General features: G+C 72.5%; 60 protein-coding genes and 1 tRNA gene (1 of these 61 only partly in view). 39 read left to right on the top strand and 22 right to left on the bottom strand.

Annotated elements, in window-relative coordinates:
- Positions 1–1,624, top strand: the 3' portion of a protein-coding gene (locus ACTHM3_RS01955; RefSeq protein WP_440404404.1) for an Rne/Rng family ribonuclease. Its footprint begins 716 nt before the window's first position; the window shows 1,624 of its 2,340 coding nt (coding positions 717–2,340); its start codon lies beyond the left edge, outside the window; it ends in the stop codon at positions 1,622–1,624.
- An 87-nt stretch (positions 1,625–1,711) separates the two neighbouring features.
- Here the strand turns inward: ACTHM3_RS01955 and ACTHM3_RS01950 are convergent, their stop codons facing one another.
- On the bottom strand, positions 1,712–1,978 hold the full coding sequence (locus ACTHM3_RS01950) for a DUF4031 domain-containing protein (protein WP_440404403.1): 267 nt from the start codon (positions 1,976–1,978) through the stop codon (positions 1,712–1,714).
- Between the two features lie 182 nt (positions 1,979–2,160).
- On the opposite strand from ACTHM3_RS01950, the gene rplU reads away from it, so the two are divergent.
- The 4 genes from rplU to proB all read left to right on the top strand — a co-directional run bounded on the left by rplU (position 2,161) and on the right by proB (position 5,142).
- Entirely contained in the window at positions 2,161–2,469 is a 309-nt protein-coding gene (gene rplU, locus ACTHM3_RS01945; RefSeq protein ID WP_440404402.1) for a 50S ribosomal protein L21, read from the top strand.
- A 12-nt stretch (positions 2,470–2,481) separates the two neighbouring features.
- Positions 2,482–2,739 carry a 50S ribosomal protein L27 gene (gene rpmA, locus ACTHM3_RS01940; RefSeq protein WP_440404401.1) on the top strand — a complete coding sequence of 86 codons (258 nt, stop codon included), beginning with the start codon at positions 2,482–2,484 and terminating at the stop codon, positions 2,737–2,739.
- 73 nt (positions 2,740–2,812) lie between these two features.
- Complete coding sequence (gene obgE, locus ACTHM3_RS01935) at positions 2,813–4,354, top strand: GTPase ObgE (RefSeq protein ID WP_440404400.1); 1,542 nt, start codon at positions 2,813–2,815, stop codon at positions 4,352–4,354.
- Entirely contained in the window at positions 4,351–5,142 is a 792-nt protein-coding gene (proB, locus tag ACTHM3_RS01930; RefSeq protein WP_440404399.1) for a glutamate 5-kinase, read from the top strand. The genes obgE and proB overlap by 4 nt, the downstream gene beginning before the upstream one ends.
- Before the next feature lie 59 nt (positions 5,143–5,201).
- Here the strand turns inward: proB and ACTHM3_RS01925 are convergent, their stop codons facing one another.
- Positions 5,202–6,404, bottom strand: coding sequence for an MFS transporter (locus ACTHM3_RS01925; RefSeq protein WP_440404398.1), 1,203 nt, complete (start codon positions 6,402–6,404; stop codon positions 5,202–5,204).
- A gap of 49 nt (positions 6,405–6,453) precedes the next feature.
- On the opposite strand from ACTHM3_RS01925, the gene ACTHM3_RS01920 reads away from it, so the two are divergent.
- From ACTHM3_RS01920 to ACTHM3_RS01880, 9 genes are all read left to right on the top strand, one after another.
- Complete coding sequence (locus ACTHM3_RS01920; RefSeq protein WP_440404397.1) at positions 6,454–7,104, top strand: GntR family transcriptional regulator; 651 nt, start codon at positions 6,454–6,456, stop codon at positions 7,102–7,104.
- A 26-nt stretch (positions 7,105–7,130) separates the two neighbouring features.
- Positions 7,131–8,399, top strand: coding sequence for a glutamate-5-semialdehyde dehydrogenase (locus ACTHM3_RS01915; RefSeq protein WP_440404396.1), 1,269 nt, complete (start codon positions 7,131–7,133; stop codon positions 8,397–8,399).
- Positions 8,400–8,427: 28 nt separating this feature from the next.
- On the top strand, positions 8,428–8,628 hold the full coding sequence (locus tag ACTHM3_RS01910; protein ID WP_440404395.1) for a hypothetical protein: 201 nt from the start codon (positions 8,428–8,430) through the stop codon (positions 8,626–8,628).
- A gap of 9 nt (positions 8,629–8,637) precedes the next feature.
- The gene (nadD, locus tag ACTHM3_RS01905) at positions 8,638–9,243 is read left to right on the top strand and encodes a nicotinate-nucleotide adenylyltransferase (protein ID WP_440404394.1); all 606 of its coding nucleotides are present in this window, start codon (positions 8,638–8,640) and stop codon (positions 9,241–9,243) included.
- Entirely contained in the window at positions 9,240–10,562 is a 1,323-nt protein-coding gene (locus ACTHM3_RS01900; RefSeq protein WP_440404393.1) for a hypothetical protein, read from the top strand. The genes nadD and ACTHM3_RS01900 overlap by 4 nt, the downstream gene beginning before the upstream one ends.
- Positions 10,559–10,933, top strand: a complete 375-nt coding sequence (gene rsfS, locus ACTHM3_RS01895; RefSeq protein WP_440404392.1) for a ribosome silencing factor — start codon at positions 10,559–10,561, stop codon at positions 10,931–10,933. The genes ACTHM3_RS01900 and rsfS overlap by 4 nt, the downstream gene beginning before the upstream one ends.
- A 129-nt stretch (positions 10,934–11,062) precedes the next feature.
- On the top strand, positions 11,063–12,532 hold the full coding sequence (locus tag ACTHM3_RS01890) for a protein kinase domain-containing protein (RefSeq protein ID WP_440404391.1): 1,470 nt from the start codon (positions 11,063–11,065) through the stop codon (positions 12,530–12,532).
- Between the two features lie 32 nt (positions 12,533–12,564).
- Positions 12,565–12,637, top strand: a tRNA-Ala gene (locus tag ACTHM3_RS01885).
- A gap of 73 nt (positions 12,638–12,710) precedes the next feature.
- The gene (locus tag ACTHM3_RS01880; protein WP_440404390.1) at positions 12,711–13,340 is read left to right on the top strand and encodes a UdgX family uracil-DNA binding protein; all 630 of its coding nucleotides are present in this window, start codon (positions 12,711–12,713) and stop codon (positions 13,338–13,340) included.
- Between the two features lie 18 nt (positions 13,341–13,358).
- Here the strand turns inward: ACTHM3_RS01880 and ACTHM3_RS01875 are convergent, their stop codons facing one another.
- The 3 genes from ACTHM3_RS01875 to ACTHM3_RS01865 are packed head-to-tail and all read right to left on the bottom strand — an operon-like array spanning position 13,359 to position 14,557.
- Complete coding sequence (locus ACTHM3_RS01875) at positions 13,359–13,889, bottom strand: hypothetical protein (protein WP_440404389.1); 531 nt, start codon at positions 13,887–13,889, stop codon at positions 13,359–13,361.
- A 9-nt stretch (positions 13,890–13,898) separates the two neighbouring features.
- Positions 13,899–14,393, bottom strand: a complete 495-nt coding sequence (locus tag ACTHM3_RS01870; protein ID WP_440404388.1) for an NUDIX domain-containing protein — start codon at positions 14,391–14,393, stop codon at positions 13,899–13,901.
- Positions 14,390–14,557, bottom strand: a complete 168-nt coding sequence (locus ACTHM3_RS01865; protein WP_440404387.1) for a hypothetical protein — start codon at positions 14,555–14,557, stop codon at positions 14,390–14,392. Before ACTHM3_RS01865 ends, ACTHM3_RS01870 begins: the two co-directional genes overlap by 4 nt.
- A gap of 62 nt (positions 14,558–14,619) precedes the next feature.
- Here ACTHM3_RS01865 and ACTHM3_RS01860 point away from each other — a divergent pair, with 62 nt between their 5' ends.
- The 4 genes from ACTHM3_RS01860 to ACTHM3_RS01845 are packed head-to-tail and all read left to right on the top strand — an operon-like array spanning position 14,620 to position 18,770.
- Entirely contained in the window at positions 14,620–15,726 is a 1,107-nt protein-coding gene (locus tag ACTHM3_RS01860; protein ID WP_440404386.1) for an LLM class flavin-dependent oxidoreductase, read from the top strand.
- Between the two features lie 9 nt (positions 15,727–15,735).
- The gene (locus tag ACTHM3_RS01855; RefSeq protein WP_440404385.1) at positions 15,736–16,629 is read left to right on the top strand and encodes an alpha/beta fold hydrolase; all 894 of its coding nucleotides are present in this window, start codon (positions 15,736–15,738) and stop codon (positions 16,627–16,629) included.
- Complete coding sequence (locus ACTHM3_RS01850) at positions 16,626–17,297, top strand: esterase/lipase family protein (protein ID WP_440404384.1); 672 nt, start codon at positions 16,626–16,628, stop codon at positions 17,295–17,297. The genes ACTHM3_RS01855 and ACTHM3_RS01850 overlap by 4 nt, the downstream gene beginning before the upstream one ends.
- 9 nt (positions 17,298–17,306) lie before the next feature.
- On the top strand, positions 17,307–18,770 hold the full coding sequence (locus tag ACTHM3_RS01845) for an MFS transporter (RefSeq protein ID WP_440404383.1): 1,464 nt from the start codon (positions 17,307–17,309) through the stop codon (positions 18,768–18,770).
- A 33-nt stretch (positions 18,771–18,803) separates the two neighbouring features.
- Here the strand turns inward: ACTHM3_RS01845 and ACTHM3_RS01840 are convergent, their stop codons facing one another.
- From ACTHM3_RS01840 to ACTHM3_RS01810, 7 genes are all read right to left on the bottom strand, one after another.
- Positions 18,804–19,499, bottom strand: a complete 696-nt coding sequence (locus ACTHM3_RS01840) for a zf-HC2 domain-containing protein (protein WP_440404382.1) — start codon at positions 19,497–19,499, stop codon at positions 18,804–18,806.
- Positions 19,496–20,035 carry a sigma-70 family RNA polymerase sigma factor gene (locus tag ACTHM3_RS01835; RefSeq protein ID WP_440404381.1) on the bottom strand — a complete coding sequence of 180 codons (540 nt, stop codon included), beginning with the start codon at positions 20,033–20,035 and terminating at the stop codon, positions 19,496–19,498. The genes ACTHM3_RS01840 and ACTHM3_RS01835 overlap by 4 nt, the downstream gene beginning before the upstream one ends.
- A gap of 48 nt (positions 20,036–20,083) precedes the next feature.
- A complete protein-coding gene (locus tag ACTHM3_RS01830) occupies positions 20,084–20,914 on the bottom strand; it encodes a UbiA family prenyltransferase (protein ID WP_440404380.1) in 831 nt (276 codons plus the stop codon).
- A 10-nt stretch (positions 20,915–20,924) separates the two neighbouring features.
- A complete protein-coding gene (locus ACTHM3_RS01825) occupies positions 20,925–21,983 on the bottom strand; it encodes a winged helix DNA-binding domain-containing protein (protein ID WP_440404379.1) in 1,059 nt (352 codons plus the stop codon).
- A 27-nt stretch (positions 21,984–22,010) separates the two neighbouring features.
- Complete coding sequence (locus ACTHM3_RS01820; protein ID WP_440404378.1) at positions 22,011–22,250, bottom strand: hypothetical protein; 240 nt, start codon at positions 22,248–22,250, stop codon at positions 22,011–22,013.
- Between the two features lie 139 nt (positions 22,251–22,389).
- Positions 22,390–23,163 (bottom strand): class I SAM-dependent methyltransferase, encoded by a 774-nt coding sequence (locus ACTHM3_RS01815; RefSeq protein WP_440404377.1) that lies wholly within the window; start codon positions 23,161–23,163, stop codon positions 22,390–22,392.
- A 33-nt stretch (positions 23,164–23,196) separates the two neighbouring features.
- Positions 23,197–24,216, bottom strand: a complete 1,020-nt coding sequence (locus tag ACTHM3_RS01810; RefSeq protein ID WP_440404376.1) for an App1 family protein — start codon at positions 24,214–24,216, stop codon at positions 23,197–23,199.
- 148 nt (positions 24,217–24,364) lie between these two features.
- On the opposite strand from ACTHM3_RS01810, the gene ACTHM3_RS01805 reads away from it, so the two are divergent.
- The 5 genes from ACTHM3_RS01805 (at position 24,365) to ACTHM3_RS01785 (ending at position 28,399) form a co-directional block, all read left to right on the top strand.
- Positions 24,365–25,012, top strand: coding sequence for a TetR/AcrR family transcriptional regulator (locus ACTHM3_RS01805; RefSeq protein ID WP_440404375.1), 648 nt, complete (start codon positions 24,365–24,367; stop codon positions 25,010–25,012).
- Positions 25,013–25,102: 90 nt separating this feature from the next.
- On the top strand, positions 25,103–26,008 hold the full coding sequence (locus ACTHM3_RS01800; protein ID WP_440404374.1) for an ABC transporter ATP-binding protein: 906 nt from the start codon (positions 25,103–25,105) through the stop codon (positions 26,006–26,008).
- Positions 26,008–26,706: an ABC transporter permease gene (locus ACTHM3_RS01795; protein ID WP_440404373.1), complete on the top strand. Its 699-nt coding sequence runs from the start codon at positions 26,008–26,010 to the stop codon at positions 26,704–26,706. The genes ACTHM3_RS01800 and ACTHM3_RS01795 overlap by 1 nt, the downstream gene beginning before the upstream one ends.
- Complete coding sequence (locus ACTHM3_RS01790; protein WP_440404372.1) at positions 26,703–27,473, top strand: ABC transporter permease; 771 nt, start codon at positions 26,703–26,705, stop codon at positions 27,471–27,473. Before ACTHM3_RS01795 ends, ACTHM3_RS01790 begins: the two co-directional genes overlap by 4 nt.
- Positions 27,474–27,490: 17 nt before the next feature.
- A complete protein-coding gene (locus tag ACTHM3_RS01785; protein WP_440404371.1) occupies positions 27,491–28,399 on the top strand; it encodes an ABC transporter substrate-binding protein in 909 nt (302 codons plus the stop codon).
- An 82-nt stretch (positions 28,400–28,481) separates the two neighbouring features.
- Here the strand turns inward: ACTHM3_RS01785 and ACTHM3_RS01780 are convergent, their stop codons facing one another.
- On the bottom strand, positions 28,482–29,150 hold the full coding sequence (locus tag ACTHM3_RS01780; protein ID WP_440404418.1) for a DedA family protein: 669 nt from the start codon (positions 29,148–29,150) through the stop codon (positions 28,482–28,484).
- A 59-nt stretch (positions 29,151–29,209) separates the two neighbouring features.
- A complete protein-coding gene (locus ACTHM3_RS01775; RefSeq protein ID WP_440404370.1) occupies positions 29,210–30,010 on the bottom strand; it encodes an aminotransferase class IV in 801 nt (266 codons plus the stop codon).
- 12 nt (positions 30,011–30,022) lie between these two features.
- Between ACTHM3_RS01775 and ACTHM3_RS01770 the strand changes: the two genes are divergently transcribed.
- The 5 genes from ACTHM3_RS01770 (at position 30,023) to holA (ending at position 38,067) form a co-directional block, all read left to right on the top strand.
- The gene (locus tag ACTHM3_RS01770) at positions 30,023–31,240 is read left to right on the top strand and encodes an anthranilate synthase component I family protein (protein WP_440404369.1); all 1,218 of its coding nucleotides are present in this window, start codon (positions 30,023–30,025) and stop codon (positions 31,238–31,240) included.
- A gap of 53 nt (positions 31,241–31,293) precedes the next feature.
- The gene (gene leuS, locus ACTHM3_RS01765) at positions 31,294–33,867 is read left to right on the top strand and encodes a leucine--tRNA ligase (protein ID WP_440404368.1); all 2,574 of its coding nucleotides are present in this window, start codon (positions 31,294–31,296) and stop codon (positions 33,865–33,867) included.
- A 61-nt stretch (positions 33,868–33,928) separates the two neighbouring features.
- Positions 33,929–34,576, top strand: coding sequence for a helix-hairpin-helix domain-containing protein (locus ACTHM3_RS01760; protein WP_440404367.1), 648 nt, complete (start codon positions 33,929–33,931; stop codon positions 34,574–34,576).
- Between the two features lie 3 nt (positions 34,577–34,579).
- On the top strand, positions 34,580–37,114 hold the full coding sequence (locus ACTHM3_RS01755) for a ComEC/Rec2 family competence protein (RefSeq protein WP_440404366.1): 2,535 nt from the start codon (positions 34,580–34,582) through the stop codon (positions 37,112–37,114).
- The gene (holA, locus tag ACTHM3_RS01750) at positions 37,087–38,067 is read left to right on the top strand and encodes a DNA polymerase III subunit delta (protein WP_440404365.1); all 981 of its coding nucleotides are present in this window, start codon (positions 37,087–37,089) and stop codon (positions 38,065–38,067) included. Before ACTHM3_RS01755 ends, holA begins: the two co-directional genes overlap by 28 nt.
- A gap of 114 nt (positions 38,068–38,181) precedes the next feature.
- Here the strand turns inward: holA and rpsT are convergent, their stop codons facing one another.
- From rpsT to ACTHM3_RS01725, 5 genes are all read right to left on the bottom strand, one after another.
- Positions 38,182–38,451 (bottom strand): 30S ribosomal protein S20, encoded by a 270-nt coding sequence (gene rpsT, locus ACTHM3_RS01745; RefSeq protein WP_440404364.1) that lies wholly within the window; start codon positions 38,449–38,451, stop codon positions 38,182–38,184.
- Between the two features lie 132 nt (positions 38,452–38,583).
- Entirely contained in the window at positions 38,584–39,057 is a 474-nt protein-coding gene (locus tag ACTHM3_RS01740) for an NUDIX hydrolase (RefSeq protein ID WP_440404363.1), read from the bottom strand.
- A 9-nt stretch (positions 39,058–39,066) separates the two neighbouring features.
- Complete coding sequence (locus ACTHM3_RS01735) at positions 39,067–39,486, bottom strand: MarR family winged helix-turn-helix transcriptional regulator (protein ID WP_440404362.1); 420 nt, start codon at positions 39,484–39,486, stop codon at positions 39,067–39,069.
- Positions 39,479–40,963, bottom strand: coding sequence for an MFS transporter (locus ACTHM3_RS01730; protein WP_440404361.1), 1,485 nt, complete (start codon positions 40,961–40,963; stop codon positions 39,479–39,481). The genes ACTHM3_RS01735 and ACTHM3_RS01730 overlap by 8 nt, the downstream gene beginning before the upstream one ends.
- 51 nt (positions 40,964–41,014) lie before the next feature.
- The gene (locus ACTHM3_RS01725) at positions 41,015–41,338 is read right to left on the bottom strand and encodes an OsmC family protein (protein WP_440404360.1); all 324 of its coding nucleotides are present in this window, start codon (positions 41,336–41,338) and stop codon (positions 41,015–41,017) included.
- A 33-nt stretch (positions 41,339–41,371) separates the two neighbouring features.
- Here ACTHM3_RS01725 and lepA point away from each other — a divergent pair, with 33 nt between their 5' ends.
- Complete coding sequence (lepA, locus tag ACTHM3_RS01720) at positions 41,372–43,243, top strand: translation elongation factor 4 (protein ID WP_440404359.1); 1,872 nt, start codon at positions 41,372–41,374, stop codon at positions 43,241–43,243.
- Positions 43,244–43,295: 52 nt separating this feature from the next.
- Positions 43,296–43,589, top strand: a complete 294-nt coding sequence (locus tag ACTHM3_RS01715) for a TM2 domain-containing protein (RefSeq protein WP_440404358.1) — start codon at positions 43,296–43,298, stop codon at positions 43,587–43,589.
- On the opposite strand, the gene ACTHM3_RS01710 is transcribed toward ACTHM3_RS01715, so the two are convergent.
- Both ACTHM3_RS01710 and ACTHM3_RS01705 read right to left on the bottom strand, forming a co-directional pair.
- Complete coding sequence (locus ACTHM3_RS01710; protein WP_440404357.1) at positions 43,525–44,991, bottom strand: MFS transporter; 1,467 nt, start codon at positions 44,989–44,991, stop codon at positions 43,525–43,527. The two genes, ACTHM3_RS01715 and ACTHM3_RS01710, sit on opposite strands and share 65 nt — an antisense overlap.
- Entirely contained in the window at positions 44,988–45,569 is a 582-nt protein-coding gene (locus ACTHM3_RS01705) for an isochorismatase family protein (protein WP_440404356.1), read from the bottom strand. Before ACTHM3_RS01705 ends, ACTHM3_RS01710 begins: the two co-directional genes overlap by 4 nt.
- Before the next feature lie 57 nt (positions 45,570–45,626).
- On the opposite strand from ACTHM3_RS01705, the gene ACTHM3_RS01700 reads away from it, so the two are divergent.
- The 5 genes from ACTHM3_RS01700 (at position 45,627) to hemW (ending at position 50,242) form a co-directional block, all read left to right on the top strand.
- On the top strand, positions 45,627–46,082 hold the full coding sequence (locus ACTHM3_RS01700) for a MarR family winged helix-turn-helix transcriptional regulator (protein ID WP_440404355.1): 456 nt from the start codon (positions 45,627–45,629) through the stop codon (positions 46,080–46,082).
- A 10-nt stretch (positions 46,083–46,092) separates the two neighbouring features.
- Complete coding sequence (locus ACTHM3_RS01695; protein WP_440404354.1) at positions 46,093–46,485, top strand: MmcQ/YjbR family DNA-binding protein; 393 nt, start codon at positions 46,093–46,095, stop codon at positions 46,483–46,485.
- The gene (locus tag ACTHM3_RS01690; RefSeq protein ID WP_440404353.1) at positions 46,485–47,153 is read left to right on the top strand and encodes a DUF1990 family protein; all 669 of its coding nucleotides are present in this window, start codon (positions 46,485–46,487) and stop codon (positions 47,151–47,153) included. The genes ACTHM3_RS01695 and ACTHM3_RS01690 overlap by 1 nt, the downstream gene beginning before the upstream one ends.
- Positions 47,154–47,163: 10 nt before the next feature.
- The gene (locus tag ACTHM3_RS01685) at positions 47,164–48,927 is read left to right on the top strand and encodes an acyl-CoA dehydrogenase (RefSeq protein WP_440404352.1); all 1,764 of its coding nucleotides are present in this window, start codon (positions 47,164–47,166) and stop codon (positions 48,925–48,927) included.
- A 97-nt stretch (positions 48,928–49,024) separates the two neighbouring features.
- Positions 49,025–50,242, top strand: a complete 1,218-nt coding sequence (hemW, locus tag ACTHM3_RS01680; RefSeq protein ID WP_440404351.1) for a radical SAM family heme chaperone HemW — start codon at positions 49,025–49,027, stop codon at positions 50,240–50,242.
- A gap of 69 nt (positions 50,243–50,311) precedes the next feature.
- Here the strand turns inward: hemW and ACTHM3_RS01675 are convergent, their stop codons facing one another.
- A complete protein-coding gene (locus ACTHM3_RS01675; RefSeq protein WP_440404350.1) occupies positions 50,312–50,776 on the bottom strand; it encodes a DUF4870 domain-containing protein in 465 nt (154 codons plus the stop codon).
- 187 nt (positions 50,777–50,963) lie between these two features.
- On the opposite strand from ACTHM3_RS01675, the gene hrcA reads away from it, so the two are divergent.
- From hrcA to ACTHM3_RS01655, 4 genes are all read left to right on the top strand, one after another.
- Positions 50,964–51,986 carry a heat-inducible transcriptional repressor HrcA gene (gene hrcA, locus ACTHM3_RS01670; protein ID WP_440404349.1) on the top strand — a complete coding sequence of 341 codons (1,023 nt, stop codon included), beginning with the start codon at positions 50,964–50,966 and terminating at the stop codon, positions 51,984–51,986.
- A gap of 8 nt (positions 51,987–51,994) precedes the next feature.
- The gene (dnaJ, locus tag ACTHM3_RS01665; protein ID WP_440404417.1) at positions 51,995–53,107 is read left to right on the top strand and encodes a molecular chaperone DnaJ; all 1,113 of its coding nucleotides are present in this window, start codon (positions 51,995–51,997) and stop codon (positions 53,105–53,107) included.
- Between the two features lie 146 nt (positions 53,108–53,253).
- A complete protein-coding gene (locus tag ACTHM3_RS01660) occupies positions 53,254–53,955 on the top strand; it encodes a 16S rRNA (uracil(1498)-N(3))-methyltransferase (protein WP_440404348.1) in 702 nt (233 codons plus the stop codon).
- Positions 53,956–54,235: 280 nt separating this feature from the next.
- Positions 54,236–55,213 (top strand): ABC transporter substrate-binding protein, encoded by a 978-nt coding sequence (locus ACTHM3_RS01655; RefSeq protein ID WP_440404347.1) that lies wholly within the window; start codon positions 54,236–54,238, stop codon positions 55,211–55,213.
- Positions 55,214–55,332 lie beyond the last annotated feature (119 nt).

Raw genomic sequence — 55,332 nt, 5'->3', positions numbered from 1 at the left:
CCTCATCGGCAACGTCTACCTCGGTCGGGTGCAGAACGTGCTCCCGTCGATGGAGGCGGCGTTCGTCGACATCGGCCGGGGCCGCAACGCGGTGCTCTACTCGGGCGAGGTCGACTGGGAGGCCGCCGCCGCGGCGGCCGAGTCCGACGGCGTCAAGAACCAGGCGCGCCGCATCGAGCTGGCGTTGAAGCCCGGCGACCGCGTGCTCGTGCAGGTCACGAAGGACCCTGTCGGCCACAAGGGCGCCCGCCTCACGTCGCAGGTGTCGCTGCCCGGCCGCTACCTCGTCTACGTGCCGAACGGCTCCATGAACGGCATCAGCCGCAAGCTCCCCGACACCGAGCGCGCGCGCCTGAAGAAGATCCTCAAGGAGGTCCTGCCCGACGACGCCGGCGTCATCGTGCGCACGGCCGCCGAGGGCGCGACCGAGGAGCAGCTGACGCTCGACGTCAACCGCCTCACGGCGCAGTGGGCCGAGATCCAGCGCGCGGTCGAGATCGGCCAGGCGCCGACGCTCCTCCACTCGGAGCCCGACCTGCTGGTCAAGATCGTCCGCGACGTCTTCAACGAGGACTTCCAGAAGCTGGTCATCGAAGGCGACGACGCGCGCGAGACGATCGAGCGCTACATCGGGGCGGTCGCCCCGGACCTCATGGACCGGGTGGAGACCTACGCCGGCGAGAAGGACTCGTTCGACGAGTACCGCATCTCGGAGCAGATCGAGAAGGCCCTCGAGCGCAAGGTGTGGCTGCCCTCCGGCGGGTCGCTCATCATCGACCGCACCGAGGCCATGACGGTCATCGACGTCAACACGGGCAAGTTCGTCGGATCCGGCGGCAACCTCGAAGAGACCGTCACCAAGAACAACCTCGAGGCGGCCGAGGAGATCGTGCGGCAGCTGCGGCTCCGCGACATCGGCGGCATCATCGTCACGGACTTCATCGACATGGTGCTGGAGTCCAACCGCGACCTCGTGCTCCGTCGGCTCGTCGAGTGCCTGAGCCGCGACCGCACGAAGCACCAGGTCGCCGAGGTGACCTCGCTCTGCCTCGTGCAGATGACCCGCAAGAAGCTCGGCCTCGGGCTCGTGGAGTCGTTCAGCGAGACCTGCGAGCACTGCGCCGGGCGCGGGATCATCGTCCACCACGACCCCGTGTTCAAGCACCGCCCGCAGGAGCAGGGAGCCGGCGGCGCGCAGGGACCGGCCGGTCAGCCGGGCCAGGGCCGCAGTCGTCGCGGGCGCGGGGGAGCGAAGAACGGGCACGGCCCGGGCGGCACCCACCAGCTCACCGACGACGTGCGCAACGCGCTCGCGCAGATCGCCAAGTCGACCGTGCACCCGCACGACGAGGAGGGCGGCGAGCACGTCGAGGAGGTCGCGGAGCAGCCGGTCGTGGAGCAGGCGGCCGTCGGCGCCGCCGAGACCGCGGTCGAGATCCTCGACATCCCGGTGCAGCCGGCGCAGCGCGGCGGACGGCGGATGAGCACGGAGGCGGCGGAGGAGATCCTCGGTTCGGTGCTCGAGGCGCTCCCCGAGCCGAACGCGCCCGGTCAGGGCCGCGCGCGTCGCTCGCGCCGGGTCTCGACCGGGGCCGTCGTCACGCCCGACGAGGCCGCCGACTGACGAAGCCACCCGCGGCCGTGCGATTAATTGCACGCGCGCCGGAACTTGCGGCCGCCGGTGCAACTCATCGCACCGGCGGAAGGCGCGTCAGTGCTTGTCGCGCTGTCGGACGCGCAGCCCGGCGCCCTGCAGCCGGCGCAGCAGCTCGCGCCCGGTGACGGGCACGGCGCCCATCGCGATGAGGTCGTCACGACGGTGCTCCGGCACGTCGTAGTGGTCGTTGTCGAACGCCCGTCGCGGGATGCCGGCCTGCGCCGCGAAGTCGTGCAGCTCCGCATAGTCGGCGTCGCTCACGAGGTGGGCCCAGACCGTGCCGTGCGCCGGCCAGACGGCCTCGTCGATCAGCACGGTCACCCCGCGATCCTAGGATGGTCGGGGGAGCGCACCGACGCGCCGCGGGCCGATCCGGCGCGAGGTTTGATGCGAAGCCGATTCGTCGGCTATTCTTGATCCTTGGCGCACATCGGCTCCGTGCCGTTCTCTCGCGCCCAGACTTCATTCGCAGGGTCCCGCCTGCACCAACAGAAGGAATCACCGTGGTCTACGCAGTTGTGCGCGCCGGCGGCCGTCAGGAGAAGGTCGAGGTCGGCACCATCGTCGTGCTCGACCGCCTCAAGGCCGACGTCAACGGCACCGTCGAGCTCTCGCCCGTCCTCTACGTGGACGGCGACACGATCACCCACGACCCGAAGGCGCTCGCCAAGATCACGGTGACCGCCGAGGTCATCGGCCACGAGCGCGGCCCGAAGATCGTGATCCAGCACTTCAAGAACAAGACCGGGTACAAGCGTCGTCAGGGCTTCCGCCACGACCAGACCCGCGTCAAGATCACCGGCATCAAGTAAGGCGGCAGGGACATGGCACACAAGAAGGGCGCGTCCTCGACGCGCAACGGTCGCGACTCGAACGCCCAGCGTCTCGGCGTGAAGCGCTTCGGCGGCCAGGTCGTCAAGGCCGGCGAGATCATCGTGCGTCAGCACGGCACTCACTTCCACCCGGGCGAGAACGTCGGCCGCGGTGGCGACGACACCCTGTTCGCGCTCGCCGCGGGCGCGGTCGAGTTCGGCGCCAAGGGTCGCCGCAAGGTCGTCAACATCGTCGTTCCGCAGGCGTAGCCCGGAACACGTTCACGTGTGAGAGGGCGGGCTTCGGCCCGCCCTCTTCTGTTGCATCAGGAGAGGAGTCGTCATGGCGACGTTCGTCGACCAGGTGACCCTCCACCTGCGCTCCGGTCACGGGGGCAACGGCTGCGTCTCCGTCCGCCGCGAGAAGTTCAAGCCTCTCGCCGGGCCCGACGGCGGCAACGGCGGCAACGGCGGCGACATCGTGCTCCTGGCCGACCCGCAGGTCACCACGCTCCTCAACTACCAGCGCGCCCCGCACCGCCACAGCGGCAACGGCGGCCCGGGCATGGGCGACTTCCGCGCCGGGTACGCGGGCGAGAAGCTCGTGCTGCCGGTGCCGGTCGGCACCGTCGTGCGCGACGCCGACGGCGAGCAGCTGGCCGACCTCGACAGCCCCGGCCTGGAGTTCACCGTCGCCCACGGCGGGCAGGGCGGCCTCGGCAACGCGGCCCTCGCGACCAGCAAGCGGAAGGCCCCCGGTTTCGCGCTGCTCGGCACCGACGGCTGGGAGGGCGACGTCCGCCTCGAGCTCAAGACGGTCGCCGACGTGGCGCTCGTCGGGTTCCCGAGCGCCGGCAAGTCGAGCCTCATCGCCGCGATGAGCGCCGCGCGCCCCAAGATCGCCGACTACCCGTTCACGACCCTCACCCCCAACCTCGGCGTCGTCGAGTCGGGGGAGATCCGCTACACGATCGCCGACGTCCCGGGCCTCATCGAGGGCGCGAGCGAGGGCAAGGGGCTCGGGCTCGAGTTCCTGCGGCACGTCGAGCGGTGCTCCGCGCTGCTGCACGTGCTCGACTGCGGCACGCTCGACCCCGGCCGCGATCCGCTCAGCGACCTCGACGTCATCCTCGGCGAGCTGGCCGCCTATCCGGTGCCGGAGGGGCAGACGCCGCTCCTCGACCGCCCGCAGCTCGTCGCCCTCAACAAGGTCGACCTGCCCGACGCGAGGGATCTCGCGGATCTCGTGCGCGCCTCCCTCGAGGAGCGCGGCTACCGCGTCTTCGAGGTCTCGGCCGTGAGCCGGGCGGGGCTGCGCGAGCTGTCGTTCGCGCTCGCGGAGATCGTGGAGGCCGACCGCGCCGCGAAGCTCGCCGCACCCGAGCCGCAGCGCATCGTCATCCGTCCGAGGGCCGTCGATGAGAAGGACTTCGAGGTCGTCGTCGAGGGCGGCACCGAGCCGACCTACCGGGTGCTCGGCGCGAAGCCGCAGCGCTGGATCCAGCAGACCGACTTCCAGAACGAGGAGGCCGTCGGCTTCCTCGCCGACCGTCTCGCGAAGCTGGGCGTCGAGGACGAGCTCTTCCGCAAGGGCGCGGTGCCGGGATCGACCGTGGTCATCGGCGACGCGGTCTTCGACTGGGAGCCGACCCTCACCTCGGCCGCCGAGCTCGCGACCATGCCGCTCGGCTCGCGCGGCACCGACTCCCGTCTCGATCAGAACCACCGCCCCACCCGCGGCGAGCGGCGCGAGCGCTACTTCGAGCGCATGGACGCGAAGGCCGAGGCCCGCGCCGAGCTCGAGGCGGAGCGCGAGGCCGAGCGCGAGGCGGCCGTCTGGCGCGACGACGCCGAGACGGGCGACGTCGTGGAGGACGACGAGTGACACGGAGCGCCGTGACCTCCGCGAAGCGCATCGTCGTCAAGGTCGGCTCGTCGTCCGTGAGCGGCGCGAACGCGGGCCAGATCGCGTCGCTCGTCGACGCGCTCGCCGCCGCCCATGGGCGCGGCGCCGAGATCGTGCTCGTGTCCTCCGGCGCGATCGCGACGGGGATGCCCTTCCTCCACCTCGACGCGCGCCCGACCGACCTGGCCACGCAGCAGGCGGCGGCGGCCGTCGGGCAGAACGTACTGGTGTACCGCTATCAGCAGGAGCTCCGGCGCTACGAGATCGTGGCGGGTCAGGTGCTGCTGACGGCCGGCGACATGGAGAGCGCGACCACACGATCCAACGCGCAGCGGGCCATGGAGCGCCTGCTCGGCCTGCGGATCCTACCCATCGTCAACGAGAACGACACCGTCGCGACGCACGAGATCCGCTTCGGCGACAACGACCGGCTGGCGGCGCTCGTGAGCGAGCTCGTCAACGCCGACCTGCTCGTGCTGCTCTCCGACGTCGACGCGCTCTACACGCGACCGCCCGCCGAGCCCGGGGCCGAGCGCATCGCGCACGTGCCGTTCGACGACGACCTCACGGGCGTGGAGCTCGGCGACATCGGCGCGGCCGGCGTCGGCACCGGGGGAGCGGGCACGAAGATCGCGGCGGCGAAGCTCGCGGCCGCCGCCGGCACCCCGGTCGTTCTGACCTCCACCGCGAACGTCGCGGCGGCGCTCGCCGGCGAGGAGCTCGGCACCTGGTTCGACGCCCGTCCCGCTCCGCAGCGGGTCGAGTAGCGCCGAAGGCGCGCATCGAGACCTCGGGATGCGCCGGATCTCGATACGCCGCTGCGCAGCTACTCGATCCGCTCGCGGCGCGCGGACGGCACGAGCGGCACCGCGATGAGCGGTGCGATCGCGACGAGCGCGAAGGCGCCCGCGTATCCCGCGAGCCCGATGAGCGCCCCGACCACCGGTCCGACGATCGCGGCGCCGAGGAACTGCCCCGTGTTCTGCGCGCCGAGCGCCCGTCCCGACCAGAACGGCCCCGCGATCTCGGCGACCGAGGTGAACGCGAGCCCGTTGTCGGCGACGCTCACGCAGCTCGCGATCACGTAGCAGCCCGCCGCGGCGATCGCCCACCCGATCGCGCCCTCGCCGAGCGCACCGGTGACGGCGGTGGCGAGGAGGGCGAGGATCCCGGCGATCGCGACCCAGCGGAGCGGCCGGAGCCGGCTGCCGACACGGTCGCTGAGCACGCCGACGCCGACCCGGCCCGCTGCGCCGAGGAACTGCGCCGCCGAGACGACGACGCCGGCGGCGAGGGCCGAGAACCCGAGCCCCGCGACCATCCACACGAGCCCGAACGTCGACAGCGCGAACTGCGGCACGACGAGCAGTACCGAGACGGCGTGGATGCGCCAGAGGAGGCCGCGCCGGTACGGGTTGTCGCTCGCGCCCTCGACGCGTACGCGCTCCGGGCGCGGCGGGTCGACGATGACCACCGCGCACGCGACGCACGCGACGGCCACCATGGCCGCCCCGAGGACGAGCGCGGGCAGCACCGATCCGGACGCCACGAGCGGCGGCACGGCGAGGGCGGCGATCGCCGTGCCGAGCGGCTGGCATGCCTGGCGGATGCCCATGGCGAGCCCCCGGCGCTCGCGCGGGAACCAGCCGATCACGACGCGCCCGCTCGCCGCGTTGGTCGACGCGGCGCCCATCCCCGCGAGGAGCAGCGCGATCCCGAGGGCGACGTCGCCCTGCACGACCATCGCCGCGACGACGGCGAGAGCCGTGAGGAGCAGCCCGAGCACGAGCACCCGGCGTTCGCCCCAGCGGTCGGCCGCCGCGCCCCAGGCGACGAGCGTCAGCACCATCCCGAGGTTCGGGGCGGCGGCGAGGAGTCCGGCCTGGACCAGCGGCACGCCCTGAACCGTGTGCAGGAGGGGGATGAGGAAGGCCGGGGTCGCGAGCACGACCGTCGTCGACGTCTGCGCGTACACCGCGACCGCGAGCATCGCCCACGGTCGGGCGCCGATGGGGGTGGGGGACGGCATGCCGCGAGCCTACTGGTATACCGAGTCGGTATCCCGCTACGCTGAGCGCATGACGACGCAGTCCGAGGGCGCCTACGAGGGCCTGCGAGCGCGCATCCTCGCGCTCGACCTCGCGCCGGGGGAGCGGATCAGCGAACGCGGCCTCGAATCCGAGCTCGGCGCCTCGCGCACACCCGTGCGGGCGGCGTTGTCGCGGTTGCAGTCGGAGGGCCTCGTCCGCCGCGACGAGCGCGGCTGGAGCGTCGCCCCGCTCGACCTCGCCGAGCTCCGGCACGTCGGGGAGCTCCGGGAAGCGGTGGAGTCGGCCGCCCTGCGTCTCGCCGCCGCGCGCGCCGATCCCGCGGCGCTCGCCCGTCTCGATCAGCTGCTCGACCGGCAGCCCGACGATCCCGAGGGCGGGGTGCGCTGGGGGGAGGAGTTCCACGTCGAGCTCGCCGCGCTGTCCGGCAATCCGCTGCTCGCCGAGGCCATCCGCGGCGTGATGACGACCCTCTCGCGCACGCGCTGGCTCGAGGTGACCACGCCGGCGTCGCGAGCCGAGCAGCTCGCCGAGCACCGCGCGATCCTCGACGCCGTTCGCGCCGGCGACGCCGAGACGGCCGTCGCGCGGGCCGTCGCCCACGCCCGCGCCGGTGCCGAGCACGCCGAGCGGCTGCTCCGCGGCGACCGCGCCCGCGGACTCCGGGTCGTGGGCGCCTGATCGCGCCGGACCGTAGAATCCCGGTCATGTCGGACACCCTCACCGCTCCGCTCGCGATCGACGGGGAGCTCGAGGCCGCCGGCCGCGCGGCCCGCGTGCTCGCCACCACGCCGACCGGCCGCAAGGACGCCGCCCTCGAGGCCATCGCCGTCGCGATCGAGACCGGCGCCGCGCGCATCCTCCCGGCCAACGAGCTCGACCTCGCCAACGGCCGCGAGAACGGGTTGAGCGCGGGCCTGCAGGACCGTCTGCGACTCGACGAGACGCGTCTGGCGGCGCTCGCCGCGGCCGTGCGGGAGATCATCGCGCTCCCCGACCCCGTGGGCGTCGTCGTCCGCGGCTCGACCCTCCCCAACGGCGTCCTGCTCAGTCAGGTGCGTGTGCCGTTCGGCGTCATCGGCGCCATCTACGAGGCGCGGCCGAACGTCACCATCGACATCGCGGCGCTCGCCCTCAAGAGCGGCAACGCGGTCGTGCTGCGCGGCGGCCGCGCGGCCCAGAACACGAATGCGGTGCTCGTCGAGCTGCTGCAGGGCGCGCTCGAGAGCGTCGGCCTGCCGGGCGAGGCGGTGCAGACTGTCGACCAGCACGGCCGCGAGGGCGGCACCATGCTCATGCGCGCGGTCGGCAGGGTCGACGTGCTGATCCCGCGGGGGAGCGCCGACCTCATCGCGTCCGTCGTGCAGGAGTCGAAGGTGCCGGTCATCGAGACCGGAGCCGGCGTCGTGCACCTGTTCCTCGACGAGACGGCGGACGAGCGGATGGCGATCGACATCGCCGTCAACGCCAAGGTGCAGCGACCGAGCGTCTGCAACGCGCTCGAGACGCTCCTGGTGGATGCGCGGGCCGCCGAGCGGCTGCTCCCGCCCGTGGTCGCGGCGCTGCAGGAGCGGGGCGTGACGCTCGTCGGCGACGCGCGAACGCGGTCCGTCGTCCCGGGCCTCGGCGAGGCGACCGACGATGACTACGCCACCGAGCACATGAGCCTCGACATGTCGGTCGCGGTCGTCGACGACCTCGACGGGGCGCTCGAGCACATCCGCCGGTTCTCCACCAAGCACACCGAGTCGATCGTCACGAACGACTACGCCCGTGCGGAGCGGTTCCTGGCCGAGGTCGACTCCGCGGTGGTCATGGTCAACGCGTCCACCCGATTCACCGACGGCGGTGAGTTCGGCTTCGGCGCGGAGGTCGGGATCTCGACGCAGAAACTGCACGCGCGGGGGCCGATGGGTCTGCCGGAGCTGACGAGCACCAAGTGGCTCGTCCGCGGCGCGGGCCAGGTGCGCGGCTGAGCGCGGCGACGCGGATAGGATCGACGCCATGCACGCCCTGATCGCCCTGGCCGCCGAGCAGCCGAAGGCAGAACTGTTCCTGCCGACCTGGGCGTTCCCCCTCATCGCCGCCATCGCGTTCGTGGTCCTGGGCTTCGTCTCGTGGAGCTTCCGCGACGTCGCCAACCGGCACGCCGACCGCGAGCCCTTCCCGGCCGAGCCGCACGACCACGCGGACGAGCACCACTAGGACGCCAGGGTGACGGACGCCGCCGCGCCGCGCCGCCGGATCGGCGTCATGGGCGGCACCTTCGACCCGATCCATCACGGCCACCTCGTGGCCGCGAGCGAGGTGCGACGGAGCTTCGACCTCGACGAGGTCATCTTCGTCCCGACCGGGCAGCCCTACCTGAAGACCGCGTCGAGCCCGGCCGAACACCGCTACCTCATGACGGTCATCGCGACCGCCTCCAACCCCGAGTTCACCGTCAGCCGGGTCGACATCGACCGGCAGGGGCCCACCTACACGATCGACACCCTCCGCGACCTCAAGGCGCTCTACCCCGACGCCGACCTGTTCTTCATCTCGGGCGCCGACGCCATCGCCCAGATCGTCGACTGGAAGGACGTGGGCGAGCTCTGGGAGCTTGCGCATTTCGTCGCCGTGTCGCGCCCCGGCCACGCATTGAGCATTAGCGGATTGCCCCCGCAGCGCGTAAGCTCCCTTGAGGTACCCGCCTTGGCGATCTCCTCCACGGATTGCCGCGCGCGAGTCGGCCGGGGATACCCGGTGTGGTACTTGGTTCCCGATGGTGTCGTGCAGTACATCTCCAAGCACCACCTCTACCGGAGTTCGACGACATGACCACCTTTCAGGATCAGCCGCTGCAGTCCCGACGCGCAGCGCGTCAGGGCGAGCGCAACGCCGCCTACGGCCAGCAGCCGGAGGAGGCGGCGGAGCCCTTGACGTACACCACGCAGAACCGAGCGGCCCTGCCGCAGTACGACGGACCGGACTTCCGCGCCCGCCGTACGCCGGAGGCCGAGGACGGCGGCCCCGACCAGCCGGCCACGCAGATGCTGCCGCAGCAGGACGTTCCGTCGTACCGCCCGCGCGACTACAGCCCCGAGTCCCGTCGCTCCCGGGCGATGCCGTCGCCGGTGCCCGAGTCCGCCGACGGGATCGAGTACCGCACGCAGAACCGCGCACCGGTCGCCTCGGAGTCCGAGCAGGCGCCGGAGCAGGCCGTCCCCGCGCAGGCTGCGCCGGCCGCACCGATCGAGCACACGATGACCCGTCGCGAACTCCGCGCGCTCCGCGAGGCACGCGGCATCGACGCCGTCGCCCCCGTCCGCGCCGAGCCGCCGGCGCTCGTCGAACCGCCCGCGCCCACCGCGGCGACGCCCGAGCCGGCCGTCGCCGACTCCGTGACCGCCGTCGAAGCGCCCGCCGCCGAGCCGCCGTCGTCTCCGGCGTCCCCTCAGCTCTCCCCGTTCGAGGCCCTCTTCGCGGCTCCCTCGCAGACCCCGGCCCCCGAGGTCGCCGCGTTCGCGCCCGATCCCATCGAGATCGTCGAGCCCGTCGCCGTCGAGCCGGTCACGGCGGAGCCGGTCGAGCCCACGCCCGCCGCTCCGGTCGTCGAGGCCGAGGTGGTCGAGGAGCGGCCTGCTGCCGCTCCGGCGCCGGTCGCGACCGGCTCCCAGCCCGCGACGCCTGCCGCCGGTCACTGGACCACGCAGGCCGACCTCGACGACGCGACGCAGGTCGCCGACACGATCTCGCGCAGCGTCGGCGTCGGCAGCGGTGTCATCACGACGAGCGCGCTCGTTCTCCCGTCGATCCCGACCCCGGAGTATTCGAACCTCGGCACCGGCGACATCCTCGTCACCGGCTCCATCGACCTCCCCCGCAGCCTCGCGACCTCGGGCGCCCACCCGGCCCAGCTCGACGAGCACCACCTGGACCACGATCTCGACCCGGGCGACCACCAGGTCGTGTCGACCGACTCGCAGCCCGTGCGCGCGATCAAGGCCGTCTCGAGCCACACCTCGACGCGCGATGTGATCGTGGCGAAGAGGCCGGTCGGCAACAAGGCGCTGACGGCGCTCATCGTCTCGGCGGGCGTCATGGCCGTCGTGGTGGTCGGCCTCCTGGTCGTCGGCCTGGTCTCCGGGGTCCTGTGACGGCCTCGGCCCGCGCTCTCGAGCTCCTGCAGGCGGCGGCCCTCGCCGCCGATGACAAGCAGGCCGAGGATCTCGTCGCCCTCGACGTGTCGGAACCGCTCCCGCTCACCGACGTCTTCCTCCTCGCCAGTGGCCGTAACGAGCGCAACGTCCTCGCGATCGCCGAGGAGATCGAGGACCGCCTGCTCGAGATCGGCGCGAAGCCCCTGCGTCGGGAGGGCCGCTCCGAGGGGAGGTGGGTGCTCCTCGATTTCGGCGACCTGGTCGTCCACGTCTTCCACGAGGAGGACCGGATGTACTACGCCCTCGAACGCCTGTGGCGCGACTGCCCGGTGATCCCCCTCGAGCTCCCGGCGGCCCGCGAGGCCTGATCCGAGGGTCGCTCGACCCTGTGCGCCGCCTTCGCGCGCATGCCGGCCGTGCTCATGCGGTCGGCAGTGCATGTTATTTTCGCCGCAATCCACCCGACCCGCGCCGCACACGCGGAGAGGAACAGCACCATGGACGAACAGTCCGCCGTCCCGGCCCTCCTCGGCCGCTACCGACCGCACCGCGTCATCGGGCGCGGCGGTATGGCGACCGTCTATCAGGCGACCGACGAGACGATCGGGCGCGAGGTCGCGATCAAGCTGTTCAAGACCGCGACGCCCCTCGATATCGGTCGGCACCGCTCCGAGCTCCGGGTGCTCGGCTCCCTGAACCATCACGGCATCGTGACCCTGATCGACGCCGGGACCGACGACTCGGCCCCCGACGACCCGCATCCGTTCCTGGTCATGGAGCTGATCCGCGGGCGCGATCTCGGCCGGGAGCTGGCGGAGCGGTCGTTCTCCGCACGCGAGATCAGCGAGATCGCCTTCGACCTGGCCGAGGCGCTCGAGTACGTGCACCTCCGCGGCGTCGTGCACCGCGACATCAAGCCCACCAACGTCATGCTCGTGCAGTACGGCACGAGCGCCTACCGTGCGCGGGCGAAGCTCACCGACTTCGGCATCGCGCTCGACGCCGACGGCGCCCGGCTCACCGTCGACGAGGCGACCACCGGCACCGCCGCGTACCTCTCGCCCGAGGTCGTCCGCCGAGGCGATCCGACCCCGGCGAGCGACGTCTACGCTCTCGGTCTCGTCCTGCTCGAGTGCTTCACGGGAGAGCTCGCGTATCCGGGCGACGCCGTCCAGTCGGCCGTCGAGCGTCTCGTCACCGACCCCCGGATCCCCTCCGATCTTCCGGGCTCCTGGTCCGACATCCTCCAGGCCATGACGGACCGCGACCCCTCCCGCCGCCCGACGGCGGCCGATCTCGTCATCGCCTTCCGCCACGAGATCATCGAGGCGAGCGGGCGGCATCGGGTGGCGCCCGAGCTCCTGGCCGAGGACGAGGACGTGCGGATGGCGGCGGTGCGCCGCTACGACGTGCTCGACTCGGGGCCCGACGAGTCGTTCGACCGGATCGCGGCGCTTGCGGCGCGAACCACCTCGTCGCCCATCGCACTCGTCAGCCTCGTCGACGGCGACCGCATCTGGTTCAAGGCGCGACACGGCACGCGCGAGCAGCACGTCGCGCGCGATCTGCGTGCGCACGCCGCCGCGGGACTCCACGACGAGCCGTGGGCGATCGCGGACCTCTCGGAGGTCGGGGAGGCGGCCGTCGTGTTCGACGAGACCGGCATCCGCGCCTCCGCCGGCACCCCGTTGCGCACCCCCGACGGGATCGTCATCGGCACGCTCTGCGTGCTCGACACGGCGCCGCATCCCTATACCGGTGACGACCTGGCGACCCTCGCCGACCTCGCGGCGCTCGTGATGCACGAGCTCGAGCGTCGCCGGGCGGATGCGGCGGTCGCGACGCTGCTCGGCACGCCCACCTCGCCCGACCTCCCGTTCGGGCATCCCTCCGCGCCGACGCTCCTCGACACGAGCGCCGACGCGCTCGCCTGGCTCGAGTCGGATCACGCCGATCCTCAGGTGTAGTACTCTGGGGAAGTTGCCCCGCACGGGGCTCCGGGTCTGTGGCGCAGCTGGTAGCGCACCTGCATGGCATGCAGGGGGTCAGGGGTTCGAGTCCCCTCAGATCCACCCTCCACCCCTCTCGCCGGGAGTCGCCTCCGGGCCTGTCGGCCATGCGCCCGCGGCGTCCTAGGTTCGCGGCATGAGCGAGGAACGCCCCGGCGCCGACTCCTGGATCCCGGAGGATCCCGACCTGCCTGCGCTCCGGGCCGCGGCTCCGGCGTGCCGCGGATGCGAGCTGTGGGAGCCCGCGACGCAGGTCGTCTTCTCGGTCGGCGCCGACTCCGCCCGGTTGATGCTGGTCGGCGAGCAGCCCGGCGATCAGGAGGACCGCGCCGGTCGACCGTTCGTGGGTCCGGCCGGGCAGCTGCTCGCCCGGGCCGTCGACGAGGCCGGGATCGCGCGCGGCGACGTCTACGTGACGAACGCGGTCAAGCACTTCCGGTTCACCCGACGCGGTGCCCGGCGCATCCACGAGAAGCCGGGCATCGCGCACATCGACGCGTGCCGCCCGTGGCTGCGCGCCGAGCTCGCCGTCGTGCGACCTCGACTCGTCGTGTGCCTCGGTGCGACCGCGGCGCGCGCCGTGCTCGGGCGTGAGGCCCGCATCGGCGCGGAGCGCGGCCAGGTGCTCGACGAGACCGATCCGCCGGCGCTCATCACCGCCCATCCCTCGTCGCTCCTGCGCACGCGGGACCCGGCGGACCGCGAGGCGGGCTTCGCGGCACTCGTCGCCGACCTGCGCACGGCGCACGGCGCCGCGGGCTCCTGACCGACCGCCGACGAGGCGCTACGCGGCGCTGCCGATGCCCACGCGGTCGGGGACGGCGCCGCTCACCGACCGCAGCCACCGCGGCTCCGGCCAGGCGCGTCCCGTGGGCAGCCGGCGCAGAAGCCGCGCGAGCGGCGGGTCGGACTCGCGCCGCGGGATGACCCGCGTCGGCGACGCCTGCGCCATCACGCCGAGCCACCAGTGCCGCCAGGTCGGCGGCAGCGACTCCGACTCGACGACCACGTAGTAGTCCGGGATCGCGACGCTGCCGCTGCTCAGCGCGTCGACGGCCCGGTCGACCTCCAGCTCGAGCGCGCCGAGCGTCGAGCGGTCGTCGAAGAACTCGACCCACGCCGCAGCGACGTGCTCGAGCGGATCCCGATCATGCACCACGTAAGGGGTCGTCGCCGAGCGGCTCCAGCGCGTCACGTCCTCGTCGTCGCGTCCGGCGAGGCTCGCGGCCCGCACGTTCGCCATCCGGTCGAGGGAGTGCAGCAGCCCGCCGTCGTCGCCGACGATCACGACCGTGGTGCTCCATGACTCCACCATGACCGGATCCTACGCGCGGCTCCCGCTCATGCCCGCGAGCAGGCGCTCCAGCGCGTCGAGCGCCGGCACCTGCCCGGCGACGAGGAGCTCCCGCGCGCGGGGGAGCGGCACCCACGCCGCACGGTCCACCTCGGGGAAGGACCGGCGGCGTCCCGAGCGCGGGGGCCACTCCAGCTCGAACTCGTTGCTGCGGATCTCGGCGGGCGCGAAGTGCGGAGCGGCCGCGGCGAAGACGGCGACCGTCTTGCCGGAGGAGTAGCGGAACTCGCCCAGCGCCGCATAGGGGAGATCCGGCGCGGGCGCGCCCATCTCCTCGGCGAACTCGCGGCGGGCGACCGTGAGGTCGTCGGTCTCGCCCTCGTCGAGCTCGCCCTTGGGGATCGACCAGGCGCGCTCCTCCTTGCGCGCCCAGAACGGCCCGCCCATGTGCGCGATCCACACCTCGAGGCCGTCCGCGCCGTCGCGGTGCAGCAGCAGCCCGGCGCTGCGGCGGGCCGCGCTCACGGCCGTGAGCCCGGGCCGCGCAACGTGGGACCGGGGTGCGGCGCCGGACCGGGTCGGCCCTCCCCGAGCCGGCGGAAGGCCTCGTCGACGACGAATTGGGCGCCCGCGAGGTAGCGGAGGCCGAGCCCCGAGGCCGGGGCTCCGTCCGCGTCGAGGAAGGTCATCCCCTCCAGGAATACTCGACGCAGGCACGCGGTTGAAAGTGTCGATGCATACGCATGGAACAATGGAGGACAGCATGGCCGATCAGCAGCCCGTCGTCGAGCTGGGTCTCGACACCTTCGGCGACCGCACGGTCGACCAGCAGGGGAACCCCGTCTCGTACCCGCAGGTGATCCGCGACGTCGTCGAGGAGGCCGTGCTCGCCGACCGCGTCGGCGTCGACTTCTTCGGGATCGGGGAGCACCACCGCGAGGATTTCGCGATCTCGGCGCCCGAGATCGCCCTCGCCGCGATCGCCGCCCGCACCGAGCGCATCCACGTCGGGACCGCCGTGACCGTGCTCTCCAGCGACGACCCGGTCCGCGTGTTCGAGAAGTTCGCGACGCTCGACGCGATCTCGAACGGACGCGCGGAGATCATCCTGGGGCGGGGCTCGTTCACCGAGTCGTTCCCGCTGTTCGGCTTCAACCTCCAGGACTACGAGGGCCTGTTCGAGGAGAAGCTGAACCTCCTGCACGAGCTCCTGAAGGAGCAGCCGGTGACCTGGGAGGGCGCCCTGCGGCCCGCCCTGACGAATGCCGAGGTGTACCCGAAGACCGAGAACGGCCTCCGCGCCTGGGTCGGCGTCGGCGGCAGCCCGGAGTCGGTCGTGCGCGCGGCGCGCTACGGCTTCCCGCTCGTGCTCGCGATCATCGGCGGCGAGCCGGCCCGGTTCGCGCCGTACGTGGATCTGTACCACCGCGCTCTTGCGCAGCTGGGCCGGCCCGATCTGCCGATCGCGGTGCACTCGCCGGGATTCATCGCCGAGACCGACGAGAAGGCCCGCGAGCTCTACTGGCCCGGCTACCAGGCGATGAACGACCGGCTCGGGCGCGAGCGCGGGTGGCCGCCGGTGACCCGTGACCGCTTCGAGGCCGAGATCGAGCACGGCGCGCAGCACGTCGGCTCGCCGGAGACGGTCGCGCAGAAGATCGCGACGACCGTCCGGTCGCTCGGCATCCAGCGGTTCGACCTCAAGTACACGAGCGGCAGCACGCCGCACGAGCACCTCATGACCGCCATCGAGCTCTACGGCACCGAGGTGATCCCGCGGGTGCGCGAGCTGCTCGCCGCGGACGCCGCGCCGGAGGAGACGGCGATCCCGGAGCCCGCGGAGACCCCCGCTCCGTAGTCTTCTGGGATGCCGATCCGCGACGCGTTCGGCCGCGCCCCCCGCGGCGCGGCCGGCGAGGACGCCTACCGGGTGCGGCACGTGCGGGGCGCCGCGTTCTTCACCAGCCGGGTGCAGCACGACGACCTGACGGTCGTCATGAAGCGATTCGAGGATCGCGCGGCGCTCCCGGCGGACGCTCCGTCGTTCGTCCTGGTGCACGGGCTCGGGGTCTCGTCGCGCTACTTCCATCCGCTCGCCGCCGAGCTGGCTCGGAGCGCGCACGTGTTCCTCGTCGACCTGCCCGGCTACGGCGCGGCGCCGGACCCGCGCCGCGACGTCACGCTGGAGGATCACGCGGCCGCGCTCGCCGCGGCCATCCGCAGCGCGGGCATCGACGCTCCGGTGCTCGTCGGGCACTCGATGGGGTCGAACGTCGTGTCGCTCGTCGCCGACCGCGATCCCGACGTCACCGACCGCATCGTGCTGCTCGCGCCGACGCTCGAGCCCGAACTCCGCACCGCGGGCCGGGCGATCCGCCGGCTCCTCCTGGACGGCCTCCGCGAACCGCCGCGCGTCTTCGCCATCGCCGCCTCGGACTACCTCGTGCGCTGCGGGCTCCCGTATCTGCTGCGCCAGCTGCCGCACCTCCTGGAGGACCGGGTCGAGGAGCGCATGGAGCGGCTCCGCGCCCGCGTGCTCGTCGTCGACGGCGACCGCGATCCGATCGTGCCGAACCGCTGGGTTCACCACCTGGCGCGCGGTGTGCCGGACACCGAGTCGCGCATCGTCCGCGGACCGCACGTCATCATGCACACCGACCCGGTCGCGACGGCGCGCTGGATGCTCGCCTTCGCGCGCGCCGCCGACGACGCCTGGGACGCCGACGACGGCGCGATCGTGGAGCGGGGCGGAGACGCATGACCATCCGCGCGCTGCTCGCCGACCTGCCGAACGGGATGCGGCTGCGCGCCGGGGCGCTCCGCGAGCGCCGGCCGCCGCTCGCCTGGCGCGACGGGACGCTCGCGCCCGTCGTGCTGCTCCCCGGCACCTACGAGACCTGGCACCTGCTGGCGCCGATCGGCGCCGCGCTGCACGCGGACGGGCACCCGGTGCACGTGATCGAGACGATCGGGGCGAACAGCCGCCCGATCCCGTGGGTCGTCGCGGAAGTGGCGCGGGCCCTGGTGGAGCGCGACCTGCGGGGAGCGGTTCTCGTCGCGCACAGCAAGGGCGGCATCGTGGGCAAGCAGCTGCTGGTCGAGGAGCTCGCCGCCGCCGACGACGTCCGGCGCGTCGCGCACCTGGTGGCGATCGCGACACCGTTCGCCGGGTCGAGCATGGCGCGTCTGGTGCCCGCCGGGGCCCTCCGCGCGTTCCTCCCGGGCGACGCGCTGCTCGCCCGGCTCGCCGCGGAGCGCGCCTCCGACGCCCGCATCACCTCGATCTACCCGCGCGTCGACCCGCACGTGCCGGAGGGCTCGTACCTCGACGGTGCCGAGAACATCGAGATCGACGTCGTCGGCCACTTCCGTGTCCTCGCGGATCCGCGCACCGTTGCCGCCGTGCGGGGCGTCGTCGCCCGCCGGTAACGTGGCGCCATGAGCGATGCCGCACCCTCCGCCGGAGCCAGGCCCGCGCTGGGGGCATCGCAGAAGCTCGTCGTCGTGATCGCGGTGCTGGCCTCGTTCGTCTCGTTCCTCGACGGCACCGTCGTCAACGTCGCGCTGCCGAAGATGATCCACGACCTCGGGGGCGGACTCTCCGCGCAGCAGTGGATCGTCGACGCGTACCTCGTGACGCTCGGGGCGTTCATCCTCGTCGCGGGCTCGGTCAGCGACCTCTACGGCCGGATCCTCGTCATGCGGATCGGGCTCGTCGCCTTCGGCCTCGCCTCGATCGCGGTCGGCGCGGCGCCGACGGTCGAGTTCCTGATCGGCGCGCGGGCGGTGCAGGGGGTGGCGGGCGCACTTCTCGTGCCGAGCTCGCTCGCGCTCATCACAAGCAACATCCGCGGGGCCGCCCAGGGGCGCGCCATCGGGATCTGGACCGGGATGACGAGCGTCGCGATGATCGTCGGGCCGGTGATCGGCGGGGTGTTCGTCGACTTCCTGAGCGTCGGGGCGATCTCCGGTTGGCGGTTCGCGTTCTTCATCAACGTCGTCCCGATCGCCGTCGTCCTCGTGCTGCTGGTGCGGCTCGGTCAGAAGGACGTCCGCCGCGAGGGGGTGCGGATCGACTACCTCGGCGCCGTGCTCTGCACCGTCGGCCTCGCGGGCATCGTCTTCGCGCTGATCGAGCAGGGCAATCTCGGCTGGGCGAACCCGGCGATCTGGGGAGCGATGACGCTCGGCGTCCTCGCGTTCGCGGGCTTCCTCGTGCGCCAGCGCTTCGCGCCGAACCCGGTGATGCCGCTCGGACTGTTCCGCTCCCGCAACTTCTGGACCGGCAACGTCGCCACCGCGTTCATCTACGGCGCGCTCTCGCTGTCGTCGTTCGCGATCGGCGTCTATCTGCAGGAGGGGCCGAAGCTGCCGGCCACTCTCGCCGGGGTCGCGAGTCTGCCGTCGACCGTCATCATGATCCTCTTCAGCTCGCGGGTCGGATCCTGGTCGGGCCGGCTCGGCCCGCGCCTGTTCATGACGATCGGGCCGCTCATCTGCGGTGCCGGCGTGCTGACGATGCTGCTCGTCATGCAGGACTTCGACTACTGGTGGCAGATGCTGCCGGGCATCGTGATCTTCGGCATCGGGCTCACGCTCACGGTGTCGCCGCTCACCTCGGCGATCCTCGGTGCGATCGAGCCGGAGCGCTCCGGCATCGCGTCGGCCGTGAACAACGCGGTCTCCCGGGTCGCCGGCCTCATCGTGACGGCGTTGCTCGGCGTGATCACCGGCGGGGCGCTGAACCTCGAGGGCTTCCACCGCACGATCGTCGTCATGGCCGCGCTCCTCGTCGCGGGCGGTCTCGTCTCCTTCGCGGGGATCCGCAACCACCTCTCGCGCGGCAACGACCGGTCCCAGGTCGACGAGCCGGCGGCGTCCTCGCCCGAGCGAGTCGAGTAGCCGCGCCGCCGCGCATCGAGAACCCCTCCGCCCCTACAACCCCTTCGACAGCAGGACGGCACCCGCCGCCGACCGCACCTGGATCGCGGCGATCTGCCCGATCGACAGCGACGTCGCCGCCGACAGCCGCACCTGCGATCCGGTGCGGGCCTTCCAGGTCGAGACCTCGCTCGCGGCGCCCGTCCGATCGACGACCCAGAGGGCGTAATCCCATTCGCGGTTCCCGTCGCCCGCGGCCGCGGCCTCGGCGTAGCCGCAGCGCATGTCGATGCGCGTGCCCCACGTCACATCCGTGAGCGCGAGGTCCGCCGTGAGCGGCACCGACGGGGAGCGGAGCGCGACGCTGACCGTCGGATGCGGCTGCACGGCGATCGCCACCGGCACCGCGACGGCGCCGACGACGACGGCCGCGGCCGCGACGCCCGCCACGACCCGCCAGCTCCGCATCCGCCGACGGCGCTCGCCCGCCTCGATGCGTGAGACGAGATCGACGGACGGCGGCGGGACCGCCGCCTCGGCGACCTCGACTTCGAGCAGCGTCCGCGCGCGCTCGGGGTCGACGCGGCCCAGCAGCCCGGGCAGGCCGCTCAGGTCGGCGACCGCCACGCGGCAGCGGTCGCACGTCTCGAGGTGTGCCTCGTACTCGCGGCGCTCGGCCGAGGAGAGCGCGCCGAGCACGTAGGCGCCGTCCCAGTCGGCGTACCGCGCGTGGTCCCGGGGGTCGGTCACCTCGTCACCCCCTTCTCCTGGAGGGCCAGGCGCAGCGCGCGCAGCCCGTAGTGCAGTCGTGACTTGACGGTGCCCTCGGGGATGTCGAGCTCGCGGGCGGTCTCGGCGATGCTGCGGCCGCCGAAGTAGGCGTGGACGATCACGGACCGGTGTTCGTAGCCGAGGCCCGCGAGGGCCTCCTCCACCAGCATCGCCTCGAACAGGGCGTCGGTGCGGTCGCGCTCGACGCGCTCCGGCACCTCGTCGGTCGACAGCTCGTGCCGCTTGCGGGCGCTCCGATGCTCGTCGATGACGAGGTTGCGCGCGACCGTGAACAGCCAGGAGCGCACGCCCGCCGGGTCCTGGGCGAGGATCGCGTCGGTGCGCCAGGCGCGCAGCAGCGTCTCCTGCACGACGTCGTCCGCGCCCGCGCGATCGCCGGTCAGGTGGACGACGTAGCGCCAGACGGCGGCCGCGTGGGCGTCGGCGAGCGCGCGCAACGCATCCGCCTTGTCGCCGCGGCGGAGAGCCGGGCCGCGACCGCTCTCGGTGCTCACTCGAGTGGACCTCCTCACCGGGGACTACGCAGCAGGCGCGCGATCGGTTCAGCCGGTGACGATCCGGTGCCCGGCGAGGACGAGGAGCGTCACGTCGACGAGCGCGGCGACGATCACGAGGAGGAAGAGCCAGCGCCCCGCCCCGCGTCGCCAAGCGACGGACACGCCCGCGACGGCGAGCACGACGGAGGCCCCGAGCCCGACGAGCGCCACGACGCTGAATCCCGATCCGGAGGCCACGGCGAGGGCGGCGAGGACGAGCGCCGCCCACGCGATCACCAGGGACGGACGCGGACCGAGCCGGTGCGGCAGCCCGCGGACCCCCGTGCGCCGGTCGTCGTCGAGGTCCGGCAGGACGTTCGCGACGTGCGCTGCGATGCCGAGGAGCGCTCCGGCCGCGAGGGCCCACCACTGCGGCCAGGCCGGATGCGGGGCCGCGAGCGACGCGATCGCCGGCAGGAGTCCGAAGCTGACGACATAGGGAAGCACCGACACCGGCGTCGACTTGGCGACGACGTTGTAGAGCCACGCCGAGCCGAGCGCGATCGCGTGCGCCGCGAGAGCGAGCACGCCGAGGGGGAGCGTCGCGACGAGCGAAAGGAGCGCTGCGATCACCGCGATCCGGTAGACGGTCCGCACTCCGACGTCGCCGCGCGCCACCGGCTTGTCCGCGCGCCCCGCCTCCCGGTCTCGGTGGGCGTCGAGCGCGTCGTTGGAGAGCCCGACCGAGATCTGGTCGAGCAGGATCGCGGCACCGAGGACGAGGATCCGCCACCACTCCAACCCCACGGCGACGCCGAGCAGGATCGCGACGGCGGTCACCGCGAGGCTCGGACCGGGGTGCGTGGAGCGGGCGAGCGCCCCCGCCGAACCCAGCATGCTGGCGAGCCTAGGGGAGCAGGGGGACGCCGAGATACCGCGCATAGCGCGCCGAGGCGCGGGCGATCGCGGCCTGGGCCCTCGCGCCGAGCTCGCGGAACGGCGCGATCTCCACGTGCACGCCCTTCGCCGACTCCTTCCGGCGCCAGAGGCCGACGATCTCCCCGTCGACCACCACGTTGGCGAGGAACATCCCGTTGGATCCCGGCGCCACCGTCATGAGCGGCTCGCCCGCGAGCGGGGCGCTGCGGTCCGTGTAGCCGAGGAGGTTCTCATCGAACCCGGGCAGCAGATGCGCCGCCGGACGGGCGGGCTCGAGCCCGGGCCGGTGCAGGTACGCAGTACCGTCGAGCACCAGCTCCTCGAGCCCCTCGCGCGCCGCGGCCGTGCCGGCCCGCGCGCCGGCGAGGGTGAGACCCGCCCACCAGGCGAGGTCGGCGACCGTCGCGGGACCGTGCGACACGAAGTACCGGAGGGCGAGTTCGCGCAGCGCCTCGTCGCGATCCCGGCGGATGGGCGACGGCGCCACGGCGTCGAGGCGGGCCCAGCGGTCGCGCGCCGTCATCACGACGACCCCGAGCTGGGCGAGCCGGAGCAGCAGGTGCGCGCCGCGCTGCCCCCCGACGTCGACGCCGCCGTGCTCGAGCGCCGCGAGGAGCTCGGCGCGCGTCGCCGTCGCCCCGTCGAGCACGCGGAGCGCGATCCGTTCCGCCTGCGCGACGTGCGTCGCCTCGATGCCGAGCTGGCGGTGCCGTCCCGCCGCCGCGGACATCGCCCGCCCGCCGGTCAGGTCGAGGAGCCACGGCAGGTCGTCCGGCGCGACGAGGTGGAGTGTGCCGCGCATCGGCCAGGACCGCACGAACCCGCCCGCCTCGTGCTCGGCGACGACCCCATCACGGGTCGCCCCCGACCGCAGCCCGACCGACCAGAGCGCGCCGGGGAGATCCTGGGCCTGCATCGCCAGGAGCGAGCGGACCGCCTCGGCCGGCGTACCGGACGGTCGCGCGACGCCGAGCGCGGTCAGTCGGAGCGCCGTGATCCGCCGCCGGGCGCGGGTGAAGTCGGCCACGCGAGCAGTATGCCCGCGACCGCCGACTCAGCGGGTGGGCAGCTGCAGGTCGGCGATGACCGGGCCGTGCGGCGCGGCGGCCTCCGCGGGAGCGGCCGAGACCGCGACGACCCCGACGGCCGCGGCGGCCACGATGCCGACCCCGAGCGCCGCGCTCGCGAATCCGCGGACGAGCGTCAGCCGTGCGCTGCGCTGCAGCGTGACGAGCATCATGACGACGGCGACGAGGGCGGTCGCGCCGGCGGCGACGAGGAGGGCGACGAACATGCGGGGGACCTGTCCGGGACGGGGGAGCGCTCCCAGGGGTGGAACGCGATGTCGGTCCGCCATGTGGGGGACACGCGGTCCGACCTCGCGAATCTAGCGAAGGGCGACCGCCGGGTCAAGGACGCCCCGCGGCCCCCGATCAGGGGCGGCTGACGACGAGCCGTAGGCCCCCGTCGAACGCGCGGAGGTCGCGGAACGCGCCCCACCGCTCGTCCCAGGCGCCCGAGCGCAGATCCGCACCGAGCTCCCGCTCGTACCGCTCGACCACGCCGGGGTCGAGGAACGACCACGCGGACATCGCGCGCCGCACCTCGGGACGCAGCGTCTCCTCCGGTCGCGCGAAGAACGCCTGCCCGAACCCGTCGATGCAGTCGGCCGGGATCATGACCGTCCGGATCTCGACCGTGCCGCCGAGCGCGTCCGCGATGCGCGAGAGCGGCGGCATGCGCCGGGCCTCCACCTCGTACAGCTCGGGGACGTAGACCGGCTGCCACCACGGCTCGGGCACGATCGGGTCGAACGTCAGGATCGCGACGGGTCCGCGCGAGACGCGCCGCAGCTCCCCGAGCCCGCGCTCGAGGTCGGGCCACTGGTGCACCGTGACGGATGCCATCGCCGCGTCGAAGGCGCCGTCGTCGAACGGCAGATGGTCGGCGGTTCCGTCGATCGCGGGGACGCGGTCGCGGGGGCGCTCCGCGCGCATCGACGCGGACGGCTCGACGGCGACGACGATCCGATCCCGCGGCTCGTAGGAGCCCGCGCCGGCTCCGACGTTGATCACGCTGCGGGCGTCGCCGAGGGACTCCTCGACCACGGCCTCGATGCGGGGGTCGGGCCGGCGGACGGCCGCGTACCCGCGGCCGATGGATCCGTAGTTGGTGTCGCCCGCCGAGCCGTCGTCGAAGCGCGTCATGTCGCCCACCACGGTAGCGGGCGCTCCCGCGTGTTACAGGTGCGGCGGCCGCTCCACGATCCCCAGTTCCGCCAGCTGCTCGGCGAGTCCGGCGCCGTCCGATGCCGAGACCCACGGCACGCCCGCAGCGGTCACGGTGCCGGAGCTCCGGCCACCCGCCAGAACCGCCTGCCCGGGCGTGAGGCGTCGAATGGCGACGGCCGCGACCTGCTCGGCGTGCGACGCGGCGAACTCCCCGTAGGTCTTCTCGTCCGACTGCCCGTTGTCGCCCACGAGCAGCCAGCGCACGTGGGGGAACTCCTCTGCCAGCCGGCGCAGCGACTCCCGCTTGTGCGCGACTCCGTTGCGGAACCAGTGCTCGTTCGTCGGTCCCCAGTCGGTCAGGAGGAGCGTGCCGGCCGGGTAGAGGTTGCGCCCGAGGAAGCGGGTGAGCGTCGGCGCGACGTTCCACGCGCCGGTGGAGAGGTAGATCACCGGTCCTCCGGGATGCGACCGCTGCAGCCGGTCGTAGAGGACCGCCATACCCGCCACCGGCGTGCGCGCGTGCTCGTCGAGCACGAAGGTGTTCCACGCGGCGAGGAAGGGGCGGGGGAGGGCGGTGACCATGACGGTGTCGTCGATGTCCGACACCAGGCCGAAGCGGGCGGCGGGATCGACCACCATCACCCGGGCGGTGACGGCGTCGCCGTCGACCGACATCCGGACCTCGCGCCATCCCGGTTCGAGGTCGAGCTCGATCCGCGCATCGATCACGCCGCCGCGGTCCGAGTGCAGCACGTGCCGGGCGTCGCCGGACTCCACCACCACCTCGACGTCGCGGACCGGGACGCTCACGAAGCTGCGCCAGCCGCGGAGCCCCTCGAGCCGATCCGCGGGTACGGCATCGGGGCGCTGGAGGACCACCCGTCCGAGCACGCGGATCCAGCCGGGAGCGCCGTAGCCCATGTAGGGGACGATCGTGGGGATCAGTCCTCGCTTGCGCCCGCGGCGCTCGCGGAAGCCCTGCACGGCATCCTCGAGCCGGGCAGCGAATCGGGGGCCGCGCGCCGCCATGCGTCCAGTGTCGCACCTGTCGACATGAAGGGATTCTCATCCCGACTCTCGCTGATCTTTCGTCAAAGCCACAGGGTTCCGGCGATAGAGTGCACGCAATCGGAGCGGGGGCGTTGCCACCGCCCGGCTGGGCTGAGAGGACACCACCGTGATCGAGACTCAACAGGCGCCGTCGCGCAGCGACGCCGCCGGGCTCATCCGCAACGAGCCGGTGCAGGCGCGCTCCGCCGCCCGGCTGACGGCGCTGCTCGATGCCGCGGCGGCCGTCGTCGACGAGATCGGCTACGAGCGCCTGACCACCGCGATGGTGGCCGAGCGCGCCGGCGCCTCGATCGGCACCGTGTACCGCTACTTCCCCGACCGCATCGCCGTGCTGCAGAGCCTGGCCGCCCGCAATGCCGACCGTGTCACCGCGCGCATCCTGGCCGACGTCGCCGACGAGCGTCACCACGACGCCATGGCCGCCTTCCACGGCGCGGTCGCGGTCCTGGTCGACGCGTTCCGCAGCGAGCCGGGCTTCGCCTCCCTCCGCTTCGGCGACGTGATCGATCTGCGCCCCGCCGAGGGCTCGCCCGCCTACTCCGTGCTGGCCGAGACCCTGGTCGAGGCGCTGACGGCGCGGTTCGGGATCGCGGCGCACAAGGACCTGCCGGTCGCGATGGAGAGTGCCATCGTCGCGCTCGACGCGCTGGCGGCGCGGGCCTTCGCGCGCGATGCCGGAGGGTCCGCGGCGTTCCTCGGCCAGGGGCCGAAGATCAGTTCTCAGCTGCTCGGGGAATATCTGAGCGCGCGCTGAGTTTCCCTGTGTGACGACCCGCGCGGGGTTGTCGGTGGGCTCCAATAGTCTTCGGACCACCCCGACCCACGGCAGCGAGGAGCAGGCCCGATGATCGAGTTCCGCTCCGTCACCAAGACGTACCCGGACGGCACGCACGCGGTGCAGGACTTCTCCCTGCAGATCCCCGCGCGGCAGATCACGGTCCTCGTCGGGTCGAGCGGCTCGGGCAAGACGACCCTGATGCGGATGATCAACCGCATGGTCGACCCCACAAGCGGGTCGGTCGAGATCGACGGCGTCGACGTCGCGACGAGCGAGCCCGTGCAGCTCCGGCGCGGAATCGGCTATGTGATGCAGAACTCGGGCCTGCTGCCGCACCGCACCGTCCTCGACAACATCACGACCGTGCCGCGGCTGACCGGCGTCTCGAAGGCCGACGCCCGCCGGCGCGCCCTCGATCTCATGGACGTGGTCGGCCTCGAGCGCCGGCTCGCCGACCGGTACCCGGCCCAGCTCTCCGGCGGACAGCAGCAGCGCGTCGGCGTCGCCCGCGGCCTCGCCGTCGACCCCAACATCCTGCTCATGGACGAGCCGTTCAGCGCCGTCGACCCGATCGTGCGCGACGAGCTCCAGCAGGAGGTCCTGCGCATCCAGAAGGACCTCGCCAAGACGATCGTCTTCGTCTCGCACGACATCGACGAGGCGTTCCTCCTCGGCGACCAGGTCGTCGTGCTCGAGCGCGGCGGCCACATCGTGCAGAAGGGCACGCCGACCGAGATCCTCACGAACCCCGCAACGGAGTTCGTGGCCAGCTTCATCGGCGCCGACCGCGGCAAGCGCCGGCTCTCGGTGAGCCCCGCTGCGCCGGAGCAGGGCGACGACCGCGTGCTCGTCGACGCCGGCGGCTACCCGGTCGGCGTCATCGCCGCGCCCGGCGGACGGCTCGCGGTCTCGGACGCGGGGCCCAAATCGCGCAGCGTCTCCAACAAGACCGACCAGGCGGGCGACGCCTGATGAACTGGGGATGGATCGGGGCGAACGCCGGGCTGATCTGGGGTCGCGTGCTGGAGCACGTGGGGCTCACCGCACCCGCGATCGTGATCGGCTTCCTGATCTCCATCCCCCTCGGCTACTGGGCGAGCCGCTCGACCGTCGCCCGCTCCGTGCTCCTCGTCGTCGGCAACATCGTCTACACGATCCCCGCCATCGCGCTGCTGGTCTTCGTGCCGGTCGTGCTCGGTGGGGCGATCCTCGATCCCACCAACCTCGTCATCGCCCTCACCCTCTACGCGCTCGCGATCATGGTGCGATCGGCGTCGGACGCGTTCGCCTCCGTCCCCCGTGACGTGGCGGGATCGGCGCGGGCGATCGGCTTCTCGCCCGTGCAACGCTTCTTCTCGGTCGAGCTGCCTCTCGCGGGCCCCGTGCTCCTCGCCGGCGTGCGCGTGGTGTCGGTCAGCACCGTCAGTCTGGCCAGCGTCGGCGCGCTCATCGGGATCGAGAACCTCGGCTCGTTCTTCACCGACGCGTTCCAGCGGCAGTTCCTGAGCGAGGCGATCGTCGGCATCGTGGCCGTCCTGCTGCTGGCCGCGGTCTTCGATGTCATCCTCAACCTGCTCGGTCGGCTGCTCATGCCGTGGAACCGGGGTGCACGGCGCTCCGCCGAGCGCCCGAGCTGGATGCGCCCTTCGCCCCAGGGGGTGAACCTGTGATCTTCGTGCAGGCGTTCGCCTGGATCCTCGACGGGTCGCACTGGCTCGGCGCGGCCGGTGGAGGTCATCCGGCGATCCTCCAACGCATCGGCGAGACGCTTGGAATCTCGCTCGTCAGCGTGGTGATCGTCGTGGTCATCGCGCTCCCGCTGGGGGTGCTGATCGGGCACACCGGCCGAGGGCGGACCGCGGCGATCCTCGCCTCGAACGTCGCACGGGCCCTCCCCACCCTCGGCCTGCTCTCGATCCTGTTGCTCGCGATCGGCATCAACTCGACCCCGATCGTCATCGTGCTCGTCGTCCTGGGGATCCCGCCGATGCTGGCCGGCGCCTACGCAGGTCTCGAAGCGGTCGACCGCACGACGATCGACGCCGCGCGCGCCCTCGGCATGACGGAGTGGCAGATCATCCTCCGGGTCGAGATCCCGCTCGCGGCCGGCCTCATCGTCGGCGGATTCCGCTCGACGGTGCTCCAGGTCATCGCCACCACGACGGTCGCCTCGGCGTTCGCGTTCGGCGGCCTCGGCATCTACCTCATCAACGGGCTCGCACAGAACGACTTCGTGCAGCTCCTGGCCGGCGCGATCCTCGTGACCGTGCTGTGCCTGATCATCGACGGGCTCCTCGCGCTCGTCCAACGACTCGTCGCGCCGCGAGGTGTGCCTCGCGACCCGACGGATTCGGCGTCGCCGAAGAAGGGCCGCCGGGCATCCCGGCTCGCGGCCGCCACGGGGCCCACGCCCCTCCAGGAAGGTATGCAGTCATGAAGAGGTTCCACAGAGGCATGATCGCGGCGGCCGCTGCGGCAGTGGCCGTCGGTCTGACGCTGGCGGGATGCTCCACCGGCAACAGCCTGGGCGGGGGGTCGGGCGACAGCGGCAGCAGCGACAGCCTGACCGTCGGCTCCGCCAACTTCCCCGAGAACGTCGCCCTCGCCTACGTCTACGGCCAGGCGCTCGAGGCCGACGGCGTCAAGGTCTCCTACAAGGTGAACATCGGCGCTCGCGCGGCGTACATCCCCGCGCTCGAGAAGGGCGAGGTGAACCTGATCCCGGAGTACGCGGGCAGCATCCTCTCGTTCCTCGACAAGAACGCCAACCAGAAGTCGAGCAGCGAGGTCAAGTCCGCTCTCGACGCGAAGCTCCCCAAGGGTCTTTCGGCGACCGACTTCGCCGAGGCGGCCGACTCCGACTCGCTCAACGTGACGTCGGACTTCGCGTCCAAGAACGACCTGAAGTCGATCGCCGACCTCGCGAAGCTCCCGTCGGTCACGGTGACCGCGAACCCGGAGTTCGAGACCCGACCCGACGGCATCCCCGGCCTCAAGAGCGTCTACGGCCTGAACAACATCACGTTCTCGCCGATCAACGACGGCGGCGGCCCCGCGACGCTGAAGGCCCTGCTCGACGGCACGACGCAGGTGGCCGACATCTACTCGACCACCCCGTCGATCAAGGAGAACAAGCTGGTCACGCTCGAGGACCCGAAGAACCTCTTCGCCTCGCAGCAGGTCGTGCCGATCGTCACGACGGCGAAGCTCTCCGACAAGGTCAAGGCGACCCTCAACAAGGTGTCGGCGAAGCTGACGACCGATGACCTGCTCGATTTCAACACGCAGATCAGCGGCGACGCCAAGGCCGACCCGAAGACGGTCGCCGCCGACTGGCTGAAGAAGAACGGCTTCACCAAGTAGCACCCGAGCGGGTCGAGTAGTCGGCGCAGCCGACGTATCGAGACCATCGTGCGATGAGGTCTCGACACGTTGGCAGTGCCGGCTACTCGACCCGCTTCCCCGTGTCGTCGTCGTCCTCGCCCCAGTGCCGCGCCTGGTGCCGCTCGACGAGCTTGCGCACCACGACGACGGCGACGAGGAACACGATGACGACGCCCACGAAGAGGTACCCGATGAAGTGGATCTGCCCGGCCAGGCGGCGGACGCTCCCGGCCGCGAGGGTGCCGAAGGTGACGTAGAGCGTCGCCCACACCGCGCAGGCCGGCGCCGTCCACGCGATGAACCGGCTGTAGGTCATCTCGGCCGCGCCGGCGGTCAGCGGTACGAGCGAGTGCAGCACCGGCAGGAAGCGCGACACGAACACCGCGGGACCGCCGCGGCGGCGGACGTAGCGCTCGGCGCGCATCCAGTTGGCCTCCCCGATCCGCCGTCCGAGCCGCGAGTGCCGGATGCCGTGGCCGAACCAGCGCCCGAGCGCGAATCCGAGGGATTCGCCCGCGAGCGACCCGGCGATCACCGCGAGCAGGAGCGCGATGTACTCCAGCGGGGACGACACGGCCGTGCTCGCGACGATGACGATCGTGTCGCCCGGGATCAGCAGGCCGATGAGGATCGACGTCTCGCAGAACATCCCCACGGCCGCGATGAGCGTGCGGAGCACGGGGTCGACGCCCTGCACGGTGGCGAGCAGCCACATGAGCGACTGGTTCACGAGGTCGTTGATCCCGCCGAAGAAGGCGCCGATCGAGGCGAGCACGTCGCCGAGCCAGTTCATGCGGTCACCGCCTGGGGGAGCGGGTGCCGCAGCGTCCCGAGCCGCTCGCGCCAGAGCTCGGCCCGCCCGGGCTCGTGAACGAGCGACGGCCCGCCGTGCCAGGTCGTGACCACGCGGATGCCGTGCAGCGCGTTGAGCGCCCAGACCTCCGTGCCCGCGAGATCGGCGGCCGTCGCCCGCTCCGCTCGCAGCTCGACGCCGTGAGCCCCAGCCAGACGGGTGAGCGCCCCGACGGTCACGCCCGGCAGCTGCGGGATCGCAGGATCGGCCGCGCACAGCACGTCGCCGCGCCACCACACGAGGTGGGCGGTCGTGGTCTCGGCGACGCGGCCGTCGGCGGACAGGAGGGCGGCGTCGTCGGCGGTCCGGGCCTGCGCGAGCGTGCGGACGCGGGTGAGGGCCTCGAGATCGGGGCCCTTGATGAGGGGCTCGGCGCGCGGATCGCGGGCGTCGTGCGTCACGAGCGCGATCTCCTGCCGGAGCTCGGGCGCGGGGCGCAGCCGCAGGGCGAGCTCGCGGCGATCGTCGCCGGGGAACCCGACGCTGCGGAGCTCGAGGCGCGGGAACCACGCCCCGGACCGGGGGAGTTCGGCGATCGCCGCGTCCCAGAATCCTGTGCCGTCGACCTCCGCCGGCAGCGACCTCAGGAACCGCCGACGGTGCGCCTCGAGCTCGACCACCGCGCCGTCGCGCAGGAGCCACGAGTCGGCCGCGAGCAACCGCACCGGCCGGACCTCGCAGGCGTCCAGCGGCTCGAACCGTCCGTCCCGCCATCGGGAGGCACTCGGCGCGCTCATAGGGTCAAGGGTATGCAGGCGACCTCGGAGCGCATCCACCCCGAGGGGGAGATACCGCCGGAGCGGCTCTTCGCGCGGCTCTGGGCCGAGCATGAGGACGTCTACTGGCTCGACGGCGGCCCGGGCGGGCTCAGCCGGATCGGACACGGGACCCCGGTGCCGATGGCCCCGGGAGCCGTGCTGCCGGGCCTCCGCGCCGCCCTCGCGGACGCCCCGCTCGGCCTCGTCGGCCGCCTCGACTACGAGCTGCGCGCGGAGACGATGGGGATGCGGCTCGCCCGCCCGTCGGGCCGCCCTCCGGCCGCGTTCCTCCGCGTCGAGCGCGAGTTCGAGGTCCGCGACCCGGCGCCTCGATCGGACCCGCCTCGAATCGTGCGAAACCGCCGGTCTGAGCCGCTGGACCCGCGGAAAGGCACGACTCGACGGGATGACGACGCGGCCTATCTCGCGAAGATCGCGCACTGTCAGGAGGCCATCGCGCGCGGGGACGCGTACCTGCTGTGTCTCACGACCGACTACGGGGTCGAGGGCGCCATCGATGCGCTCGCCACCTACGCGGTGCTCCGCGCGTCGAGCGCGACCGGGCGCGGTGGGATCCTGCGCACCGGGGGCGTGACGCTCCTCAGCGCGACGCCCGAGCGGTTCCTCGAGGTCGCGGACGGCGTCGTGCGGACCCGGCCGATCAAGGGCACCCGGCCCCGCGATCCCGACCCGGTCGTGGATGCCCGACTCGCCGCCGAGCTCGCGGGCGACGAGAAGGAGCGCGCCGAGAACCTCATGATCGTCGACCTCATGCGCAACGACCTCGCGCGGGTGTGCGGGCCGGGCGACGTCGCCGTGACCGAGCTCTTCGCGGTGGAGTCGCATCCCCAGGTCCATCAGCTCGTCTCGACGGTCGAGGGTCGGCTCCGCCCCGGGCTCGACGCCGTCGACGCGATCGCCGCCTGCTTCCCCGCGGGATCGATGACCGGCACGCCGAAGCGCCGGGCGATCGAACTCCTCGACGAGCTCGAGGGCGCCGACCGCGGCGCCTACGCGGGCGCGTTCGGCCGGCTCGGCCGCGACGGCTCGGCCGAGCTCGACATGACGATCCGGACGATCGTCGTCGACGGCCGCGGCGCCTCCGTCGGTGCGGGCGGCGGGATCACCGCGCTCTCCGACCCGGCGGCGGAGCTGGCGGAGGTCGAGCTCAAGGCCCGCGCCCTGCTCGCGGCGCTCACCCGTCGCTAGCACCGGCGTTTCGTTAGGCTGAGGCGTTCCCCTCTGTCGAAACGAGTTCCGCCATGCCCGACGAGCAGCCCACCCGCGACGCAGGTCCGGACCACGACGAGCGCTACGACCACGCGGCGATCATGCAGAAGTGGGCGGCGCGCTGGGAGGACCTCCAGCCGTTCCGCGCCGACCTGCCCGGTGACACGCGCCCGCGCAAGTACATCCTCGACATGTTCCCGTACCCCTCGGGCGACCTGCACATGGGCCACGCGGAGGCCTTCGCGTTCGGCGACATCGTCGCGCGCTACTGGCGGCAGCAGGGCTTCAACGTGCTGCACCCGATCGGGTGGGACAGCTTCGGACTGCCCGCCGAGAACGCCGCGATCAAGCGGGGCACCGACCCGCGCGAGTGGACCTACGCCAACATCGCGCAGCAGAAGTCGAGCTTCCAGAAGTACGGCACCAGCTTCGACTGGAGCCGCGAGCTGCACACCTCCGACCCGGAGTACTACCGCTGGAACCAGTGGCTGTTCCTCAAGCTGTACGAGAAGGGGCTCGCCTACCGCAAGGACAGCTGGGTCAACTGGGACCCGGTGGACCAGACCGTGCTCGCGAACGAGCAGGTGCTGCCGGACGGCACCAGCGAGCGCTCCGGCGCCATGGTGGTCAAGAAGAAGCTGACCCAGTGGTACTTCAAGATCACCGACTACGCCGACCGGCTCCTCGACGACCTGAACCAGCTCGAGGGCGCGTGGCCGTCGAAGGTCATCGCGATGCAGCGCAATTGGATCGGCCGCTCGACCGGCGCCGACGTCGACTTCGTGATCGAGGGCCGGCAGGAGAAGGTCACCGTCTTCACGACGCGACCCGACACGCTGTTCGGCGCGACGTTCATGGTCGTGGCGCCCGACTCCGACCTCGCGGCGGAGCTCGTCGCGGGGCAGGACGACGCGGCGATCCGCGCGCGGTTCCAGGACTACCTGGAGCAGGTGCAGAAGACGACCGAGGTCGAGCGCCAGGACGCCGGCCGCGAGAAGACGGGGGTGCCGCTCGGCCGGTTCGCGATCAACCCGGTCAACGGCGAGCGGATCCCCATCTGGGCCGCCGACTACGTGCTCGCCGACTACGGCCACGGCGCGGTCATGGCCGTGCCCGCCCACGACCAGCGCGACCTCGACTTCGCGCTGAAGTTCGGGCTCCCGGTCAAGGTCGTCGTCGACACCAACGCCGCGATCACCGGGGCGATCCCGGTCGTGACGCCCGAGATGCTCGAGGCCGGCGACGTGCCGCCGCTCGACCCGGTGTCGACGGGGGTCGCGCTGAACGGCCCGGGACGGATGATCAACTCCGGCCCGCTCGACGGCCTCAGCAAGCAGAACGCGATCGCGCGCGTCATCGAGCTGCTGGAGTCGGCGGGCACCGGCCGGGCCGCGAAGACGTACCGGCTGCGCGACTGGCTGATCTCGCGGCAGCGCTACTGGGGCACCCCGATCCCGATCCTGCACGCCGAGGACGGGTCGCTGCACCCGGTGCCGGAGGGTCAGCTGCCCGTACAGCTGCCGCCGACGGAGGGGCTCGACCTCAAGCCGAAGGGGCAGTCGCCCCTCGGCGCGGCGACCGGCTGGGTCGAGACGACGCTGCCCGACGGGCGATCCGCGCGCCGCGACCCGGACACGATGGACACCTTCGTCGACAGCTCCTGGTACTTCCTGCGCTATCTGAACCCGCGTGACGAGACGCAGGCGTTCGACCCGCGTGAGGCGGAGAAGTGGGCGCCGGTCGACCAGTACGTGGGAGGCGTCGAGCACGCGATCCTGCACCTGCTCTACGCGCGCTTCATCACGAAGGTCCTGTTCGACCTGGGCTACATCTCGTTCACGGAGCCGTTCAGCGCGGTGCTGAACCAGGGCATGGTGCTCATGGACGGCTCCAAGATGTCGAAGTCGAAGGGCAACCTCGTCGAGTTCGCGAGCGAGCTGCGCGACCACGGCGCCGACGCGCTGCGCCTCACCATGGCGTTCGCCGGGCCGCCGGAGGACGACATCGACTGGGCCGACGTGTCGCCGACGGGATCCGCGAAGTTCCTCGCGCGCGCCTGGCGCATCGCGGGGGAGGTCACGACCTCGCCGGACGTCGACTGGAAGGGCGGCGACCCGGCGCTCCGGCGTGCGACGCATCACCTGCTCGCCGACGCCCCGGGGCTCCTCGAGGCGTTCAAGTTCAACGTGGTGGTCGCGCGGCTCATGGAGCTCGTCAACCAGATCCGCAAGACGATCGACGCCGGTCCGGGCGCCGGCGACCCCGCGGTGCGCGAGGCGATCGAGGCGGTCACGGTGCTGCTGTCGCTCTTCGCGCCCTACACGGCGGAGGACATGTGGGAGCGGCTCGGCTACGAGCCCTCGGTCGCGGAGGCGGGGCTGCGGAAGCCCGATCCGACGCTCCTGGTGGAGGAGTCGGTGACCGCGATCGTGCAGGTCGACGGCAAGGTGCGCGACCGGCTCGAGGTGTCGCCGTCGATCGCCGCCGAGGAGCTCGAGGCACGCGCTCGCGCGTCGGCGGGCGTCGCGCGCGCGGTCGGCGATCGCGAGATCGTCAACGTCATCGTGCGCGCCCCGCGGGTCGTCAACATCGCCACGAAGAGCTGACCGTCCCCAACCCCGAGTCGGTGCGGCCCGGGGCGTGAGGTCGGCCGCTTAGCGTCGCCGGGTGAGCGCGACCCCGGCACCCGATCCCCGTCGCGCGCGTCTGCGCGCGGGAGCCGGGGCCGCGCTCGTCCTCGTGCTGCTCGGGCTCGGGGCGGCCGTCCTCGTCACGGCGCTCACCCCGCACGGCGGGACGACCGTTGTCGCGGCCTCCGGCGGGCCCTCCGCGGATCCCGGCGGCCTCGCGGGCGCGCGGCCGTCACCGTCGAGCGCGCTCGTCTACGTGCAGGTGGTCGGCCAGGTCGCCCGGCCCGGCCTCTACCAGGTGCGGGAGGGCGACCGCGTGATGGACGCCGTCGCGGCGGCCGGCGGGTTCACCCCCACCGCGGATCAGGCAGGCGTGAATCTCGCCCGGATCGTCGCGGACGGGGAGCAACTGGTCGTCCCGGCCGTGGGGGAGGCGCCGGCCGCGGGCGGGTCGGCTGCCGGAGCCGGTACGTCCGGCGCGGGTGCTCCGGGCGCGAAGGTCAACATCAACACCGCCGACGCGGCGACGCTCGAGACCCTCCCGCGCGTCGGGCCGGCGACGGCGCAGAAGATCATCGACTGGCGCACCGAGAACGGCCGGTTCCGCTCGATCCAGGATCTGCGGAGCGTCAGCGGCATCGGCGACGCGACCTTCGCCCAGCTCGAGCCGCACGTGACGGTCTGAGCCGTGACGGATCTGCGCCTGCTCCCGGCGGCCGTCGTCGCGTGGCTCGTCGCGGGCGTCGCCGTCGCCGCGCCCGCGTGGGTCGCTGCCGTCATCGCCGTCGTCTTCGGTGCGTGCGCCGCGGTCTGCGCGCTCCGGGCGCGCGGACTGCGCTCCGTGCTCGCGCTCGTCGCCATCGCCCTGGCGGGCGGGGCGCTCGTCGCCGCCGCGGTCGCGGCGCAGACGCCCGGCCGCACGCCCGCCGTGCTCGCCGACGCGGCCGCGTCGGGGCGGATCGTCACCCTCCGAGTGGAGGCGACGTCGCGGGCGGCCGAGGGGCGGCTCACGGCGACGGTGCTCGCCGCGACGTCGGGCGCCACGACGACGGCCGTGTCCGTGCCGGTCCTGGTGCTCGGCGACGCCGAGGACCACGCCCTCCGCAGCGCACGGATCGGCGAGATCCTGCGACTCGACGCGACCCTGCGGTCGGCGGACGCCGGCGACGCCGTGGCGTATCTCGCGTTCCCGCGCGGCGATCCGGTCATCGCGGACCGGCCGCCCCCGCTGCTGCGGGCGGCCGACGCCGTGCGGGTCGCCCTGGTGCGTGCGACGCGGGACCTCCCCGGGGACGGGGGTCGGCTCCTGCCGGGGCTCGCGATCGGGGACACGGCGCAGGTCACTCCGGACCTCGGCTCGGCCATGAAGGCGTCGTCGCTCACGCATCTGACCGCCGTCTCGGGGGCGAACTGCGCGATCGTCGTCGGACTGGTGCTGTGGGGTGCGGCCGCGCTCGGACTGCCTCGGCTCGTCCGCCTCGCCGTCGCGGCGGCCGCGCTCGTCGGATTCGTCGTGCTCGTGACACCGCAGGGCAGCGTCATCCGCGCCGCGGTGATGGCGGGCGTGGCGCTCGCGGCGCTCGGGCTCGGGCGGGCGGCGCGCGGGCTGCCGCTTCTCTGCGTCGCCGCGATCGTCCTGCTGACGACGGACCCGTGGCTCGCGCGCGACTACGGATTCGCGCTCTCGGCGCTCGCGACCGGCGGTCTGCTGCTCCTCGCCGCTCCCATCGCCCGCGTCGTCGCCCGGGTGCTCCCGCGCCGATTGTCGCTGCTGCTGGCGGTGCCCGTCGCGGCGCAGCTCGCCTGCCAGCCGGTCATCCTGCTGCTCAACCCCGCATTGCCGGTGTACGGGGTCGCCGCCAACCTCCTCGCGGAACCCGCGGCGCCCGTCGTCACGGTGCTCGGCCTCGCGGCCTGCGCGGTGGCGCCGGTGCTGCCCGGGCTCGCGACGGGGATCGCATGGCTCGCCTGGATCCCCGCTGCGTGGATCGGGGCGGTGGCGCGCTTCACGGCGGGCCTGCCGGGCGCGCAGAGCCCGTGGCCGCCCGGGATCGTCGGGGTCGCGCTGCTCGTCGTGGTCACGGTCGTCGGGCTCCTCGCGCTCCTCGGCGGAACACCCGCGCGGCTCCGACGCGTCGCGCGCGCGGTCCTCCTCGTCGGCGTCGTCGGCTACCTCGCGAGCGTCGTCGGCGTCCACGCCGTCACCGTCGCGGGGCGACCCGCCGACTGGGAGATCGGGCTCTGCGACGTCGGGCAGGGCGACGCGACCCTCGTCCGCAGCGGCGACCGCGTCGGCCTCGTCGACACCGGACCCGACCCGGCGAAGCTCAGCGCGTGCCTCACCGAGCTCGGCATCGGGCGCATCGATCTGCTCGTGCTCACCCACTACGACCTCGACCACGTCGGCGGCACGGATGCCGTGGCGGGCCGGGTCGATCGGGTCCTCATCGGGCCGCCGAGCGATCCCGGCGATGCGCGGCTGGCCGACGAGCTGCGCGGCGGGGGCGCGCGGGTCGACCAGGTCGCGATGGGCGACCACGGGACGCTCGGGGCTCTGCGCTGGCGGGTCGTCTGGCCGCCGCCCACCGGCGTCGAGCCCGGCAACCCGGCGAGCGTGACCCTCACCGTCGTGCCGGACTCCTCGTGCCCGCACTGCCTCACCGGCATCCTCCTCGGCGACCTCGGGGAGGAGTCGCAGGACCGCCTGCTCGGGCTCGGCGACCCCGGCCGGTTCGACGTGGTCAAGGTCGCCCACCACGGCAGTGCCGATCAGGCGCCCGAGCTCTACGCGGCCCTGCGGCCGGCGCTCGGCCTCATCGGCGTCGGCGCCGGCAACGACTACGGGCATCCGACGTCGAAGCTGCTCGGCACGCTCGCCGCGAACGGCGTGACGCCTCTCCGCACCGACCTCGACGGAATGGTGCTCGTCGCACCGGGGGACCGGCCGCACGAGGCGCGGGTGTGGCGGCAGAAGCACGACGGACGAGAGGCGACGTTGACGGGGCCCGAACTCGCGGCGGAGCAGAGCGGAGCGGGTCCGCGCCGCCGCCGTCGACGCGGCTCCCACGGTCGGGCGTCGCCGGCCGCCGGTAGGCTCGACGCATGGCGGCACCGGCGAGACGGGGAGCGTCCCGCGGCGCCTCCGGGGCGTCGCGACCGAGCGCGGCGAAGATCCCGCAGCTCGCCTGGGACCGGGTGCGACCCGCCCCCGTCGTCCTCGTGAGCGGCACCGAGACGGTGCTCGCCGATCGGGCGATCCGGCTGCTCCGCGACACCCTGCGCGCCGAGGATCCGACACTCGAGGTCTCGGACCTGGAGGCCGGCTCCTACGCCCCGGGCGAGCTGCTCACGCTCGCGAGTCCGTCGCTGTTCGCCGAGCCGCGGATGATCCGCGTCGACGGGGTGGAGAAGACAAGCGACGCCTTCCTCGAGGAGGCGCTGGCCTACCTCCGGAGCCCCGCCGACGACACGTATCTCGTGCTCCGGCACGCGGGCGGGGTCCGCGGCAAGAAGCTGCTCGACGCGATCCGCGGCGGCCTCGGCGGCGGCGTCGAGATCGTGTGCGCCGAGCTCAAGCGCGACGCCGACAAGCTCGACTTCGTGAGCGCCGAGTTCGCGGCGGCGCGGCGTCGGATCACCGGGGGGGCGCAGCGCGCGCTCGTCGCCGCATTCAGCGACGACCTGGCTGAGCTGGCGGCCGCCTGTCAGCAGCTCCTCGCCGACACCGATGCCGAGATCACCGAGGCGACGGTCGAGAAGTACTACGGCGGCCGGGTCGAGACGACAGCGTTCGCCGTCGCGGACACCGCGATCGCGGGGCGCCACGGCGAGGCGCTCGGTCTCCTCCGGCACGCTCTCGCGTCGGGGGCCGACCCGGTGCCGATGGTGGCCGCCTTCGCGAGCAAGGTCCGCACCATGGCGAAGGTCGCGGGCGCGCGCGGCGGCGGCAACCAGATCGCGGCGCAGCTCGGTCTCGCTCCGTGGCAGGTCGACCGGGCGCGGCGCGACCTGCAGGGCTGGACCGACGAGGGCATCGGGCGCGTCATCGAGGCGCTCGCCGACACCGACGCGCAGATCAAGGGCGCGGGCCGGGATCCCGTGTACGCCCTCGAGCGGCTCGTCGGCATCGTGGCGTCCCGCGGGGAGGATCAGCACTCACCGCAGCGAACCGGTTGAGGAACGCGATCCCGCTCGAGAGGCCCGCGCCGTGACGACGGTCGGGCGACCCGACATGCACGAAGCCCCCGACCACCGGAGTGATCGGGGGCTTCCGAGTCGTGGTGCGGGAGCCTACTTGGAGCTCAGCGCGGCGACCTGCTTCGCGATCGCCGACTTGCGGTTCGCGGCCTGGTTCGCGTGGATGACGCCCTTGCTGGTCGCCTTGTCGAGCTTCTTGGTCGCGACCTTGAGGGCGGCGGCCGCCTTCGCGGCGTCGCCCGCGGCGATCGCTTCGCGGGTGGAGCGGATGGCGGTCTTGATCTCGCTCTTGACGGCCTTGTTGCGCTCCTGCGCCTTCTTGTTGGTGCCGATGCGCTTGATCTGCGACTTGATGTTGGCCATGCGTGTCCTTCGTCTGGTGCGTCGAGTGGATGGATGCCGACACGGTAGAGGGGCGCATCGGGCGACCCGTGCGGTGGGACGCACGGAAAACCAAGGGTCTACGTTACCAGCCCGCGCCCCCGAGGAGAACTGTCACTCGGTGAGGAATCGAGCGGGTCCGTCCTCGAGCGCCGTCCCGATCCGCCACCGCATCTCGGGGGAGATCTCCGGCAGCGCGTCGAGCGCGTACCAGGCGACCTCGCTCGCCTCGCCGTCGACCGGCTGCGGGTCGCCCGCCACGTGCCGGCAGGCGAAGGTGAGGTCGAGATAGCGGCTGCGGTCGCCGTTCGGGTAGACGACCTCCCCGGTCACCGAGGTCGACGCGAGCCGTTCGACGCGGATCTCGACTCCCGCCTCCTCGAGCGCCTCGCGCGCCGCGGCGACGGCCGGCTGCTCACCCGGGTCGATGATCCCGGTGACCGGCGTCCACGCGCCGTTGTCGGAGCGGCGGATGAGCAGGACGCGCTCGCGGGCGTCGTCGAGGATCACCGCCGTCACCCCCGAGAGCCAGAGCGGCGCGTGGCCGATCCGCGCGCGGAGGTCGAGGACGAAGTCGGGGACGGCCACCCCGCCACGCTACCGGCGCGTCAGGCCGCCGAGGATCCGGCCGAGCGTCGCGCGGTCCTCGGCGTTCAGCGCGTCGAGCGCCTCGGGCCGCGGGATCTCGATGCGGTGGACGCGCTCGACGAGGTCGCGGCCGGCCGGGGTGATCGACGCGATCCGCACCCGTCGGCTGTCAGGCGTCGGCCGTCGCTCGGCCAGGCCCCGCTCCTCGAGGTCGTTCATGATCCCGGTCGCGGCCGACGAGTCGACGACGACCTCCCGGGCGAGTTCGCTCATCGTGCGGTCGCCCTCGGCGAGCACGCGGAGCGCCCGCACCCTGCTGTAGGGCATGCCGGCCTCAGCCGACACGAGCCGCGTCCACTCCCGTCGCCCGTCGCGGACCAGGTCGTTCAGCAGCGACCACACCTCGGCCGCCGTCGGCGCCTCAGCCACGGGACACCGCCTCGGCCTCGGAGTGCCGCGCCTCGGCAGTCTGGACCGACCCGGTGTCGCGCAGAAGGTCCTGGATCGCTTCGCGGCTCCGGCGCCCGATCGGCCCGGTGGCCAGGACAGAGGTCACGAGCACGGCGACGCTCACGCCGAGCATCGTCCACCACATGGCGTGGGTCGCCGAGGTGAAGCCGGCGCCGATACCGCCCGCCGCGATCCCGGTGACGGTGCCGGCGAGCGCGACGCCGAGCGACACCCCGACCTGCCGACTGGTGGAGGCGATCGCCGCGGCCGACCCGGCGCGCGAGAGCGGCATCCCCGAGACCGCGGCGGTCGTCACCGCGGCGTTCACGAAGCCCTGGCCGACGCCGAAGAGCCCGAAGAGCGTGAGCAGCAGCAGCTGGGGGGTGTCGTCGGCGAGGAGCGTGAGGCCGAGGAACGAGACGATCCAGAACGCGCAGGCGAGCACGAGCGACGGCCGGGTGCCGAACCGCGCGACGAGCCGCCCGGAGAGCGGACCGCAGACCAACTGCGTGATCGCCATCGGCAGCAGGTGGAGCCCCGCCACGAGGGGGGTGAAGCCGCGCACGTCCTGCAGGTAGAGGGTCATGAGGAACAGGAACGCGCCGTTGCCGGCGAACGCCGCGATCGCGGTGACGACCGCGTTCGAGAACGGCAGGCTCCGGAACAGCCGCGGGTCGAGCACGGCGTCCTCGCGGCGCAGCTCGTACGCGATCAGCACCACGAGCGCCGCGACGGCGACGCCGAACAGCGCGAGCGTGAGCGGGTCGCCCCACCCGCGGCGCGGTCCCTCGATGAGGCCGGCGACGGTGCACGCGACGAGGGTGCCGACCGTGAGCTGGCCGATCGGATCGAAGCGGCGCCTGCGGCGCGCGCGGATCTCGGGGACGAAGACGGCGGTGAGCACGAGCGCCGCGATGACCACGGGGACGTTGACCCAGAAGATGACGCGCCAGTCGGCGACCTGGAGGAGCGCGCCGCCGAGGATCGGGCCGAGCGCGAGGGAGACGCCGACGACCGCCGACCAGACGCCGATCGCGCGCGCCCGACGGGCCGGGTCGTCGAACACCGCCGTGATGATCGACATGGCGACCGGGTTGAGCATCGATCCGCCGACCGCCTGCAGCGCGCGGAAGGCGATGAGCCATCCGATGCCCGGCGCGAAACCGCAGAGGAGTGACCCGAGTCCGAAGACGGCGAGGCCGATCTGGAAGGTCCGACGACGACCGATCCGGTCGGCCGTCGTGCCGGAGAGCAGGAGGAGCGCCGCCAGCACGAGCGTGTAGGCGTCGAGGGTCCATTGCAGGTTGGACACATCGGCGTGCAGGTCACGCCGGATCGAGGGCAGCGCGACGTTGACGATCGTCGCGTCGAGGCTGACGAGGAGCAGGCTCATGCAGCAGATCACGAGCACGAGGACCGGGTGCTTCTGGCGGGGGAGCGGGGCGATTACTGTCATTCTAAGACTATTGTACGTCTATAAATGTTGAGCGACGCACCCCGCGATCGATCAGCCGGCGACGACCTCCACGTCGACCAGCTCCACCGGGATCGCCGTGCGCACGGTGGCCTGGATCTCCGCCACCCGGTCGGTGTGGACGAGGAGCTCGCGCACCGCCTCCTCCGGGGCGCTCGAGCGCACCCGTGCGCGGTAGCGGACCGCCGCGGCCGGCGCGCCGATCGCGGGGAAGTCGGCCTCCGCCTCCACCTCGACGGCGTCGACGACGATGCCGCGCGCCGCCGCCTCGCGGTACACGTCGTTGCCGTAGCAGGTCACGAGGGCGAGGAGCAGGAGCTCACCGCCGCTCGCGCTCGACCCCGCGGCCCGGATCATTCCGCGGCCGCGCGAATGCGACAATGGTCCGTCATGTCTCCGCGCGCCCTGAAGCCCCTCGAGCCGGCTGCCACCGACCCCGCGCGCATCCGGAACTTCTGCATCATCGCCCACATCGACCACGGCAAGTCGACGCTCGCCGACCGGATGCTGCAGATCACGGGCGTCGTCGCCGAGCGCGACATGCGCGCGCAGTACCTCGACCGGATGGACATCGAGCGCGAGCGCGGCATCACGATCAAGTCGCAGGCCGTCCGCATGCCGTGGGCGTCGTCGGTGGTTGAGCCTGTCGAGACCACCTACGCCCACACCATGATCGACACCCCCGGTCACGTCGACTTCACCTACGAGGTCTCCCGCTCCCTCGCCGCGTGCGAGGGCGCGATCCTCCTCGTCGACGCGGCGCAGGGCATCGAGGCGCAGACCCTCGCCAACCTCTACCTCGCGCTCGAGAACGACCTCGAGATCATCCCGGTCCTCAACAAGATCGATCTTCCGGCAGCCGACCCCGACAAGTACGCCCGCGAGCTGGCGCAGCTGATCGGCGGCGACCCGGACGACGTGCTCCGGGTCAGCGGCAAGACCGGCATGGGCGTCGAGCAGCTGCTCGACCGCGTCGTGGAGAAGATCCCCGCGCCCACCGGTGTGAAGGACGCGCCCGCCCGCGCGATGATCTTCGACTCCGTGTACGACGCGTACCGCGGCGTCGTCACCTACGTCCGCATGGTCGACGGGCAGCTGAACCCGCGCGAGCGGATCCAGATGATGTCGACGCGCGCGACCCACGACATCCTCGAGATCGGCGTCTCGTCGCCCGAGCCCACGCCGTCCAAGGGCCTCGCGGTGGGCGAGGTCGGCTACCTCATCACCGGCGTCAAGGACGTGCGCCAGTCGAAGGTCGGCGACACGGTGACCAGCGCCGCGAAGCCCGCGACGGACGCGCTCCCGGGCTACACCGACCCGCTGCCGATGGTGTTCTCGGGCATCTACCCGATCGACGGCTCCGACTACCCGATCCTCCGCGAGGCGCTCGACAAACTGAAGCTCTCGGATGCGGCCCTGCAGTACGAGCCCGAGACCTCGGTCGCGCTCGGGTTCGGCTTCCGCTGCGGCTTCCTCGGCCTCCTGCACCTCGAGATCATCACCGAGCGGCTGCGCCGCGAGTTCGACCTCGACCTCATCACCACGGCGCCGAGCGTGCCGTACCAGGTGACGACGGAGGACCGGAAGACCGTCACCGTCACGAACCCCTCCGAGTACCCGACGGGCGCGAAGATCGCCGAGGTGCTCGAGCCGGTCGTCAACGCGTCGATCCTCGCGCCGAAGGACTACGTCGGGGCGATCATGGACCTCTGCCAGAGCCGTCGCGGCACGATGAAGTCGATGGACTACCTCGGCGAGGACCGCGTGGAGCTGAAGTACACGCTCCCGCTCGGCGAGATCGTCTTCGACTTCTTCGACCAGCTCAAGTCGCGCACCCAGGGCTACGCCTCGCTCGACTACGAGCCCGCGGGGGAGGCGCCCGGCGACCTCGTCAAGGTCGACATCCTCCTGCAGGGCGAGACGGTCGACGCGTTCAGCGCCATCGTCCACAAAGACAAGGCCTACGCGTACGGCACGATGATGGCGACCCGGCTGCGGGAGCTGATCCCGCGACAGCAGTTCGAGGTCCCGATCCAGGCCGCGATCGGCGCGCGCATCATCGCCCGCGAGAACATCCGCGCCATGCGCAAGGACGTGCTCGCCAAGTGCTACGGCGGCGACATCACCCGCAAGCGCAAGCTGCTCGAGAAGCAGAAGGAGGGCAAGAAGCGGATGAAGATGGTCGGCCGCGTCGAGGTCCCCCAGGAGGCGTTCATCGCCGCGCTCTCGGGCGACGTGGAGAGCGGCAAGAAGGACAAGTAGCCGGCGCCGGACCCGGTTGACCCGTGTCGACCGACTCCGACAGCATGGCCGGGTGACCAACGCCTACCCGCCTGCCGCCCCGCCGCCCCCGCCGCAGCCCGGCTACCCCGCCGCCGCCGGGGCGATCTCCCCGAAGAGCCGCCTCGTCGCGACGCTGCTGAGCTTCTTCCTGGGCGGTCTCGGGATCGACCGCTTCTATCTCGGCAACATCGGCATGGGCGTCGCGAAGCTCCTCGTCGGCTGGCTCACGCTCGGCATCTGGCCGCTCGTCGACTTCATCTTCATCGTGGCCGGGCAGGCGCACGACGGGCAGGGGCTGCCCGTCGCCGACTGGCAGACGAACTAGCCGCGCGCTCGCGGACCACCGTCGGGATCCGCCGGTCGGCTGCCGTCATCAGCAGGGCGAGAGCGCCGATCCCCACGAGGATCCAGGCGACGACGTGGAACCCGGCATCCGAGACACGGCTCCCGAACGACAGGCCGATCACACTCGCGGAAAAGATCGCGCCGAGGTACGACGCCGTCCGGTAGAGGCCCGAGGCCACGGCGAACGTCTCCGACGGCGACTGCACGTAGAGCGTCGTCTGGTTGGCGAAGTTGCTGAGCCCGTTCGTGGCCCCGAACAGCATCGTCATGCCGACGAGCACGAGCACGCTCGCGGTGTGGTCGGTGACCAGCGCGACGACGCCCGTGCCCATCAGCGCGACGGCGCCGAGCAGCAGCGGCCCCCGCACCCAGCCGCGGGTCGAGACCAGCCGCGCCAGCACGATCCCGACGCCGGAGAGGGGCAGCAGGAGCAGTCCGACCTGGACGGCCGAGTACCCGGCCGCCTCCTCCATCCACTGGCTGATGCCGTAGAGACCGGTGTACACGCCGAGGCCGACGACGATCTGCCGGAGGTAGGTGCGCTGCAGCGGTCCGTTGGCCGCGAGCATGCGCACGTCGATGAGCGGCTGCGCCGCGCGCCGCTCCCAGAGGATGAGCCCGGCGGTGAGCGCGATGATCACCGGCACGAGCCACCAGACCGGTGCCGTCAGGTCGGAGAGGAAGACGAGCAGGCTCACGGTCGCACCGGCGAAGAGGAGGATCCCGGGGATGTCGACCGCCGCGAGCAGCGCGCGCCCGCGCGGCCGGTCGTCGCGGCGCTCGTCGTGCGCGATCCCGAGGAACGCGAAGAGGAACACCACGATCGCGACCGGCACGTTCACGAGGAACAGCGCCCGCCAGCCGAAGGCGCCGGTCAGGAGACCGCCGAGCGGGAGCCCGAGCACGACCGTGATCTGCGCCGCGATCGAGAAGCTGCCGATGATGCGGCTGGGGACGCCCACGCCGAGCGTCTCCGCCCGACGGCGCACGAGCGCCATCCCCGTCGGGTAGGCGGCCGAGGTGCCGATCCCGATGAGCGCGCGCGAGACGAGCAGCACCCAGAAGGCGGGCGCGATCGAGCCGACGACGCCGCCCGCGAACAGGATCGCGATGCCCGTCAAGAACACGGTCCGCGGCCCGAACAACTGCGCGAGTTTGCCCATGGTGGGTTGCGCGACCGCGCTGCAGAGGTAGAGCACGGAGACGAGCGCCGCCGACTGCCCGGGTCCGACGTGGAAGTCCGCCGCGATCCCGGCCAGGCCGGTCGCGAGCATCGAGCTGTTGATCGGGTTCAGCGTCGAGCCGAGGAGCAGCGGAACGGTGAATCGGGCGGGGAACGGCCGGCTCGTCGCGCCCGCGGCGCTCGCCGGGGCGGTGCTCACGCCCGGTCGGCCAGCAGGTCCAGGACCTCGTCGGTGGTGCCCGTCTCGCCGATCGCGGGGAACACCCGCGCGACGCTTCCGTCGTGCGCCTCGGCACTGGCGTCGGTCATCGCGTCGGTGACGAGGGTCACGTGGTACCCGAGCTCGTGCGCCTGCCGCGCCGTCGACTCGACGCCGGCGCTGGTGGCGATGCCGGTCAGGACGACCTGGGTGACGCCGCGCGCGCGAAGGGCGGCGTCCAGCTCCGTGCCGGTGAACGCGCCCCAGGTGCGCTTCGTGACCAGGATGTCGTCGGGCGCCGAGCCGAGCTCCGGCAGCAGCTCCAGCGCCTCCGCGCTGAGGACCGGCCTCGGGGCGCCCGAGGCGGCTTGGGCACGGGCGCGCTCGGTGCGCCCGGGTGCCCGACCGGCCACGTTGACGAGAGCGACCGGGAGTCCGCGCTCGCGGAAGGCGTCGGCCAGGCGGGCGCTGTTCGCGATCACCTCGACGATCGGATGTGCGCCGGGCAGCGCCAGGATCCCGCGCTGCAGGTCGACGACGATGAGGGCGCTCGTGGGGTCGAGCTGGGACAGCGACATGGATGCTCCTTAAGCATTAGGTATACGAAAGAAAACCATTCGTGATACTAATGAAACGTGCCGTCCGACGCAAACGACCCCGACGAGCTGAGCCAGCGGCTGCGCACGGCCGTCGGCCGGCTCTATCGCCGATTCCGTGCGCTGCGCGCCCACGACGAGTTGGGCGACGCGGCGCTGGCGGTCCTCAGCCGGGTGCGCAAGGAGGGGCCCCAGACCCTCACCGCGCTCAGCGGCGAGGCCCGCGTCACCCCGTCGTCCATGAGTCAGACGGTCAATCGTCTGACCGCGGGGGGCTATCTCGTGCGCGCGGCCGATCCGGACGACGGTCGACGCGTCCTGTTCCACCTCACGGAGTCGGGGCGGCGGGTCGAAGGCGAGAGCGTCGCGCGCAGTCGGGCCTGGTTCCGCGCGGAGCTGGTGGCGGCCACCGATCACGAACGGGCCGTGCTCGCCGAGGCGGCCGAGATCCTGCGCCGCATCGCCGACTCCCCGGCGCCCGAGGACCGCGCGTAGCCTCACGGCCATGGCGACCTGGGAGGACGTCCACGAGCTCGCGATGGCGCTGCCCGGCGCGCAGGAGACGACGAAGTGGGGCAACCGCACCTGGGCGGTCCAGCGCGGGTTCGTCTGGGCGCGGCCGCTCCGCCCGCGCGACGTCGAGGAGGTGGGCGAGGAGACGGGGCCCATCCTCGCGGTCCGGGTGGCGCACGAGCACGAGAAGAAGGCGCTCCTCGCCGAGGACGTGGACGTCTTCTTCACCATCCCGCACTTCGACGGGCACCCGACCGTGCTCGTCCGCCTCGACCGCATCTCGCGGCCGCGCCTGGCGGAGCTCGTCGTGGACGCGTGGGCGGAGGTCGCCCCGCACGCGGTGGTCGCGGCGTACCTCGCAGAGCATCCCTCTACCCTGGAGTGATGGCCGCGACCCCGCTCTGGCAGGTCCCCGTGACCTACGGCGCGATCGGCGCCACCCGCGCGGAGGACCTGCTGACCTACCCGCCCAGGGGATACCGCCCGCTCGAGCGCCGGGTCCGGATCGGGCACGGCGACGCGCGGTGGGAGTTCGCCTGGACCGAGACGCTCAGCTGGGGCATCCAGCGCCGCGTGGGGCTGAGGGTCGAACTGCTGCCGGCTCCGGCCGCGGCGACCGCCGCGACGTACACCCCCGTCGCGTTCGACGCCGCGGGGGAGCCGGTGCAGCCGGCCGTCGTGGGGGAGCCGGGAGAGACCGTGTACGCCCCGGGCGGCGCGCCGCTGCTGCGGCCCGGCGACACCGCGCGCCTGCGGATGCCGTTCTGGCCGCGCGCGATCCCGGCGCGCGTCGTGTACGTGGTCGACGAGCCGGGACGACGCGGATTCGCCTATGGGACCCTGCCGGGGCATCCCGAGCGCGGCGAGGAGGCGTTCATCGTCGAGCGCCTCGCCGACGACTCGGTGTGGCTCGTCATCCGCGCCTTCTCGCGCCCCGCCGGACTGCTCGTCTGGCTCGGCGCCCCCGTCGCGCGCCTGCTGCAGGCGATCTACACGGCCCGCTACGAGCGCGCCCTGGCCGGCCCCCTCCCCGGAGCCGATCCCGCCGACTAGATTGCGGAACATGAGCGACTACCGGCCCCCCGTCGACGACCTCCGCTTCGTGTTCGAGCACATCGTGCGCTACGACGAGATCGCGACGCTGCCCGGTTTCGAGCACGCCGACCTCGAGACGGTCGATGACCTGCTGGCGGCCGCAGGGGAGTTCATGGCGGAGGCCGTCGCCCCGGTCGACCGCGCGGGGGACGTCGAGGGGGCGGTCTGGCATCCCGACCACACCGTCACCGTGCCGAGCGCCTACAAGCCCGTCTACGACGAGTTCGTCAAGGCCGGCTGGCCCTCGATCCCGTTCCCCGAGGAGTTCGGCGGGGGCGGCTTCCCCTGGACCGTCGGCCTCGCCGTGCAGGAGATGCTGACCTCGGCGAGCATGGGCTTCTCTCTCGCACCCCTGCTGACCCAGGGCGCGATCGACGCGCTGCTGCACTACGGCAGCGACGAGCAGAAGGCGGCCTACCTGCCGCGCATGGTGTCGGGCGAGTGGACCGGCACGATGAACCTCACCGAGCCGCAGGCCGGCTCCGACGTCGGGGCGCTCACCACCCGCGCCGTTCCGAATGAGGACGGCACCTACGCGATCACCGGCCAGAAGATCTACATCAGCTTCGGGGAGCACGACCTCGCCGGGCAGATCGTCCACCTCGTGCTCGCCCGCACGCCTGACGCCCCGGCCGGGACGGCGGGGATCTCGTGCTTCATCGTCCCGAAGTTCCTGCTCGACGAGAACGGCGAGCCGGCGGAGCGGAACGCGGTGCGCGCGCTCTCGATCGAGCACAAGATGGGCATCCACGGGTCGCCCACCTGCGTCATGGAGTACGCGGGCGCGACCGGCTACCTGATCGGCGAGCTCCACAAGGGGATGCGGATCATGTTCGTCATGATGAACAACGCCCGGCTCTCGGTCGGGATGGAGGGGCTCGCGATCGGCGAGCGCGCCTACCAGAAGGCGCTCGCCTACGCGACCGAGCGCGTGCAGGGCAAGGCGGTCGGCGGCGCCGCCGACACGACGATCATCGACCACCCTGACGTCCGGCGGATGCTGATGACGCAGCGGGCCCACCTCGCGGCGCTCCGCTGCCTCATGTACCTCAACGCGGGGCAGATCGACCGCTCGACGCACCACCCCGACGCGGCGGCGCGGGCGCGGTCCTCGGAGATCGTCGGCCTCCTCACCCCGGTCTGCAAGGCGTACGGGACGGACCTCGGGGTCGAACTCAGCTCGATCGCGCTGCAGGTGTTCGGCGGGCTGGGCTTCGTCGAGGAGACGGGGGTCGCGCAGCACTACCGCGACATCCGCATCGCGCCCATCTACGAGGGCACCAACGGCATCCAGGCGGCGGACCTCGTGGGGCGCAAGCTCCCGGTGCGCGGCGGCGCGTCCGTGCGGGAGTTCCTCGACCAGATCGGCGCGCTCGACGACGAGCTGGGCGCGGCCGGCGACGACTTCTCGACGATCCGGCAGGGGCTCGCGACGCAGCTGTCGGCCCTGCGCGAGGCGACCGAGTGGATGCTGACCACCGGCGCGACCGACCCCGACGCGGTGCTCGCCGGGTCGAGCCCGTACCTGCGGATGTGGGGCCTGGTGCTCGAGGCGTGGCTGCTCGCGCAGTCGGCGCTGGCCGCGCGCGGCGGGGAGCTCGCGGAGACGAAGCTCGTGCTCGCGCGCTTCCACGCCGAGCAGCTGCTGCCGGCGGTCGCCGGTCTGCTCCCGGCGGCCACCGGCGGTGCCGGCGACCTCTTCGCGCTCGACGCGGCGCAGCTCGCCTCCTGACACGGGCCGAGCCCCCTTCCCCCCCCGATTCGACGAAGAAGCCTTGTCGGGCCGCAACCCGACAGGGCTTCTTCGCAGAGTCGGCGAGAATTGCGGGATGCCGTCCGCCCTGCCGATCGCCGACCCCGCGCCCGCGGACGGCGCGCTCCCGGCGTCGGCGCTCGCCGGATCCGACTCCCGGGATCTCGGCGTCTACGTGCACGTGCCCTTCTGCCGGGTGCGCTGCGGCTACTGCGACTTCAACACCTACACGGCCGACGAGATCCGCGGCGTCAAGCAGTCCGACTACCCGGGGCAGGCGCTCTCCGAGCTCGGCCTCGCGGTCGGGGTGCTCGGGACGGCGGCCCGCCCGGCCCGGACCGTGTTCTTCGGCGGGGGCACGCCGACCCTGCTGCCCGCCGCGCAGCTCGCGGCGGTCCTCGGCGGCATCCGGGATCGGTTCGGCCTCGCACCGGACGCCGAGGTCACGACGGAGGCGAACCCGGACTCCGTCGACCTCGCCGCCCTCGAGGAGCTCGCCGCCGCCGGCTTCACGCGGGTCAGCTTCGGGATGCAGTCGGCCGTGCCGCATGTGCTCGCGACGCTCGATCGCACCCACGACCCGGAGCGCATCCCGCTCGTCGTCGAGTGGGCTCGCGCCGCCGGCCTGCAGGTGAGCCTCGACCTCATCTACGGCACCCCGGGGGAGTCGCTGGACGACTGGGCCGCCTCCGTCGACCTGGCGCTCGCGCAGCGCCCCGACCACCTGAGCGCCTACGCCCTCATCGTCGAGCCCGGGACGCGCCTGCACCGCGACATCGCCCGCGGCCGCGTGCCCGAGCCCGACGACGACCTGCAGGCCGACATGTACGACCTCGCCGACGACCGGCTGACCGCCGCGGGGATGACCTGGTACGAGGTCAGCAACTGGGCGACGGACGCCGCCCACCGCTCCCGCCACAACCTCGCGTACTGGACGGGCCAGGACTGGTGGGGTGTCGGGCCGGGCGCGCACAGCCACGTCGGCGGGGTGCGCTGGTGGAACGTCAAGCACCCGGCCGCCTACGCGGAGCGGCTCGCCGCCGGTGTCTCGCCCGCGGCGGGACGCGAGACGCTCGACGACGACGCGGTGCGGCTCGAGCGGATCCTCCTCGGCACGCGGATCGCCGACGGGCTGCCCATCGAGGCGCTCGAGCAGAACGGCCGCTCGGCGGTGGCCGCGCTCATCGCCGAGGGGCTCGTCGACGGGGCGGACGCCATCCGCGGGCGGATCGTGCTGACCCGGCGCGGACGGCTGCTCGCCGACGCGGTCGTGCGCCGCCTCACCGACGACTGATCCCACGCGCCTCGTCGAACGACGGAGCGCCGGACCCCGAGGGGATCCGGCGCTCCGCGACGTTGACGGTTACTTGATGAACTTCACCGTGTACGGGTAGGTGTAGGTCGCCACCTGGTTCCCGCTGAGCTTCACGCCGCCGATGATCGAGAAGATGATGTTGACGATCCAGGCGGCCCAGCCGACCAGGCCGAGCAGCAGGCCGAAGATGACGCCGATGATCGGGATGAACCCGAGGATCGCCGACAGGATCGCGGTGCCGACGACCAGGATCGTGATGCCGATCGTCCAGTTCAGGTTCTCCTTCGACTGGGCGTCGAGGCGCGGTCCGCGGCCGCGGAACCCGAGGTAGAACACCAGGGCCGGGATCAGCAGGATGATGTTGAGGAAGGTGGCGAGGACGGTGTACTGCTTGTCCTCCGCCTCGGTGAACGGCGCAGCCGGGGTCGGCTGCTGCGGCTGGGGCTGGGGAGCCGACGGATCGGTCATGAGGGTGTCGCCTTTCGTCTGCGGATGCGGGAGGGCGTCCGACACGTTTCAGAGGTGCACGGGCTGGCGCTCGTTGCATCCCGGAACGGGTCCCGGGGCGAGCTCGCCCCACAAGATAGCGGCTGCGAGAACGGCGGGGCAACGGTCTCGTGAACGCGCGTCGGCTACAATTGGCAGTCGGAATCCCCGAGTGCTAAACAGCATTTTTCCCGGCAGCGGAGGGCGGTGCGCCATGGTCTCGGAACGCGGTCTCGCGGTGCTCCGCGTCATCGTGCAGGACTACGTCGCTTCCCGGGAGCCGGTGGGCTCGAAGAGCATCGTGGAGCGGCACGCCTTCGGCGTGTCATCGGCGACGATCCGCAACGACATGGCCCAGCTCGAGGAGGAGGAGCTGATCGCCGCTCCGCACACCTCCTCCGGCCGGGTGCCGACCGACAAGGGCTACCGGGTGTTCGTCGACCAGCTGGCCGACCTCCGCCCGCTGACCCCCGCCCAGCGCACCGCGATCGAGACCTTCCTCGGCGACGCCGTCGACCTCGACGACGTCCTCGCGCGCACGGTCCGCACCCTCGCGCAGCTGACGAACCAGGTCGCGCTCGCCTCCTACCCCTCGTTCGGCAGCGCCCGCGTGCGACACATCGAGGTCGTCGGGCTCGCGCCCACCCGCCTCATGACGGTGCTCATCACGGACACCGGGCGTGTCGACCAGCACCTGATCGAGGTGCCGGGCCCCGTCGACGCCGACTTCGCGGCGGAGCTCCGCGAGCGGTTCAACGAGCAGCTGGGCGGTCTCGCGCTGGCCGACGCGGCCGCCCGGGTCCCGGGTCTCGTCGAGCTCTTCGCCCCCGAGCGGCGCGACGTCGTCGCAGCCGTGGCCGCGAGCGTCGGGGAGCAGGTGGCGGCCAACCGGCAGGACCGGCTGGTGATGGCCGGCACTCCCAATCTCGCGCGCATCGACGGCGACTTCGGCGGCAGCATCTTCCCGGTCCTCGAGGCGATCGAGGAGCAGGTGACGCTCCTGCGCCTCTTCTCCGAGATGGAGATCGACGACGACGGGGTGCAGACCCGCATCGGCCGCGAGATCGCGGACTACGGGCTCGCGGAGACGAGCGTGGTCGCGAGCGGCTACACGGCATCCGGGGGGAGCGTGGCACGTCTCGGCGTGCTCGGCCCCACCCGCATGGACTACTCGAACAACATGGCGGCCGTCCGCGCGGTGGCGCGGTACCTCACGCGGCTGCTCGGTGAGGACTGATGGCAACGGTGACGGACCACTACGAGACCCTCGGCGTCTCGCGCGACGCGAGCCCCGAGGAGATCAAGAAGGCGTACCGCCGGCTGGCGCGGGAGCTGCATCCCGACGTCAACCCGAGCGAGGAGGCCTCGGAGCGCTTCAAGAGCGTGACGCACGCGTACGACGTGCTGAGCGATCCGGAGCAGCGCGAGCGCTACGACCTCGGCGGGTCGGGCAGCCCGTTCGGCGGGGGCGGTCAGGCCGGGTTCGGCTTCGGCGACATCTTCGAGACGTTCTTCGGCGCCGCCCAGGGCCGCACCAACGGGCCGCGGTCGCGCCGCGAGCGCGGCCAGGACGCGCTGTTGCGCATCGAGGTGGAGCTCGCCGACGTCGTCTTCGGCACCTCGCGCGAGCTCGAGGTCGACACGGCCGTGCTCTGCACCACCTGCCAGGGATCCTGCTGCGCGCCGGGCACCCAGCCCGTCACGTGCGACATCTGCGGCGGCTCCGGGTCGATCCAGCGCACCGTGCGCTCGCTCCTCGGCAACGTCATGACCTCGTCGCCCTGCGGCACCTGCCGCGGGTACGGCACCGTCATCCCGAACCCCTGCCCGACCTGCGCCGGCCAGGGCCGGGTGCGGGCGAAGCGCTCGGTGCACGTGGACGTGCCGTCCGGCGTCGACACCGGGATGCGGCTCCACCTCCCCGGCGAGGGCGAGGCGGGCCCGGCGGGCGGGCCGAACGGCGACCTCTATCTCGAGGTCAAGGTCAAGCACCACGACACCTTCAGCCGCAACGGCGACGACCTGATGGCGACGCTCGAGGTGCAGATGACGGACGCCGTCCTCGGCACGAGCGTGTCGCTCCAGGCGCTCGACGGCGAGGTCGCGATCGAGATCAAGCCGGGTACGCAGAGCGCCGACATCGTCACGGTCAAGGATCGCGGCATCACCCGCCTCCGCGGCGGCGGGCGCGGCGACCTGAAGGTCGGCATCCAGGTGGTGACCCCGGTGCGGCTGAACAGCAAGGAGCAGGAGCTCATGAAGCAGTTCGCCGCGAGCCGCCGGCCGGTCAAGCCCGAGTTCGCGCACTTCCAGCAGGGACTCTTCGCGAAGCTCCGCGACCGCTTCCTCAACATCTAGCCCCGGCGTCCGGCCGCGTCGCGGCCCGCGGCACCGCGCCCCGCGACGCGACTCCGTTCGGCGCGTGCCACGAATCGCACGCGCGGCGCGATTCCCGGCCGCGGATGCCACGGGTGGGCGCGGCTACCACGTGCCAGGCTGGGCGCATGGCGTCGCTGTACCTGGATCCGGAGCTCGAACCCGCGGATGCGGAGATCGGCGCGCGTGTGACCCTCCGCGGCGACGAGGCGCGGCACGCGGTGGGCGTCGCCCGCGTGCGGACGGGGGAGCGGATCGCGATCGCCGACGGATCCGGCTTCGTCGTGCGCGGCCCGGTCGTGTCGACCGCGCCCGGCGAGCTGACGATCGAGGTCGAGGAGACCCGGCACGACCCGGCGCCGGAGCCGCGGCTCTGGCTCGCCCAGGCCCTCGCCAAGGGCGATCGCGACGAGCTCGCCGTGCAGGCGGCGACGGAGCTCGGCGTGAGCGGCATCGTCCCGTGGCAGGCCGAGCGGTCCGTCTCGCGGTGGGAGGGCGCCAAGGCCGCGAAGGGCCGGGACCGCTGGGCGGCGATCGTGCGCGAGGCCGCCAAGCAGTCCATCCGGTCGCGCGTGCCCGAGGTGCTCGCGCTCGGCGTGGCGTTCCCGGGCACGGTCCTCGTCCTCGAGCCCACAGCGGAGCGCGCGCTCACCGACGTCGAGCTGCCCGCGACCGGTGACGTGACGCTCGTGGTCGGCCCGGAGGGCGGCCTCAGCCCCCGCGAACTGGAGTTCGGGACGCCGGTGCGTCTCGGCGCGGAGGTGCTGCGGACCTCGACAGCGGGACCCGCCGCGCTGGCCGTGCTGAACGCGCGCCTCGGTCGCTGGTAGCAGCGGACGCTGGCCGCGCCGAGGCGCGGCGGTCGCATCGAGTTCCCGGACAGCGGCGGAATGTGATTCATCACAATCGGTGGCCTGTCCGCGGGCGGATGTGACGAAGGCGCGCCGCGACATCAGTCCTAGCGACGGAGCGATACCGCGGCAGTCTTGTTACTTAACCGTGATATTTGCGGTGGAATGTGACAAGTTGTGAGCGCTAACATCTTCGAAGCCGACACGGTCGGATGACAGCAGAGCTGCTGCGCAGTTCGTGGACAAGGGAGTCACACACATGAAGAAGGGCCTTCTGGCGGTCGCCGCCGTCGCCGCCATCGCCACCCTCGCCCTCGCGGGCTGCTCGTCGGGCGGATCGTCCGGGGGATCGGCCGGCGGCAAGACGATCAAGGTCGGGTTCGCGCAGGAGGGCGCCGAGAGCGGCTGGCGCACCGCCAACACCAAGTCGCTCCAGACGTCCCTCGCCGCGTCCAACGGATTCAAGCTGACCTTCTCGGACGCGCAGCAGAAGCAGGAGAACCAGATCGCCGCGATCCGCTCCTTCATCACGCAGGGCGCCCAGGCGATCGTCTTCGCGCCCGTCGTGGAGACCGGCTGGACCGACGTCCTGAAGCAGGCCAAGCAGGCGAAGATCCCGGTGATCCTCGAGGATCGCGACGTCGACAAGGCCGACCAGCAGTACATCACTTCCCGCGTCGGCGACGACTTCGAGAAGGAGGGCGAGACGGCCTGCCAGTGGATCGTCGACAACTTCAAGGGCAAGAACGCCAACATGGTCGTCCTCCAGGGCACCGCCGGCTCCAGCGCCGCCAACGACCGCACCACGGGATGCCAGAAGGTCATGAAGGGCTCGGACGTCAACGTGCTCGACCAGCAGGACGGCAACTTCACCCGCGCCCAGGGCAAGACGGTCATGGAGGGCTTCCTCCAGAAGTACGGCAGCAAGATCAACATCCTGTTCGCGCAGAACGACGACATGGGCCTCGGGGCGCTGGACGCGATCAAGGCCGCCGGCCTCACGCCGGGCAAGGACATCCAGATCGTGACGATCGACGGCACGCACGACGGCCTGACCGCGTTGTCGCAGGGTCAGTTCAACTACGTCGTGGAGTGCAACCCGCTTCTCGGCGACCAGGTCGCGCAGGTCGTCAAGGACGTGGTGGCCGGCAAGAGCGTCGACAAGCTCTACCTCGCCAAGGATGAGGCCTTCGACCAAGCAGCGGCCACGAAGGCCCTGCCGACGCGCAAGTACTGATCCGACCATCCGCGAACCGCGGGGCCCGGCCCAACAACCGCCGGGCCGCGGCCGGCGCCACCAGGGGCAACAAGTAAACAAACGGGGGGGCCCCCCGGGGCGCCACAAACACCCCCAAT

It is taken from the genome of Pseudolysinimonas sp. (genome assembly GCF_051954455.1).
In the GTDB taxonomy this organism is placed as follows: domain Bacteria; phylum Actinomycetota; class Actinomycetes; order Actinomycetales; family Microbacteriaceae; genus Pseudolysinimonas.
The sequence above is the reverse complement of the archived record's forward strand: the minus strand, read 5'-3'. Positions and strand labels throughout refer to the sequence as shown.

Excerpts from the sequence above, each read along its gene's own strand:
- hemW (WP_440404351.1), top strand. The coding sequence starts at position 49,025 with ATGCCGTCCGCCCTGCCGATCGCCGACCCCGCGCCCGCGGACGGCGCG.
- ACTHM3_RS01865 (WP_440404387.1), bottom strand. The coding sequence starts at position 14,557 with ATGACCTTCCTCGACGCGGACGGAGCCCCGGCCTCGGGGCTCGGCCTC.
- lepA (WP_440404359.1), top strand. The coding sequence starts at position 41,372 with ATGTCTCCGCGCGCCCTGAAGCCCCTCGAGCCGGCTGCCACCGACCCC.
- ACTHM3_RS01925 (WP_440404398.1), bottom strand. The coding sequence starts at position 6,404 with ATGCCGTCCCCCACCCCCATCGGCGCCCGACCGTGGGCGATGCTCGCG.
- ACTHM3_RS01770 (WP_440404369.1), top strand. The coding sequence starts at position 30,023 with ATGCAGGCGACCTCGGAGCGCATCCACCCCGAGGGGGAGATACCGCCG.
- ACTHM3_RS01660 (WP_440404348.1), top strand. The coding sequence starts at position 53,254 with ATGGCGTCGCTGTACCTGGATCCGGAGCTCGAACCCGCGGATGCGGAG.
- hrcA (WP_440404349.1), top strand. The coding sequence starts at position 50,964 with ATGGTCTCGGAACGCGGTCTCGCGGTGCTCCGCGTCATCGTGCAGGAC.
- ACTHM3_RS01690 (WP_440404353.1), top strand. The coding sequence starts at position 46,485 with ATGGCCGCGACCCCGCTCTGGCAGGTCCCCGTGACCTACGGCGCGATC.
- ACTHM3_RS01890 (WP_440404391.1), top strand. The coding sequence starts at position 11,063 with ATGGACGAACAGTCCGCCGTCCCGGCCCTCCTCGGCCGCTACCGACCG.
- ACTHM3_RS01830 (WP_440404380.1), bottom strand. The coding sequence starts at position 20,914 with ATGCTGGGTTCGGCGGGGGCGCTCGCCCGCTCCACGCACCCCGGTCCG.
- rpmA (WP_440404401.1), top strand. The coding sequence starts at position 2,482 with ATGGCACACAAGAAGGGCGCGTCCTCGACGCGCAACGGTCGCGACTCG.
- ACTHM3_RS01810 (WP_440404376.1), bottom strand. The coding sequence starts at position 24,216 with ATGGCGGCGCGCGGCCCCCGATTCGCTGCCCGGCTCGAGGATGCCGTG.
- ACTHM3_RS01705 (WP_440404356.1), bottom strand. The coding sequence starts at position 45,569 with ATGTCGCTGTCCCAGCTCGACCCCACGAGCGCCCTCATCGTCGTCGAC.
- ACTHM3_RS01685 (WP_440404352.1), top strand. The coding sequence starts at position 47,164 with ATGAGCGACTACCGGCCCCCCGTCGACGACCTCCGCTTCGTGTTCGAG.
- ACTHM3_RS01795 (WP_440404373.1), top strand. The coding sequence starts at position 26,008 with ATGAACTGGGGATGGATCGGGGCGAACGCCGGGCTGATCTGGGGTCGC.
- ACTHM3_RS01775 (WP_440404370.1), bottom strand. The coding sequence starts at position 30,010 with ATGAGCGCGCCGAGTGCCTCCCGATGGCGGGACGGACGGTTCGAGCCG.
- ACTHM3_RS01695 (WP_440404354.1), top strand. The coding sequence starts at position 46,093 with ATGGCGACCTGGGAGGACGTCCACGAGCTCGCGATGGCGCTGCCCGGC.
- ACTHM3_RS01845 (WP_440404383.1), top strand. The coding sequence starts at position 17,307 with ATGAGCGATGCCGCACCCTCCGCCGGAGCCAGGCCCGCGCTGGGGGCA.
- ACTHM3_RS01915 (WP_440404396.1), top strand. The coding sequence starts at position 7,131 with ATGTCGGACACCCTCACCGCTCCGCTCGCGATCGACGGGGAGCTCGAG.
- ACTHM3_RS01655 (WP_440404347.1), top strand. The coding sequence starts at position 54,236 with ATGAAGAAGGGCCTTCTGGCGGTCGCCGCCGTCGCCGCCATCGCCACC.
- obgE (WP_440404400.1), top strand. The coding sequence starts at position 2,813 with ATGGCGACGTTCGTCGACCAGGTGACCCTCCACCTGCGCTCCGGTCAC.
- ACTHM3_RS01855 (WP_440404385.1), top strand. The coding sequence starts at position 15,736 with ATGCCGATCCGCGACGCGTTCGGCCGCGCCCCCCGCGGCGCGGCCGGC.
- ACTHM3_RS01785 (WP_440404371.1), top strand. The coding sequence starts at position 27,491 with ATGATCGCGGCGGCCGCTGCGGCAGTGGCCGTCGGTCTGACGCTGGCG.
- ACTHM3_RS01730 (WP_440404361.1), bottom strand. The coding sequence starts at position 40,963 with ATGACAGTAATCGCCCCGCTCCCCCGCCAGAAGCACCCGGTCCTCGTG.
- ACTHM3_RS01815 (WP_440404377.1), bottom strand. The coding sequence starts at position 23,163 with ATGACGCGCTTCGACGACGGCTCGGCGGGCGACACCAACTACGGATCC.
- ACTHM3_RS01860 (WP_440404386.1), top strand. The coding sequence starts at position 14,620 with ATGGAGGACAGCATGGCCGATCAGCAGCCCGTCGTCGAGCTGGGTCTC.
- ACTHM3_RS01880 (WP_440404390.1), top strand. The coding sequence starts at position 12,711 with ATGAGCGAGGAACGCCCCGGCGCCGACTCCTGGATCCCGGAGGATCCC.
- ACTHM3_RS01850 (WP_440404384.1), top strand. The coding sequence starts at position 16,626 with ATGACCATCCGCGCGCTGCTCGCCGACCTGCCGAACGGGATGCGGCTG.
- ACTHM3_RS01875 (WP_440404389.1), bottom strand. The coding sequence starts at position 13,889 with ATGGTGGAGTCATGGAGCACCACGGTCGTGATCGTCGGCGACGACGGC.
- ACTHM3_RS01910 (WP_440404395.1), top strand. The coding sequence starts at position 8,428 with ATGCACGCCCTGATCGCCCTGGCCGCCGAGCAGCCGAAGGCAGAACTG.
- ACTHM3_RS01725 (WP_440404360.1), bottom strand. The coding sequence starts at position 41,338 with ATGATCCGGGCCGCGGGGTCGAGCGCGAGCGGCGGTGAGCTCCTGCTC.
- rpsT (WP_440404364.1), bottom strand. The coding sequence starts at position 38,451 with ATGGCCAACATCAAGTCGCAGATCAAGCGCATCGGCACCAACAAGAAG.
- ACTHM3_RS01920 (WP_440404397.1), top strand. The coding sequence starts at position 6,454 with ATGACGACGCAGTCCGAGGGCGCCTACGAGGGCCTGCGAGCGCGCATC.
- ACTHM3_RS01900 (WP_440404393.1), top strand. The coding sequence starts at position 9,240 with ATGACCACCTTTCAGGATCAGCCGCTGCAGTCCCGACGCGCAGCGCGT.
- ACTHM3_RS01820 (WP_440404378.1), bottom strand. The coding sequence starts at position 22,250 with ATGTTCGTCGCCCTCCTCGTCGCCGCCGGCGCGACCGCCCTCGTCGCC.
- ACTHM3_RS01800 (WP_440404374.1), top strand. The coding sequence starts at position 25,103 with ATGATCGAGTTCCGCTCCGTCACCAAGACGTACCCGGACGGCACGCAC.
- leuS (WP_440404368.1), top strand. The coding sequence starts at position 31,294 with ATGCCCGACGAGCAGCCCACCCGCGACGCAGGTCCGGACCACGACGAG.